At 39.9% G+C, this 56,294-nt stretch carries 57 protein-coding genes, 1 other RNA gene, 3 pseudogenes and 1 riboswitch (2 of these 62 cut by a window edge); of the genes and pseudogenes, 40 read left to right on the forward strand and 21 right to left on the reverse strand.

Going from position 1 to position 56,294, the window contains the following annotated elements; genetic code table 11:
* Together AC3ZVC_RS12285 and recU are read right to left on the reverse strand one after the other, a co-directional pair.
* On the reverse strand, positions 1–742 hold the 5' end (the start) of the coding sequence (locus AC3ZVC_RS12285) for a PBP1A family penicillin-binding protein (protein ID WP_490068726.1). Its footprint begins 1,943 nt before the window's first position; the window shows 742 of its 2,685 coding nt (coding positions 1–742); the start codon lies at positions 740–742; the stop codon falls past the left edge of the window.
* Between the two features lie 38 nt (positions 743–780).
* Positions 781–1,395, reverse strand: coding sequence for a Holliday junction resolvase RecU (recU, locus tag AC3ZVC_RS12290; RefSeq protein WP_490068727.1), 615 nt, complete (start codon positions 1,393–1,395; stop codon positions 781–783).
* Between the two features lie 300 nt (positions 1,396–1,695).
* Here recU and AC3ZVC_RS12295 point away from each other — a divergent pair, with 300 nt between their 5' ends.
* From AC3ZVC_RS12295 to AC3ZVC_RS12305, 3 genes are all read left to right on the forward strand, one after another.
* Positions 1,696–2,688: a DUF2515 domain-containing protein gene (locus AC3ZVC_RS12295; protein ID WP_490068728.1), complete on the forward strand. Its 993-nt coding sequence runs from the start codon at positions 1,696–1,698 to the stop codon at positions 2,686–2,688.
* 390 nt (positions 2,689–3,078) lie between these two features.
* On the forward strand, positions 3,079–3,342 hold the full coding sequence (locus AC3ZVC_RS12300; protein WP_490068729.1) for a hypothetical protein: 264 nt from the start codon (positions 3,079–3,081) through the stop codon (positions 3,340–3,342).
* A 72-nt stretch (positions 3,343–3,414) separates the two neighbouring features.
* A complete protein-coding gene (locus tag AC3ZVC_RS12305) occupies positions 3,415–3,792 on the forward strand; it encodes a YppE family protein (protein ID WP_490068733.1) in 378 nt (125 codons plus the stop codon).
* Positions 3,793–3,821: 29 nt separating this feature from the next.
* Here AC3ZVC_RS12305 and AC3ZVC_RS12310 read toward each other — a convergent pair whose 3' ends face one another.
* Positions 3,822–4,037 carry a YppF family protein gene (locus tag AC3ZVC_RS12310; protein ID WP_490068735.1) on the reverse strand — a complete coding sequence of 72 codons (216 nt, stop codon included), beginning with the start codon at positions 4,035–4,037 and terminating at the stop codon, positions 3,822–3,824.
* Positions 4,038–4,427: 390 nt separating this feature from the next.
* Between AC3ZVC_RS12310 and AC3ZVC_RS12315 the strand changes: the two genes are divergently transcribed.
* The 3 genes from AC3ZVC_RS12315 (at position 4,428) to AC3ZVC_RS12325 (ending at position 8,589) form a co-directional block, all read left to right on the forward strand.
* Entirely contained in the window at positions 4,428–5,012 is a 585-nt protein-coding gene (locus AC3ZVC_RS12315) for a YppG family protein (protein WP_490068738.1), read from the forward strand.
* 309 nt (positions 5,013–5,321) lie between these two features.
* A complete protein-coding gene (locus tag AC3ZVC_RS12320; protein WP_490068740.1) occupies positions 5,322–6,185 on the forward strand; it encodes an ABC transporter permease subunit in 864 nt (287 codons plus the stop codon).
* Positions 6,178–8,589: an ABC transporter permease subunit gene (locus AC3ZVC_RS12325; RefSeq protein ID WP_490068741.1), complete on the forward strand. Its 2,412-nt coding sequence runs from the start codon at positions 6,178–6,180 to the stop codon at positions 8,587–8,589. The genes AC3ZVC_RS12320 and AC3ZVC_RS12325 overlap by 8 nt, the downstream gene beginning before the upstream one ends.
* Before the next feature lie 153 nt (positions 8,590–8,742).
* On the opposite strand, the gene AC3ZVC_RS12330 is transcribed toward AC3ZVC_RS12325, so the two are convergent.
* Together AC3ZVC_RS12330 and AC3ZVC_RS12335 are read right to left on the reverse strand one after the other, a co-directional pair.
* Positions 8,743–9,219: an Hsp20 family protein gene (locus AC3ZVC_RS12330; protein ID WP_490068742.1), complete on the reverse strand. Its 477-nt coding sequence runs from the start codon at positions 9,217–9,219 to the stop codon at positions 8,743–8,745.
* Positions 9,220–9,335: 116 nt separating this feature from the next.
* On the reverse strand, positions 9,336–10,028 hold the full coding sequence (locus AC3ZVC_RS12335; RefSeq protein ID WP_490068743.1) for a Crp/Fnr family transcriptional regulator: 693 nt from the start codon (positions 10,026–10,028) through the stop codon (positions 9,336–9,338).
* Between the two features lie 262 nt (positions 10,029–10,290).
* On the opposite strand from AC3ZVC_RS12335, the gene AC3ZVC_RS12340 reads away from it, so the two are divergent.
* From AC3ZVC_RS12340 to AC3ZVC_RS12380, 9 genes and pseudogenes are all read left to right on the forward strand, one after another.
* Positions 10,291–12,591, forward strand: coding sequence for a DEAD/DEAH box helicase (locus AC3ZVC_RS12340; RefSeq protein WP_490068744.1), 2,301 nt, complete (start codon positions 10,291–10,293; stop codon positions 12,589–12,591).
* Positions 12,581–13,843, forward strand: a complete 1,263-nt coding sequence (locus AC3ZVC_RS12345; RefSeq protein WP_490068745.1) for a DUF6340 family protein — start codon at positions 12,581–12,583, stop codon at positions 13,841–13,843. Before AC3ZVC_RS12340 ends, AC3ZVC_RS12345 begins: the two co-directional genes overlap by 11 nt.
* A 338-nt stretch (positions 13,844–14,181) precedes the next feature.
* A complete protein-coding gene (locus tag AC3ZVC_RS12350) occupies positions 14,182–14,607 on the forward strand; it encodes a CotD family spore coat protein (protein WP_490068747.1) in 426 nt (141 codons plus the stop codon).
* 189 nt (positions 14,608–14,796) lie between these two features.
* Positions 14,797–15,366 (forward strand): SLOG family protein, encoded by a 570-nt coding sequence (locus AC3ZVC_RS12355; RefSeq protein ID WP_490068748.1) that lies wholly within the window; start codon positions 14,797–14,799, stop codon positions 15,364–15,366.
* Between the two features lie 77 nt (positions 15,367–15,443).
* Positions 15,444–15,742 (forward strand): annotated as a pseudogene (gene gpsB / locus AC3ZVC_RS12360) (cell division regulator GpsB).
* A gap of 81 nt (positions 15,743–15,823) precedes the next feature.
* Positions 15,824–16,213, forward strand: an RNA gene (gene rnpB / locus AC3ZVC_RS12365) — RNase P RNA component class B.
* Positions 16,214–16,650: 437 nt separating this feature from the next.
* On the forward strand, positions 16,651–17,790 hold the full coding sequence (locus AC3ZVC_RS12370) for a THUMP domain-containing class I SAM-dependent RNA methyltransferase (protein WP_490068749.1): 1,140 nt from the start codon (positions 16,651–16,653) through the stop codon (positions 17,788–17,790).
* A gap of 61 nt (positions 17,791–17,851) precedes the next feature.
* The gene (locus tag AC3ZVC_RS12375; RefSeq protein WP_181395954.1) at positions 17,852–18,019 is read left to right on the forward strand and encodes a hypothetical protein; all 168 of its coding nucleotides are present in this window, start codon (positions 17,852–17,854) and stop codon (positions 18,017–18,019) included.
* A gap of 244 nt (positions 18,020–18,263) precedes the next feature.
* Positions 18,264–20,198 (forward strand): ATP-dependent DNA helicase, encoded by a 1,935-nt coding sequence (locus AC3ZVC_RS12380; RefSeq protein ID WP_490068750.1) that lies wholly within the window; start codon positions 18,264–18,266, stop codon positions 20,196–20,198.
* Positions 20,199–20,240: 42 nt separating this feature from the next.
* Here the strand turns inward: AC3ZVC_RS12380 and AC3ZVC_RS12385 are convergent, their stop codons facing one another.
* Genes AC3ZVC_RS12385 through AC3ZVC_RS12405 form a run of 5 tightly spaced genes read right to left on the reverse strand, consistent with a single transcriptional unit; the run spans position 20,241 to position 22,968 of the window.
* The gene (locus tag AC3ZVC_RS12385) at positions 20,241–20,540 is read right to left on the reverse strand and encodes a metal-sulfur cluster assembly factor (RefSeq protein ID WP_490068752.1); all 300 of its coding nucleotides are present in this window, start codon (positions 20,538–20,540) and stop codon (positions 20,241–20,243) included.
* 12 nt (positions 20,541–20,552) lie between these two features.
* The gene (locus AC3ZVC_RS12390; RefSeq protein WP_490068754.1) at positions 20,553–21,794 is read right to left on the reverse strand and encodes a hypothetical protein; all 1,242 of its coding nucleotides are present in this window, start codon (positions 21,792–21,794) and stop codon (positions 20,553–20,555) included.
* A gap of 13 nt (positions 21,795–21,807) precedes the next feature.
* Entirely contained in the window at positions 21,808–22,014 is a 207-nt protein-coding gene (locus AC3ZVC_RS12395; protein WP_490068757.1) for a DUF2249 domain-containing protein, read from the reverse strand.
* Entirely contained in the window at positions 22,014–22,253 is a 240-nt protein-coding gene (locus AC3ZVC_RS12400; protein WP_214727300.1) for a DUF2249 domain-containing protein, read from the reverse strand. Before AC3ZVC_RS12400 ends, AC3ZVC_RS12395 begins: the two co-directional genes overlap by 1 nt.
* Positions 22,254–22,278: 25 nt before the next feature.
* Positions 22,279–22,968 carry a Crp/Fnr family transcriptional regulator gene (locus tag AC3ZVC_RS12405; RefSeq protein WP_490068759.1) on the reverse strand — a complete coding sequence of 230 codons (690 nt, stop codon included), beginning with the start codon at positions 22,966–22,968 and terminating at the stop codon, positions 22,279–22,281.
* Between the two features lie 215 nt (positions 22,969–23,183).
* On the opposite strand from AC3ZVC_RS12405, the gene AC3ZVC_RS12410 reads away from it, so the two are divergent.
* Positions 23,184–25,550: a nitric-oxide reductase large subunit gene (locus tag AC3ZVC_RS12410; RefSeq protein ID WP_490068761.1), complete on the forward strand. Its 2,367-nt coding sequence runs from the start codon at positions 23,184–23,186 to the stop codon at positions 25,548–25,550.
* Positions 25,551–25,573: 23 nt separating this feature from the next.
* On the opposite strand, the gene AC3ZVC_RS12415 is transcribed toward AC3ZVC_RS12410, so the two are convergent.
* The gene (locus AC3ZVC_RS12415) at positions 25,574–25,714 is read right to left on the reverse strand and encodes a hypothetical protein (protein ID WP_490063586.1); all 141 of its coding nucleotides are present in this window, start codon (positions 25,712–25,714) and stop codon (positions 25,574–25,576) included.
* A gap of 7 nt (positions 25,715–25,721) precedes the next feature.
* Positions 25,722–26,882 (reverse strand): MFS transporter, encoded by a 1,161-nt coding sequence (locus AC3ZVC_RS12420; RefSeq protein ID WP_490063587.1) that lies wholly within the window; start codon positions 26,880–26,882, stop codon positions 25,722–25,724.
* A 171-nt stretch (positions 26,883–27,053) separates the two neighbouring features.
* Between AC3ZVC_RS12420 and AC3ZVC_RS12425 the strand changes: the two genes are divergently transcribed.
* The 3 genes and pseudogenes from AC3ZVC_RS12425 (at position 27,054) to AC3ZVC_RS12435 (ending at position 30,055) form a co-directional block, all read left to right on the forward strand.
* Entirely contained in the window at positions 27,054–27,287 is a 234-nt protein-coding gene (locus tag AC3ZVC_RS12425) for a DUF2249 domain-containing protein (protein WP_490063588.1), read from the forward strand.
* A 219-nt stretch (positions 27,288–27,506) separates the two neighbouring features.
* Positions 27,507–28,980: pseudogene (locus tag AC3ZVC_RS12430) on the forward strand (carboxypeptidase M32).
* A gap of 154 nt (positions 28,981–29,134) precedes the next feature.
* On the forward strand, positions 29,135–30,055 hold the full coding sequence (locus AC3ZVC_RS12435) for a DMT family transporter (protein ID WP_490068919.1): 921 nt from the start codon (positions 29,135–29,137) through the stop codon (positions 30,053–30,055).
* Between the two features lie 51 nt (positions 30,056–30,106).
* On the opposite strand, the gene AC3ZVC_RS12440 is transcribed toward AC3ZVC_RS12435, so the two are convergent.
* Genes AC3ZVC_RS12440 through AC3ZVC_RS12450 form a run of 3 tightly spaced genes read right to left on the reverse strand, consistent with a single transcriptional unit; the run spans position 30,107 to position 32,412 of the window.
* Positions 30,107–31,762 (reverse strand): b(o/a)3-type cytochrome-c oxidase subunit 1, encoded by a 1,656-nt coding sequence (locus AC3ZVC_RS12440; protein WP_490063589.1) that lies wholly within the window; start codon positions 31,760–31,762, stop codon positions 30,107–30,109.
* On the reverse strand, positions 31,762–32,238 hold the full coding sequence (locus AC3ZVC_RS12445; protein WP_110064165.1) for a cytochrome c oxidase subunit II: 477 nt from the start codon (positions 32,236–32,238) through the stop codon (positions 31,762–31,764). The genes AC3ZVC_RS12440 and AC3ZVC_RS12445 overlap by 1 nt, the downstream gene beginning before the upstream one ends.
* Before the next feature lie 24 nt (positions 32,239–32,262).
* Positions 32,263–32,412, reverse strand: a complete 150-nt coding sequence (locus AC3ZVC_RS12450) for a cytochrome c oxidase subunit 2A (RefSeq protein ID WP_110064164.1) — start codon at positions 32,410–32,412, stop codon at positions 32,263–32,265.
* Positions 32,413–32,782: 370 nt separating this feature from the next.
* Positions 32,783–32,884, forward strand: a riboswitch (purine riboswitch).
* 246 nt (positions 32,885–33,130) lie between these two features.
* Between AC3ZVC_RS12450 and AC3ZVC_RS12455 the strand changes: the two genes are divergently transcribed.
* From AC3ZVC_RS12455 to AC3ZVC_RS12510, 12 genes and pseudogenes are all read left to right on the forward strand, one after another.
* Entirely contained in the window at positions 33,131–33,733 is a 603-nt protein-coding gene (locus AC3ZVC_RS12455; RefSeq protein ID WP_490063590.1) for a xanthine phosphoribosyltransferase, read from the forward strand.
* The gene (locus AC3ZVC_RS12460; protein ID WP_490063591.1) at positions 33,730–35,040 is read left to right on the forward strand and encodes a nucleobase:cation symporter-2 family protein; all 1,311 of its coding nucleotides are present in this window, start codon (positions 33,730–33,732) and stop codon (positions 35,038–35,040) included. The genes AC3ZVC_RS12455 and AC3ZVC_RS12460 overlap by 4 nt, the downstream gene beginning before the upstream one ends.
* Before the next feature lie 109 nt (positions 35,041–35,149).
* The gene (locus tag AC3ZVC_RS12465) at positions 35,150–35,296 is read left to right on the forward strand and encodes a hypothetical protein (protein WP_490063592.1); all 147 of its coding nucleotides are present in this window, start codon (positions 35,150–35,152) and stop codon (positions 35,294–35,296) included.
* Positions 35,297–35,372: 76 nt separating this feature from the next.
* Positions 35,373–36,147 (forward strand): annotated as a pseudogene (locus AC3ZVC_RS12470) (SDR family NAD(P)-dependent oxidoreductase).
* Between the two features lie 380 nt (positions 36,148–36,527).
* A complete protein-coding gene (locus tag AC3ZVC_RS12475) occupies positions 36,528–37,613 on the forward strand; it encodes a type III polyketide synthase (protein ID WP_490063593.1) in 1,086 nt (361 codons plus the stop codon).
* 4 nt (positions 37,614–37,617) lie between these two features.
* Positions 37,618–38,181 (forward strand): isoprenylcysteine carboxyl methyltransferase family protein, encoded by a 564-nt coding sequence (locus AC3ZVC_RS12480; RefSeq protein WP_490063594.1) that lies wholly within the window; start codon positions 37,618–37,620, stop codon positions 38,179–38,181.
* 535 nt (positions 38,182–38,716) lie between these two features.
* Positions 38,717–42,382, forward strand: a complete 3,666-nt coding sequence (locus tag AC3ZVC_RS12485; protein ID WP_490063595.1) for a dynamin family protein — start codon at positions 38,717–38,719, stop codon at positions 42,380–42,382.
* 25 nt (positions 42,383–42,407) lie between these two features.
* Positions 42,408–43,157 (forward strand): nucleotidyltransferase domain-containing protein, encoded by a 750-nt coding sequence (locus tag AC3ZVC_RS12490; protein ID WP_490063596.1) that lies wholly within the window; start codon positions 42,408–42,410, stop codon positions 43,155–43,157.
* 5 nt (positions 43,158–43,162) lie between these two features.
* A complete protein-coding gene (locus tag AC3ZVC_RS12495; protein ID WP_490063597.1) occupies positions 43,163–43,381 on the forward strand; it encodes a hypothetical protein in 219 nt (72 codons plus the stop codon).
* Complete coding sequence (locus AC3ZVC_RS12500) at positions 43,378–44,214, forward strand: sulfurtransferase (protein ID WP_490063598.1); 837 nt, start codon at positions 43,378–43,380, stop codon at positions 44,212–44,214. Before AC3ZVC_RS12495 ends, AC3ZVC_RS12500 begins: the two co-directional genes overlap by 4 nt.
* Positions 44,215–44,305: 91 nt before the next feature.
* Positions 44,306–44,908 carry a hypothetical protein gene (locus AC3ZVC_RS12505; protein ID WP_490063599.1) on the forward strand — a complete coding sequence of 201 codons (603 nt, stop codon included), beginning with the start codon at positions 44,306–44,308 and terminating at the stop codon, positions 44,906–44,908.
* A 79-nt stretch (positions 44,909–44,987) separates the two neighbouring features.
* The gene (locus AC3ZVC_RS12510) at positions 44,988–45,878 is read left to right on the forward strand and encodes a 5'-3' exonuclease (RefSeq protein ID WP_490063600.1); all 891 of its coding nucleotides are present in this window, start codon (positions 44,988–44,990) and stop codon (positions 45,876–45,878) included.
* A 282-nt stretch (positions 45,879–46,160) separates the two neighbouring features.
* Here AC3ZVC_RS12510 and sspL read toward each other — a convergent pair whose 3' ends face one another.
* Positions 46,161–46,298, reverse strand: coding sequence for a small, acid-soluble spore protein L (gene sspL / locus AC3ZVC_RS12515; RefSeq protein ID WP_026581140.1), 138 nt, complete (start codon positions 46,296–46,298; stop codon positions 46,161–46,163).
* A gap of 220 nt (positions 46,299–46,518) precedes the next feature.
* Between sspL and AC3ZVC_RS12520 the strand changes: the two genes are divergently transcribed.
* Positions 46,519–46,980, forward strand: coding sequence for a divergent PAP2 family protein (locus AC3ZVC_RS12520; protein ID WP_110064153.1), 462 nt, complete (start codon positions 46,519–46,521; stop codon positions 46,978–46,980).
* A gap of 152 nt (positions 46,981–47,132) precedes the next feature.
* Complete coding sequence (locus AC3ZVC_RS12525) at positions 47,133–47,396, forward strand: DUF6123 family protein (RefSeq protein ID WP_490063601.1); 264 nt, start codon at positions 47,133–47,135, stop codon at positions 47,394–47,396.
* Between the two features lie 44 nt (positions 47,397–47,440).
* Here the strand turns inward: AC3ZVC_RS12525 and AC3ZVC_RS12530 are convergent, their stop codons facing one another.
* From AC3ZVC_RS12530 to AC3ZVC_RS12540, 3 genes are all read right to left on the reverse strand, one after another.
* Positions 47,441–48,361, reverse strand: coding sequence for a DMT family transporter (locus tag AC3ZVC_RS12530; RefSeq protein WP_490063602.1), 921 nt, complete (start codon positions 48,359–48,361; stop codon positions 47,441–47,443).
* Positions 48,361–48,768: a reverse transcriptase-like protein gene (locus AC3ZVC_RS12535; RefSeq protein WP_490063603.1), complete on the reverse strand. Its 408-nt coding sequence runs from the start codon at positions 48,766–48,768 to the stop codon at positions 48,361–48,363. The genes AC3ZVC_RS12530 and AC3ZVC_RS12535 overlap by 1 nt, the downstream gene beginning before the upstream one ends.
* 157 nt (positions 48,769–48,925) lie before the next feature.
* The gene (locus AC3ZVC_RS12540) at positions 48,926–49,600 is read right to left on the reverse strand and encodes a queuosine precursor transporter (protein WP_490063604.1); all 675 of its coding nucleotides are present in this window, start codon (positions 49,598–49,600) and stop codon (positions 48,926–48,928) included.
* Positions 49,601–49,787: 187 nt separating this feature from the next.
* Here AC3ZVC_RS12540 and AC3ZVC_RS12545 point away from each other — a divergent pair, with 187 nt between their 5' ends.
* Together AC3ZVC_RS12545 and AC3ZVC_RS12550 are read left to right on the forward strand one after the other, a co-directional pair.
* Complete coding sequence (locus AC3ZVC_RS12545; protein ID WP_490063605.1) at positions 49,788–50,444, forward strand: ribonuclease H family protein; 657 nt, start codon at positions 49,788–49,790, stop codon at positions 50,442–50,444.
* Between the two features lie 26 nt (positions 50,445–50,470).
* The gene (locus AC3ZVC_RS12550; protein ID WP_490063606.1) at positions 50,471–50,647 is read left to right on the forward strand and encodes a zinc-finger domain-containing protein; all 177 of its coding nucleotides are present in this window, start codon (positions 50,471–50,473) and stop codon (positions 50,645–50,647) included.
* A gap of 67 nt (positions 50,648–50,714) precedes the next feature.
* On the opposite strand, the gene cspD is transcribed toward AC3ZVC_RS12550, so the two are convergent.
* Entirely contained in the window at positions 50,715–50,915 is a 201-nt protein-coding gene (cspD, locus tag AC3ZVC_RS12555; RefSeq protein WP_009791749.1) for a cold-shock protein CspD, read from the reverse strand.
* 315 nt (positions 50,916–51,230) lie between these two features.
* Between cspD and AC3ZVC_RS12560 the strand changes: the two genes are divergently transcribed.
* From AC3ZVC_RS12560 to mntR, 3 genes are all read left to right on the forward strand, one after another.
* Positions 51,231–51,524, forward strand: coding sequence for a hypothetical protein (locus tag AC3ZVC_RS12560; RefSeq protein ID WP_490063607.1), 294 nt, complete (start codon positions 51,231–51,233; stop codon positions 51,522–51,524).
* A 339-nt stretch (positions 51,525–51,863) separates the two neighbouring features.
* Positions 51,864–54,026 (forward strand): DNA topoisomerase III, encoded by a 2,163-nt coding sequence (locus tag AC3ZVC_RS12565; protein WP_490063608.1) that lies wholly within the window; start codon positions 51,864–51,866, stop codon positions 54,024–54,026.
* 385 nt (positions 54,027–54,411) lie between these two features.
* A complete protein-coding gene (mntR, locus tag AC3ZVC_RS12570) occupies positions 54,412–54,837 on the forward strand; it encodes a transcriptional regulator MntR (RefSeq protein ID WP_214727341.1) in 426 nt (141 codons plus the stop codon).
* A 200-nt stretch (positions 54,838–55,037) separates the two neighbouring features.
* On the opposite strand, the gene AC3ZVC_RS12575 is transcribed toward mntR, so the two are convergent.
* Positions 55,038–55,256, reverse strand: a complete 219-nt coding sequence (locus AC3ZVC_RS12575) for a DUF3892 domain-containing protein (protein WP_490063609.1) — start codon at positions 55,254–55,256, stop codon at positions 55,038–55,040.
* Positions 55,257–55,409: 153 nt separating this feature from the next.
* Here AC3ZVC_RS12575 and AC3ZVC_RS12580 point away from each other — a divergent pair, with 153 nt between their 5' ends.
* Positions 55,410–56,114 carry a class I SAM-dependent methyltransferase gene (locus tag AC3ZVC_RS12580; protein ID WP_490063610.1) on the forward strand — a complete coding sequence of 235 codons (705 nt, stop codon included), beginning with the start codon at positions 55,410–55,412 and terminating at the stop codon, positions 56,112–56,114.
* Positions 56,111–56,294, forward strand: partial view of an AIM24 family protein gene (locus AC3ZVC_RS12585; RefSeq protein ID WP_490063611.1) — the 5' portion only. 509 nt of this gene lie beyond the right edge of the window; 184 of the gene's 693 nt are visible here — the first part of the coding sequence; the start codon lies at positions 56,111–56,113; the stop codon falls past the right edge of the window. Before AC3ZVC_RS12580 ends, AC3ZVC_RS12585 begins: the two co-directional genes overlap by 4 nt.

Below are 56,294 nucleotides of genomic sequence, written 5' to 3' on the forward strand. Positions count from 1 at the left end.
TATTTCTCCGTTTTTCTGCTTTCTCAGGATAGTCGAACGGATTGTAGTTGTTTGGGCTTTGCGGCATGCCTGCCAAAAGGGCAGCTTCATGCAGCTCCAGCTCATCCAATTCTTTATCAAAAAAGATCTTCGAAGCTGTTAGGACACCATGGCCTTCTGACATATAAATTTTGTTGACATACATTTCGAAAATTTCCTGTTTTGTATACTTTCGCTCAAGCTGGAATGAAAGCCATGCTTCCTGTGCTTTCCTGCTAAGCGTTTTATCATTATTTAAAAATGAGTTCTTGACTACCTGCTGGGTAATCGTACTGGCTCCCTCTGAACCAAATCCACGGGTTACGTTGGCAATCACTGCTCCCCCTAATCGAATTAAGTCCATCCCATTATGTTTATAAAAACGGACATCCTCAGTTGCCAAAAAGGCATTCTCAACAAGTTTGGGTATATCTTCATAGGCAACATAATCTCTGTTTTCAGATCCTACATCTACAATGAAATTGTTTTCCATATCATAAATTTGTGAAGAAATCGGATCCTTCAATAGCTTTTCATCAAGCTTGGGAGCATCTTTAATCATAAAAGCAAATGTGCCAGCACCTAAAAGCATTCCAGCGATTCCAAGAGCAATTAAAATAAGAAAAATACGTTTAAAAGTACCTGAAGCTTTCTTCTTCCCCTTATTTTTTGGCTTGGATTGCTGTTTGCGGCGCTCCTCTCTTGATTGATATTTTTCTGCCATATATATGTTCATCCTTTCTGACAATCAGACTGAAAAAATTAGTAGTTAAGGTTATAAAGATAATCTATTATCTTAATATAGTCAATTCTGGGCTGAAATCCAAGCGGGATGTGATGCCCGCTGCTTTCAACTTCTGTTTTGGTAATGGATTTTCTTCCTCCATCCTTCATTCTTTTCCAGTAGGTGAGCAAATAATGCGCCTCTAAGAGGTATACTTCTTCAGTTGCTGAAAAGCGAAGAAGTACAAAGCAAATTCCATTCTGGGCCAAAACTGTTTCCATATGCTTAACTTGGTGTTCATGAAAGTTTTTAAGCGGAAAAGAGGTGGTATTTTGAGTTTCCTTTGCTTCAAAATCAATATATTTACCTTTATAAACACCATTATAATCTGTTGTTGATGCTTGTTTAAAATATGCCTCTTTGATTACTGCTGCACTTCTCTTTGGATAATCTACCTGTACAATTTGGACAGGTGTAGGCTTTTTATGGATTGAAGCTATGCCGTGTTCCAGGTAGAAATCATTTGTTTCATTTATATCTTCCTCCAGAGTCATCCCGCGATTGCTGTAGGACCATTTTTTCTCTGCTTTTATTGTTTTGGTACTTTTTGCAGCAGGGACATATTTCCTGCCATTCGGATAATGGAAATTCATGCAGTCACCCCGTTTTAAACTACTCCCTATCATAACAAAAGTCAGCAATTTTTGGTTGAATAAAAAGTTCTAATTAACAAACGCTAAGGGAAACTTTCGTCATTGGATGCCTTTTCCGCTGGTGGTTAGATGAGGCACCGTCGACGCCGGCCCACAAGGATGTTGCCAAATAAGTTTAGTCTTGTTAAACAAATCTGGCCTAAACGGCCAGTTAGCCCCCAATGGCTTGGTTTCAGCTGATAAAGTTTTAATGATGTGTAGCCTGCGTTAATACTTATTCATTTCCTGAGGTGAAATGCTATGTTTTTACCTGGAAAATATACCTTTTCTCGTTTTGCAAAAAACGAGCAATTATTAATAAAGCACATTAACAAAATGACTGCCAAAAAAAATATTGATAATATTTCCAGGACAGATGCCTATTTTGAGTTTTATAGGGAGCACCCCGAAATTTGCTGGGCTTTTCTTGCCTCCATGGTGTCGCGTAATGCGGGATGGAATATGTGCGATCTTGAAGGCGCCTGCTTTCCAAAACTTATTGGAAAGCAGGTGAGGGATATGCTTTACCTAACATATGAACGAGCCAATTGGATGATCTTTCAGGATGCATATCCTCAATTGCTCATCTATCATTATTCGACGAAAATGAATCGGCCAATGTTTCATTTATTAAAAACTTTTCATGTTTCATCATTTATGGAACGGGAATGGCTGCATTTCTGGTGTGAAGGAAATAAAAAGAGGTTAATAACTTCACTTATTATTAATGAACAGAATGTGATCCAAGAGCCAGTGATGGAGCACCCTGTTTATAAAAATAAAGTTTTTCATTCACTGCTTTTTTGCTTTCAGGATTATTTTCATTTTAGCTCTGTTATCTTCCCTACATGTAAAGGTGAATTATACGGAGCCAGTGTTAACGGCTTCAGGTCGGTGTCTAAAAGGATAGACCTCGGAAAAAGGCTTGCTGAAATTTTGTTCGACCCCGGTTACTATTCGGCTATTTATGAATTCGCATCCACCACAATTCATACAGGCTCAAGACACGATTATGAAAAGTATTTTAAGAAGGGGACACCAAGAAACACTCCTTTCCTACGCTGTACATACCCTATAATTAATCATCACATTCATCAATTTAATGATTGGTCTTCAAAAAAGCGAATTCAGAAAAAATGGCAAAAAGAAACCGTAAGTCAAAGACATCCAATCCATATAACAGAGTGGTATTTGCACAAACAAAAGCAGCTGAAAGCAGCTGCTTGGCTAGGGAACCTGTTTAATTCCAAATAAAAAAGCAAGGAACTTTCCTTGCTTTTCCTATTGAGGTTCTTAAGTTGATGGACGGTCAGGGCCTTCTAGTTTTTTATTTCCATAGCCTGTCTTTGTTTCTTCCAATTTCTTAGGCTGAACCTTATTTTGTTTTTCTTTTTTTGCCATTAGTAAACACCTCCGATATATAGTTTGTTCAATGGCTTTTTTTTCATTCCTTGGCGGATGTCGAATTAAAGAATTTTACATGCAAATAAGTACTTTCTTTGGCGAATCTCTTCTAGTTTTGTCAGCGTTGAAGGAAACCTCTTTCCCGGAGAGAAATAGGTAGGCACACAGCAAAAAATTTATCATTGCTTCCACAATAGGGTAATAAAGAAAGCAAGGAGAAAAGAATGGGGAGGTTTTTACATGCAAGGGAAAATCGTTGAAAAAAAAGAATTGCTGGCTATGCTGACGGAAATATATGATCAGCTTGAGGAGCTTGAAAGCGTTCTTGAATCAAATTTATCTGGCCTTCGCCAAAACTGGTATGAAGATCAGGTAGATAAAATAACAATTTGTGGAAATAAACTCGAAACGATTGAAAATGAACTGACAGCCTTCTCCGAAACAAAGTCTGAGACAGAAAATGCCAAAGGGTCTAAAAGCATGCAGCTTGAACTTGGCTTTTAAGTGAAATAAAATAGCACTAACATTCAGTAGCTAATTTATAATAGCTACTTTTATTTTTGGAGCTGATAATCAATGGGCAATGAACAAGAACTTCTGCAATTAACAGAACAGTTAGTGGTATATGTACAAGCTTCGGACGACAAGTTTAAACGTGTAAAGGAGTCAGGGGAAAAGGGTGATTTCTATAACGAGGTGAAGCCTTTCGCAGATGAAGTTAAAGCCATAAATGATAGGTGGAAGACCGAAGCGGTAGTGTGGGTAAAAGAATATAAGCCGAAAAATCTTTATCCGCAGCAAGTCGATTCGGCTTCTGAGCACATCGAGATGGTTTCCATTCAGGCATTTTTCCCTGAAACAAGCAAAACAAGATTCATAAATTATGTGAACTCAGCAATATATGTGCTAAAACAATTAATAGATTTATTAACAGAAGATAAGAGGGGAACCTAATTGGTTCCCCTCTTTTGCGCAGTTCTCTATTAAACATTAATTGAATCATGGAGGGAGCTATCTTTATAGCTTTCCGGAACGGCAGCCCCATGAGCTTCGAGCTCACGAACAAGATTGCGATAATCTGTACTGGAAATTTCATTGTGGATGTAGGCCTTTTTGGCAAAATCCAATAACTCATTAACATTTTCAGGAGTATACTCCCGTAATTGCTGAAACTTCTTTTTTAGTTCGTGAACATTCATTTGATAATGCCTCCTCTTAATATTGATTCGCGAGATCCTCGCAGTACCGTGACATGAATAAGGGGACAAGAAATAGTTTGTTTTTTATATCCTAACATGAAAAATAATTTTTCATCGTTTTTAAAAAAATCAAACTTCCGACATGTTTCCGCATGGTTAGACAAAAATAGAAAACGCTTCCAAAAGATATTTTATCTGTCTATCGGCAGGTACTCATGAAAGTGCAGGAAGTTTTTAATGACTGAAAAAGAACATTAGCAGTTTTCGGCTTTTCACACTCTGGGCATGTATTACATATATTGTATTGATGAAGTGAAGGTAGGCAATATACCTATATCATAACTAATAAATATCTTACATTTATTATTGTAATAAGGAGGGTGTTTGCCCATGTTTGGCCGAAAAACAAATAGAGCCAGCCATTTCCAGCCATACGGACATTGGAACCAGTTTTCTTCCAGTGATCCATTCTACTTGGGGATGAATGGCCAAAATTATATGAGGCAACAGCCAATGCACGATTTTCAGGTATCATCGGGACAATGGAATCCTTACTATGCTCCATATGGAATGACCTACCAGCAGCCTTACCCTGTACAATATCCAATGCAGGATGCACAGCCCAATTATGGTCCAAATCCATATCCTTCACAGGGCTATGGATCCAATTATTATCCTGCTCCAGCCTCACAAAACACTAGCATCTTTCAGAATCCATTAGAATCGGAAGAATACTATGGAACTAATTCTAAGCAGCAGCAGCCAGTGTCTCCTTATCCGTATATGAACCCGTATCCTAAACAGTCATTCATTCCGAAGCAGCCTTCTGGAGTCCAGACAATTATGAATTCATTTAAAGCACAGGATGGCTCGCTGGATCTCAATAAGATGGTGGATACAGCCGGTCAAATGATGAATGCTGTAACACAGGTTTCGTCGATGGTGAAGGGGCTGGGAGGAATATTTAAAGTTTAGTTTTTCCTAAAGGGCCGTTAAGGCCTTTTTATATTGTGATGAAAAATCAGACTTGAAAAAAAATTGAATATATTTGAAAATAGAATAGCTGGTCTATTTTTGCGATGGCTTTGTTCATAGGCTTTGTTTTTTTTGGCACTTTGTTGATTGTACAGAAAACAAAAGGCGATTTTGCAGAGCTTTTGCATTAAAAAGAATATGTCAAATTATCCGGTAAATAACTCACTCATTAGCTGTTGAATGATTGCAAAATTTAGATGAAAGTGAAAAAATAGAAAAATGACTAGAAGTCATTAAAGGGGGGTTATTATGGTTCGAGCTGTGCAGCAAATATTTATTATATTTGTTTTGATATTACTTCTTGCAGCTTTGCCAAAAATCGTTTCAGTAGATCCGATGGAGGGAGGCATGGATTGGAAATTTGACAGCCTGCCTGAGATTTATGGGGATTTTATCACAGAAATAAGCCATGGGAGCCTCGGAACATATCAGCTGGGCAGGCAAACCCGGCCGATAGCAGAGGATATCGGCGATAATTTTTTAACAAGTTTACAAATTGTTTTAACGGGTGTAATTTCAGCAGTCTTCATTAGCCTGTTATTTGGTGTATTTATAAGCAGGTTCCGGCCAACGAAAATCTTTGGCATGTTCTTGAATATCCTTGCAGCAATTCCTGATTTTATTATCATCGTCATGTCCATGATTATTGCTGTAAAAGTATATAAAGTGACGGGGGTAAGAGTGATTTCACTAAGGCCGGATGGCGGCGCGCTTAACATCTGGTTCCCAACCATGCTTGTGGCTATTGCACCAACGTTATATTTGTTTAAACTCGTATCCGTAAAGTACTATCAAACCAGCGGTGAAGACTATATTAAAACGGCTGTTGCAAAGGGGATGGGATTAGGTTACATAAATTTTCAGCATGTCTATAAAAATATAGAGCCTTTCATTAAAGCTGAGCTTGTTAAAGTAATTTCTTTGGCGATCGGCAATTTGTTTATTATTGAATACATCATGAATGTTTCTGGTATTACAAAGTTTGTGTTCCAAAGCCATGAAGTGCAGCCAATTGCAATTGGATTATTTGCCATGCTTTTAATATCTCTTATTGTCTATGTTTCAATTAGGCTTTTATTCTATCTGTTTAAACGGGGTTTTATTTATGAATAGGCTGCTAAAGGTAAATTACTCATTATATATTGGAACCTTCCTGGTCACAGTACTGCTTTTTTTCTGCATTTTTGGCCCAATGCTCGCTCCGCACTCATTGACTTCGACGCTTGAAACGCAATATACAAATGGGAAAGTGCTTGCACCGCCCATGGGACCTTTTGAATCAGACTCTTACCCTCTGGGCACCGACAAATGGGGCTATGATCTAATGTCTATGATACTGAATGGGCTTCGATATACGGTCATTATAGCTGCTGCTGTCACCGCCATTAAAATGGTTTTTGGGACAATTATCGGCTTGTATATTGGAACCTGGAAAAAAACTCCCGGATGGATGATTGCTTTCGAAAATGCCTGGAGCTATGTTCCGCTTTTTTTAATTCTCTATTTTTTTCTATCACCGATTAGCTTTAATAGCTCCTTGGAAACAAGCACACTTATTGGCTATTTCATTATTATAGCGTCGGTAATCAGTATTCCAAGTATTGTTTCGTCAGTAAGACTTAAAACAGCCGAATTATATCAATCGGTTTATATTGATGCCGGAAGGGTACTCGGGGCAAGCAAACACCGCCTTATATGGAAGCATATCTTTCCGCAATTAAAGGAATCTTTTTTAGTCATGTTTATTCTGGAGATTGTCTATGTGATTGCCCTTATGGGGCAGCTTGCTCTCATGAATATATTTGTGGGCGGTACAATCATGAGATATGATCCGATCATTTATCTTTCTGTAACAAAAGAATTGGCAGGCCTTGTCGGCCAGGCAAGAGGGAATATTTATGGAAGCACCCATATTTTGCTTGTGCCATTAATCGTGCTTTTATTTACAACCGCCTCCTTTAGCCTGCTTGCCAATGGGTTAAAGAATCGTTTTCAATCTAACTACCAGCGTACACCTTGGATAAAGACTGGGCATGAGCCCCAGGTGCTTCCAGCGAGAAAGCAGTATAATGCAAAGAGAGGTTTTTGGACGCTTTCCACTTCCAAAATCGCTCTAGGCTTGCTGGTAATTGCTTTTGCTGGAGCAGGGATTTATGTGACAGCTACAAAGGACGCGGATATAGGTGTCAAAAGCGGCAGCCAGGCTGAATATACCCTTGATTTGGAAATGGATGCAAACGGGATCTTTTCAGCCGAAGCGGATATCCAATTAAAAAATAAATCGGATGAGGAATGGGAAGAACTTGTATTTTACTATATACCCAATGTCTTTAAAGAGGGGCATCAATTCGAATCCGTTGAGGGACATTCCGAGTCAGAAATCAAAGAAGTGACCTTGAATGGGCAGCAAGCGAAGTATACATTAGAGGATGATACCTTAAAAATCGCTGTCAGTGAAGGGATGGCAGATAGAACTAAACACAAAGTAAGGATAAAGTATAGCTTTACAGTGCCTGAAAAAGGCAGCCGTTTTTCAAAGGTAAGCTCTAACTATTATCTTGCTCAGTGGTATCCAATGGCAGCGGTTTACCAAAATGGCAAGTGGAATAAAGAGCCTTATATAGAGGGGCTGGAAACATATCATACTGGCTTCTCCGATTTCAAAATTTCATATAAATTGCCTAATGGATATACATTTGTTTCAACTGCCGAAAAGGATCCTGAAGCGGAAACGAACGAAGGAGCCGTTAAAGCAGAGAGAGTAAGGGACTTTTTCATTGCTGTCATGAAGGATATGGATATGTATGAAGCGGAAGGTGAGGATGGTGTGAAAATCCGGTTATTTACGAGAAATAATCATGACAAAGATCCGGCTGCTTCCCTGGAACTCGCCCGTAAAGCACTGTCTTTTTATCAGGAGAACATAGGGGAGTATCCCCATAACCAGCTTGATATTGTTCTGGATAAGGGCCAGTTTATGGAGTATCCCGGAATCGTAACCATCAACCCTTACATAGAGGATAAACGATTTTATGATATTTCAATCGTCCATGAAATTGCCCATCAATATTTTTATGGAGTGGTAGCTAATGATCCCTATCACCACGCATGGGTTGATGAAGGTATAACAGAGTTTGCCACATCCATGTATTATTATGCTGGTGAACATCAGCCCGAACCGCAGGCGTTTGGAATCTCCCGTTATCGAATGGAGGCAGTTGAGGAAGAAGGTCTTGGCAGGCAGTATTCTAATGTCCCGCTTGATCAGATAAAACATACTGGCTTCGTATATGGCCAGCCAACCCTGGAAATCTATAAGATGATCCAGGAAAAGTACAGGCAAAAGGGCGAAACGCCTAAGGAAGTAGGTATGCAGTATCTATCCGATTATTATCAAAAGTTCCGTTATAAAGAGGTAGATACACAGGAATTTATCCGGTTTACTAAAGATTATTTCAGCGTTCCCACTGGCTATTTTAATAACTGGCTGGATACTTCAAATAAAACAAGCAGTTAAACGTTTATTTCCTGTCAGTTTGAATGTCAATAAAATTGAAATACTTAACACAAAAACAAGCAGTCTATCAATCTGCTTGTTTTTGTTTAACCATACAATTTAAAAGAGCTCAGTGGTAGAGGATTCCCAGCAGAATTATGGCAGTGGTCCGGTTCAGCTTTCATCAATAAGTATTCTTTTTCCCTGCTGTTTTGGCACTGTAATCTGTAGCAGTCCATTTTGGTAAACCGCTTTTACTTTTTTTTCATTTACCGGCTGTGGAAGGGGAATAGTCCGGCTGGAACGCTGCAGGCTTTGCTGTCTTCTGAATATTTTTCTGTTCTCATCCTCTTCAGTTATCGTTTCAGCAGATTTAACAGAGATCGTAATATAATTGTCCAGAATATCGATGTGGATTTGCTCTTTATTAATGCCAGGGAGCTCTGCAGTAATGATATGTTCTTTCTCTGTTTCTGAAACATCTACATGGAAGGAAGAAGCAAAAGGGAAGGGGTTCTTAAAGAAATCATCCATCGTCTGCAGAAAACCTTTCACCGGTTTCTCGTGAAATAGCTGATTCATGGACTTCATTAAATCACCAAACGGCTCGTTTCGATCTCTATTTCTGTCTCTCTTCTTTGGTTCCTCCATAACATGCATCCCCTCTCATACAGGATTATTCATTTTATCGTATGCTGCCCATTGGGTGAATGTTCCTGATGGAGCAGGCTATTGAAGGATAAAAAAAAACCGCTTGGATGCGGTCCTTAAAAAATCTCTTCGAATAGCTGGTCAGGTTTTATGATTAAATGCCCATCTTTATCGGTTTGAATTAATTTATCTTTTTTCATCTTTGTTAAAGTTCTGCTGACAGTTTCTCTTGTGGTGCCAATCATATTGGCAAGATCCTTATTGGTAAAATCGCCCTTGAGGATGAAGGAGCCTTCTTCGATTTCCTGTCCGTGCATTTTCGCAAGCCGTACGAGCAGTTTTATTATTTGCTCATAGGTATTATTTAATATTTGTGCCTCTAATCTTTCTTGCAGATCAACGATTTTTTCCCCAAGCACCTTAAATACTTTGATGCATAATTCAGGATTTTCAATGAGAACTTTCTCAAATTGAGCAATCGGGACCACAACAAGCTGGGCGTTTTCTAGTACTTCGGAAAAAGCAGGATATCCGCCCTTCCGGAAAAAACCTACATGCGGGAACATCTCGCCTTTGGTTAAGATCGCGACAATTTGCTCTTTTCCATTAATATCACTTTTATATATCTTTATTCTGCCGTTATTAATAAAATAAACATTTTCCAAAGGATCATCCTGGAGAAAAACATGGCTTCCTTTTTTCCATTCCCTTGAAATTGAAATTTCAACAACTTTATCAAGTTCTTCATCGTTAAGCTCCCGAAAAAGTGAGAATTGAGAAAGAACTTTCTTAATTTCTGCTGCTTTCATAATTCACCTCATACTTCCCATTCTAATAAGCTTATTGTAACAAAAAAGATGAAGAATTTTTATACCTATTTAAATTCTATAAACATACCAGTTTATTTTAGTATACGGCATTCCTCGCCTGGAATAGTCAGTATATTTATGCCTTCAGTAAATTAGCAAAAAATTCACCTTATAGATTTCCAGAAAAAGTTAATGGGATTTACGACTTTCTTCTGTTAGAACGAACGTTTATTCGCTAGAATAGGGATATGAGGTGAAAAAGATGAAAGTACGCAAAAATCTGCCTGAAATTATGAAGGAACTCATTTCTGAACAACAATACAGAGAAAATATCGTTCATTGGCATACAATTGAGGAAAAAGAAGCAAAAACAGCGGACCTTCCTGATGACATTCATCCATCGATAAAGGACGCGTTGTTAAAGAGAGGGATTACAAGGCTCTATACTCACCAAAAAACCTCTTATCAAACCGCAATGAAGGGGCAAAGCCTTGTAGCAGTTACACCGACTGCCTCCGGAAAAACGCTGTGCTATAACCTTCCTGTGCTTCAAACGATTGTAAATGACCCAAATGCCCGGGCTCTTTATATGTTTCCGACAAAAGCATTGGCACAGGATCAAAAAAGTGAAATCAATGAAATCATTCAGGAATCTGGGTTGAATATAAATAGCTATACATATGATGGAGATACTCCAGCAAACATCCGTCAAAAAGTACGGAGGGCTGGCCATGTGGTCATTACAAATCCGGACATGCTGCATTCGGCAATATTGCCCCATCATACAAAATGGGTTTCCTTGTTTGAGAACCTTAAATACGTAGTAATTGATGAACTTCATATTTATAGAGGCGTATTTGGAAGCCATGTGGCAAATGTAATTCGCCGACTAAGGAGGATTTGCCGGTTCTATGGAAGTGATCCGATTTTTATTTGTACTTCTGCGACAATTGCAAACCCGCTTGAGCTTGCAGAGAAACTTACAGAAAAGCCGGTCAAACTTATCGATAATAATGGAGCTCCAAGCGGGAAAAAGCATTTTGTTTTTTACAATCCGCCTATTGTCAATAAACCATTGAATATCAGGAGGAGCGCCACCCTGGAAGCGAGAAAGCTGGCAGGTGAGCTCCTGAAAAATAAAATACAGACCATTGTGTTTGCAAGAAGCCGGGTCAGGGTCGAGATTCTGCTGTCCTATCTGCAGGAGCTTGTCAAACATAAGCTTGGCCCAAAAGCCATTCGAGGCTACAGGGGTGGCTATTTGCCAACCGAAAGGCGTCAAATTGAAAAGGGGCTCCGTTCAGGGGATATATATGGAGTTGTAAGTACCAATGCCCTTGAGCTGGGTGTGGATATAGGCCAGCTTCAGGTGTGTGTCATGACCGGATATCCTGGTACAATTGCCAGCTCCTGGCAGCAGGCAGGGCGTGCAGGGAGAAGACATGGCGAGTCACTGGTCATCATGGTTGCAAGCTCCAGCCCGCTGGATCAATACGTCATTCAAAACCCTGATTACTTTTTTAATAAAAGCCCTGAGACTGCCCGAATAAACCCGGACAACCTCATTATTTTAGTGGATCATATCAAATGCGCAGCCTACGAGCTCCCATTTAACGCTGGAGATCGTTTTGGCACTTTTGAAACGGAAGAGGTTTTGGAATACCTGGCAGAGGAAAGAGTTCTCCATCAAAATGGAGGTAAATATTACTGGATGAATGACTCTTTTCCAGCCCATAATATCAGCCTTCGTTCAGCTTCTCAGGAGAATGTAGTCATTATTGACCAATCTGATGTTGCGAATGCAAAAGTAATTGGGGAAATGGATCGCTTTTCTGCTATGACTCTCCTCCATGAAGAAGCGATCTATCTCCATCAGGGTACACAGTTTCAAGTGGAAATGCTGGACTGGGAAGAGAAAAAAGCCTTCGTCCGCGAGGTAGATGTCGACTATTTCACAGATGCCAACCTGGCAGTTGAACTGAAGGTGCTCGAACAGGACAAATCAAGGATATCTTCCATAGGCGAAATAGGTTTTGGAGATGTAAGTGTTGTGGCAATGGCTACAATCTTTAAAAAAATAAAATTTGAAACACATGAAAATATAGGATCTGGTCCGATTACTCTGCCTGAAGAAGAGCTCCACACTAGCTCAACCTGGTTATCCTTAAAGGAAGAATCCATAAAGTTTAAACAGGACCGTCTCGAACAGGGCCTTATTGGAACTGCACATGCACTCAAGCATATTGTTCCTCTGTTTGTTATGTGCGACCCTCAGGATGTCCATGTGGTACCTCAAGTAAAGGCTGCCCATAATGAAAAACCGACGATCTTTTTCTATGACCGGTACCCTGGCGGTGTGGGTTTAAGCGAAAAAGTATTTGCTGGAATTGAACATATTATGCATGAAACCATGGAAATGGTCAGCAGATGTTCTTGTGAACATGGCTGCCCTTCATGCATTGGTACGGATACTTCCTCTGAAACAGCCAAAAAAGATGTTCTAAGGATTCTGGCTTCTTTTAAAAATGAAGAAAGTGGTGTGGGTGATAACATTGTCCATTAAGAATAAGCTGAATAGGCTAAAAAACCACCTCGGTAATGACAAAAGCAATATGCCTGCCCCTATTAAAAGAAAGGATCTAACTATAGATGTGCCTTATAAAGACCTTTGGGAAAAGGATGGCGTCTATCCATTTTATTTTGAAGATGCATATTGTCTTATAAGAGAAAAGGAATATAGTCTTGATCAGATGCATGGTATTTATTCATTTGGTCAATTTGCAGCAGCAGTGGAAGCATGGAATTCTTCAAGTATCAAACACCCTCTGTCTGCTGCCGGCCATGATCCGGAAAATATTTTTTTCTTTGATACAGAGACAACAGGATTGGGCGGAGGAGCCGGAAATTCTATATTTTTGCTCGGACAAGCCAGCCTTAAAGGAAATAAGATAAAATTGAAGCAGCATATTCTCCCGCACCCAGGCGCCGAGATTCCTTTATATAAAAGTTTTCTTGAAAGTATTGATTATTCAACGATGGTGACCTACAACGGGAAGGCTTTCGACTGGCCCCAGGTTAAAACGAGGCATACCCTGATCAGGGAACATGTACCAAAGCTGCCTCCATTCGGGCATTTTGATTTATACCATGCCGCAAGGAGAATGTGGAAGCATAAGCTTGAAAGAATAAAGCTGGCTGCGGTTGAAAAAGATGTATTGGGTATAGAAAGAAAAGATGATATTCCTGGATTCCTCGCACCCATGATTTATTTTGATTTTGTTGAGAGGAAAAACCCTGAAGGCATGCTCGGGATAATTAAACATAACGAAATTGATATTTTATCGCTGATCAGCTTATATACACATCTTTCCTTTCAAATATTGCAGCTTGATGCCAGGCAAACGCCCCGAGAGATCTTCGAAGTGGGTCGATGGCTTTCTTCATTAGGAGAATCGTCAGAAGCAAAAACAGCTTTCTGTAAAATTTCCGATGGTAAAACCCAGGAAGCTCAGGAAGCAAGGTTTGCATTGGCATTTGAGCATAAGAAACATAAAAACTGGACTGAAGCGGCCAGGCTATGGAAAGGTACTGCAGAAAGCGGCAGCCTGAAATCCAAGTTGATCTCTTGTATCGAGCTGGCTAAAATTTATGAGCATCGTTTGAAGGATATCAACCATGCCATTATATATGCAAAAAAAGCATTAGAGCTTTATGCAGAATTATCCGAAAAGCAAACGGAGAAAATAAGTATGAAAGAAGAAGAGTTTAAAAAGCGGCTTGAACGTCTCATTCGAAAAGTACCTAATGGAGGGTAAATATATTTGTAACAAAACTTTAATATTCCAGACAAAAAAATCCACTATTTCCTAGTTGTATGTACCTCTTGTAAGCGTTAAAATAAGTAGCTGTGTGGTACTTTTTTAGGAATAATATATAGTGAGGCTGGTAATATGTATAAAGCAATTTTAGTTTTATTCTTCCTTGTAATTTTCACTACAGCAATCGTTTTTTCCAACCTGAAAGACAGTTTTTACAGCATGCTCTAAACAAAGACCTATGAAACTATACAAAATTAGGTGTTTTCATTAGTACAAGATTCCCCTTTCTTACATAGGTTGTTAATGTAAATACAATTCAGAAAGGGGATATTTACATGCATTGCAGACCAAGACCTTCGCAGGTTATGCCTGCTGTTGTTCACCCGACAAAATGTTGTGTGACTCATTCGTTCCAAAATGTTGTGGTTCCGCACATTCATCCTACACATCATACACATGTAAACCACACTAATTATGAGAATCAGCATTCTTACCCTCATACTCAATCAGTTGTGAATGAGGTGACAACCTCTAATGTAAATGTGGGGCCAAGACCTGGTGTAGCAGGAGCCTATAGTCCAGGAATGGGACCAGGATTTGGAGGTCCGGGCCCTGGAATGGGAATGGGCCCTGGATTTGGAGGTCCGGGACCTGGAATGGGAATGGGCCCTGGATACGGCGGTCCAGGAACAGGAGTAGCCGGAGCATCAACTGGCCCGGGAATGGGCCCTAAGCAAGGGCCAAGTTTTTACGGAAGATAATGAACAAGGGCTATTTGCCCTTGTTTTTATATTGTCGTTCTGCATAAATCAATAAAGTATTCAAAACTATATTTTTTATTGGAAAAATGTTCATCTTAACTGCATACTATAAGAAGAAACTTCTCTAGAAAAACACCCAGCAAAAAATAGGACATTATCAGTTAGTAATGTTTTAAGGAGTTTTGCATCTTGTCTAAAGTAGCAGTTGTTTCAGGGTATAAACCATTTGAAGTAGGGATATTCAAAAACGATGATCCCGCTGTAAGTTACATAAAAATTGCAATAAAGAAAAGCCTGATTTCATTGCTTGAAGATGGTCTTAAGTGGGTAATCATCAGCGGCCAGCTTGGAGCAGAACTATGGGCTGCTGAAGCTGTTTTTGACCTGCAGCTCGAAGGGTATTCCGAACTGAAGCTTGCAGTCATAACTCCTTTTTTGGAGCAGGAGGCATCATGGAAGGATGCGAATAAAGAATGGTATGAATCCATACTGGCTCAGGCTGATTTTGTTGACTCCGTAACCCGGAAACCATATGAAAACCCGCAGCAGTTTAGGCTTAAAAATCATTTTCTTGTTAATAAAAGCGATGTGCTCCTCCTCTTTTATGATTCGGAAAAAGAGGGCAGTCCCAAATATTTATATGAAACTGCAAAAAAATATCAAGAAGAAAATGTATATGAAATTAGACTAATCACCTTTTATGATTTACAATTGATTGTAGAAGAAGAACAATTGTCACAAAGAGACATGTTTGAATAATATTATGATAAATTGACAAATGTACGTATTTTTGAAAAAATAATAATGATGATTGGCGATATACCGAGGTGAGTGTAATGCTATCCGATAAAATTAAATTAACGGCAAAAGATATTTTGGAAAAAGAGTTTAAAACAGCTATGCGCGGTTATAAACCTGAGGATGTAGATAAATTCTTAGACTTGGTCATTAAAGACTATGAAGCATTCCATCAGGAAATTGAAATATTCAGCAGGAAAACATGAGGTTAAAGAAGCAAGTTGAAGAAGCTTCACGCCGGCCAGCCGCTCAAACTGCCGGTACAACGAATTTTGACATTTTAAAAAGATTGTCAAACCTGGAAAAGCATGTTTTTGGCAGCAAATTGTATGATTGACAGAAATTATCAGCTTTTCCTATTTTAAACCATTGCTATTCCCACAGAGATTTCATATAATAATCTTTGTGATCATTAATAGCGTTCGGGTAATCGCTGCAATATGATTTCATATTGTAGAGGAAAGTCCATGCTCGCACAGGCTGAGATGCCTGTAGTGTTCGTGCCTAGCGAATTCATAAGCTAGGGCAGTTGGGCATTTGCTCGGCTGACGGCAGGGAAAATGCCTAAGTCCTTCGGGATATGGCATGAATACCTTGAAAGTGCCACAGTGACGGAGCCTTTTTAGAAATGAAAAGGGTGGAACGAGGTAAACCCCACGAGCGAGAAACCCAAATGATGGTAGGGGCACTTTCCCTGAGGAATTGAACAACGGGAAGGACAGGCAAACGCCTGTAGATAGATGATTACCACCTGAGTACGAGACAATTGTCGCTTGCAGTACTACGGTACAAAACATGGCTTACAGAACGTTATTAGTGAGACAGTATGAGTGTTATAAATTCAAGCTCTCCTTTTTTAGGGGAGCTTTTTTATTTATTCGGTTGAATGATCATAAGACTTACAAAAGCCTATTGTGTACCATAAGCTTTGCTAATAAATCAAAGAAACGAGAGCAATAAGGTTGTATCACCTCTTGCCGGTAATGTGTTACAGCATGGGGATTGGGCCAATCACATTACTGGAATGGGTAGATAAAAGGAAGAAATCATCGTTAGATAGACGTCAACTGCATTGATATAGTAAATAATTCGAATCCCTCTAATCCGTATGTCCTACTGCCGGTACCAGCTGACTCCGTTGCGGCCACGCGAATAAACATATATACTTTATGTGATAATCACATATGCTAATACCTTAAAAATGTACATATCAGAAAGAACAATTTTTTAAGTAAGGGTGAAATTATGTCAAAATATAATTTGATTGCAACGACTGCAATGGGTCTTGAAGCTCTGGCAGCGAAAGAAGTAAGAGATCTTGGATATGAATGTGAAGTTGAAAACGGGAGGATCACTTTTAAAGGTGACGAAACCGCTATTGTCCGTTCCAACTTATGGTTAAGGACTGCAGACAGAATCCGGATAAAAGTAGGCGAGTTCAAAGCAACAAGTTTTGATGAGCTATTTGAAAAAACAAAATCTCTGCCTTGGGAAAATTACTTGCCAGAAAACGCCGAGTTTCCCGTTTCAGGCAAATCTGTAAAATCCAAATTATTTTCTGTTTCTGATTGTCAGGCCATTGTTAAGAAAGCAATTGTGGAACGGATGAGAACGAAATATAAAAAAACGGGATGGCTTGAAGAAAATGGACCTCTATTTAAAATAGAAGTGGCACTTCATAAGGATGTGGCGTTATTGACCATCGATGCCAGCGGAAGCGGCCTGCACAAACGAGGATATCGTGCTGGCCAGGGGGAAGCGCCGCTGAAGGAAACTCTTGCAGCCGCATTAGTGATGCTGACAAATTGGACGCCGGACAAGCCTTTCGTTGATCCTTTCTGTGGATCGGGCACGATTCCAATTGAAGCTGCATTGATTGGCCAAAATATCGCACCTGGTTTTAACCGTGAATTTATATCAGAAGCATGGCACTGGATCCCTGAAAAAGTCTGGGAGGATGCCAGAAACGAAGCTGAGGATGTGGCAAATTATGATCAGCCTCTGGATATCGCCGGAGCTGATATTGATCACAGAATGGTGAAAATAGCTGGAGAGAATGCTTTTGAAGCCGGCCTGGGAGAACTCATTAATTTTAAACAAATGCAGGTAAGAGATTTTACGACCACTAAGGAATACGGAGTGATTGTCGGAAATCCGCCCTATGGTGAAAGACTTGGAGAGAAGGCGGCTGTGCAGAGAATGTATGCCGAAATGGGCAAAGCGTTTGCCCCTCTTGATACATGGTCGATCTATATCTTGACCTCTGATGAAGAATTTGAGACTCATTTTGGAAAACCTGCAACGAAGAAACGCAAGCTCTTTAACGGTTTTATCCGTACTGATTATTATCAGTATTGGGGTAAAAGGCCGCCAAGAAACAAATAAGCATAAAACCTCCTGTTTTTGAATAGACTATACTTATCTAATTCTGTCAGGAGGGATGGCAATGAAGCATTCGAATATTGATTTTCATAAAATTTCACAGGCACTGAACGGAACAATGGAAGCAATTCAAGGAGAAGGTGATTCTTCGGCTGAGGCTCTTGAGAGTCTTAGAAATGCACAGGACGAATTGCAGCAGGCATTGTCATTTTCCATGTCTCGCATTAACTAAAGGATAAAACATGAAGTAGCGGCAGGGGCTGGCTGTAAAAGCACCCCTGCTTTTTTGTGAAATTCCGGCCGCGAACTGTCCCACAATCTTCAAGTGGCATTATTCTTGACAGTTGCCATATTTGCGATAAAATTGTATGATGTTCATTTGTTTATAAACAGCAAAAAATTGAAATAATGATATAACCGCAATAACGGCGTCTGCAATTTAAGACGCTTTAACTTTTTATTTACGGAGGGGTATCATGTCTAACCGAATGCCTTTTGCCGTGTCCAAAAGCGAATCTTTTTACGAGAAGTTAAGCGAGTGGATCGGGGATGTTTTTTACGATATATTGCCTGAAGCAGGATTTGAAATACGGGATGAACAAATATTTATGGCTTTTCAGCTTGAAAAAGCTTTTAAAGACAAGAAGGTTATTTTTGCAGAGGCTGGTGTGGGAACCGGCAAGACGATTGTTTATTTGCTGTATGCAATCAGCTATGCAAGGTACATAAACAAGCCTGCTATTATCGCATGTGCGGATGAAACATTGATTGAGCAGCTTGTTAAAAAGGAAGGCGATATAGCCAAGCTTGAAAAGGCATTGGGGTTGAATATCGATGTAAGGCTGGCTAAATCGCGCGATCAATACTTATGCTTAAATAAGCTGGACAAGCTTGTGGCAAACGATGTACATGATCATTACAACGGGATTTTTGATGAGCTTCCTGACTTTGTCCAATCTGGTTCCTCTATGCAAAAATTTGAGAGGTATGGTGATCGTAAGGATTATCCAGACCTGCCGGATGAGCATTGGGCAAATGTTGCATGGGACTCCATCCAGGATTGTTTTACATGTGAAAAACGTCACCGCTGCGGCCAAACCTTGCATCGGGAATATTACCGGAGTGCAAAGGACTTGATTATTTGTTCACATGATTTTTACATGGAACACATTTGGACAAAGGAATCAAGAAAACGGGAAGGACAGCTACCTCTGCTTCCTGAAAGCTCTTGTGTTGTTTTCGATGAGGGACACTTGCTGGAATATGCCTCCCAGAAGGCGCTGACATATCGGTTCACTGAGCAAATACTTGAATCTCTGTTAACAAGGCTGATGGCGAATGATGTGCGGGAAAAAACCTTGAATATCATTGAAGATGCTATATACCAGAATGAGCATTTCTTCTTGACGCTTGCACTGTCTTCTTCCACAGAAACAGGCTCAGACAAGAAAGCCATTGAAAAAACGGGCGATGTCATCCGAGAAGGAAGAAAGCTGCAGGATTTAATAAGCAGACTTGAAGAGGAACTGGTTTTTGAAAGTGAAATGTATGTCATTAACGACTATGATTTAAAAATCGTCGAAGAATACCTTGAGCAAATCTCATACTCACTGTCTCTGTTCCTTAAAGATTTAAAGGGAATTACTTGGTTTGAAGACCATAATGGTGAAAGAACCCTGGTGATCATGCCTAGAATGGTCGAGGATATTATGAGGGAGGAAGTTTTTTCACAGAACAAGCCTTTTGTTTTCTCATCGGCAACACTGTCTGAAGATAAATCCTTTGATTATATGGCCAAAAGTCTTGGTGTGGATGAATATTTATCCTTTACAGTAGAATCTCCGTTTGACTATGAAGAAAACATGTCCATTAGCATACCGGAATTTGCAAAGGATGATACAGCTGCAAAAATGGAATATACGATTGGGAAAATCAGGCGATCTGAAGGACGAGCTTTGGTGCTGTTTACAAACCGTTCAGATTTGGCAGAATTTAAAGCTTATGCTGCCGACAAAATGGATGTCCCGTTCTTTTTCGAAGGAGATGCGGAAATCAGCACACTGGTGTCAAACTTCCAAAATGACGAGCAATCTGTTCTATGCTCCGTTAACTTATGGGAAGGTCTCGACATACCGGGAAGATCTCTGGAAAACGTGATTATTTTTGGGCTGCCGTTCCCTCCGCATGATCCGGTCTTTACTTCAAAGAGAGAAGGCGCAGCCGATCCATTCAGGGAGGTCGATCTGCCATATATGATCTTGAGATTAAGGCAGGGAATTGGACGATTAATCAGAACCCATGAAGATAAAGGAACTGTTCACATTTTAGTAAATGAAAATGAGAATCCCGAAGTGCTTGAGATGATTAAAAAGGTTTTGCCGACGAAGGCTTCATTAAGCAAACAGATATAAAATGAAAAGTGCCCAAAAAATGATTGGGCACTTTTTTTCACTTTATCCCCTTAAGAGTCGATTTCCTTCAGCTGTCATATTCTCAGGTGTCCATGCAGGCTCCCAGACAAGATTAACATCTACAGAAGAAAATTCCTCCAGCTCTTCGATACAGTATTTTACGCCGCTAACTATACTGTCATGTAGCGGGCAGCCAGGTGTTGTTAGGGTCATCGTTATTAATGCTCTGCCTTCTTCAGGAAAGTCGACATCATAAATGAGCCCCAAATCAACTACGTTTATATTAAGCTCCGGATCCATTACTCTTTTTAAGTTAGTTAGCACTAATTCTTTTAAGCTCATGGAAATCTCCTCCTATTTTTTAATAACTGTTATGATCAAATAACTGAAACTAAGGCATGCACCCAACACCATCATTTGGCCAGTGAAGAATAAGCCGTTGTTTTCAAATAGGATGGAAGCCATCAAACCTAAGACACCAAGGATAAGGATAGAGAGAACTGGAATCGAGGCTTTGTCATCCATCATATCTTTTAGTGAAGGTACACTCCGTTTGCCGATTTCCTTGCTGTATTTCCATGTCCACCATAGGAAAGGAACAATTTTAAATAGATAGCTGAAGATGCTTAAGGCCACCCACAGCATCAGGTATGCAAAAATTAAAAATCCTGCAGTGTTTTCAAAATTGCCAAAAAGCGAGTTTGCGAATGCTGCATAATGGACCATTAATCCGGCAGGAATCGCAAGCAGAGCAAACCGGAAGGAATAATCAAGTTTCTTCTTTATTCTTTTCTTTAAAATTTGCAGCATATGCCAGGAAAAGAAAGTGAATCCGCCCGCAAGAATGAGCAATCCTGCAGTGAAAAGCAAATTCTGTTCTGCGAATAATGCGATAAATGACAGTGCCAACCCCGCTCCATAAAAGGCAAAAACAAATTTGGCCGGCTTCATGCTATAACCATGAGACAAGGAAAACATCGGCACCATTTTATAGGAAAAACCAAAGATTAATAGTGTAAACCAGCCTGCTGTCCCAAGAAGCAAATGGCTTTTAAAGATAGCTTGATAGTGATCAGAAGCAAAGCCGGTCTTCATGCTGATTATCATCACGATGCCCATTACGATGGTGGTGAACAAACTGGCAAGGGCGGTTCCCACAAAGAGAGTCAGTACAGTGGGCTTTGCTTGTCTTTTTAATGTCATCAGCATTTGCAGCAGGAACATCATAATCCCTGTTAATGTAATAAGGCCAGGCAGCAGGGCATCCTGCGGGCTGTAAAAGAGAACATGGGCAAAATACAGGATTCCAAAAGCTGTTACTCCAAATTGGATAAACCCGAATTTTTCATTCCATATTGGTGTAAGAAAGGCAACCGGTACAAGCTGATACATGGCCCCCATTGCCGCCATTAACGCCCATCCCAGCACAAATAGGTGGGCAGCCGACCAGATTCCCGGTACTCTAAATTGGCCATTAATAATGAAGTCTCCCTGAAGAAGAATAAGGGAAAGTGATCCTATTAAACTAAATATGCTGAATAATATAAATGAAAAAGGGAGTTTAATATTTGTTTCATTTTTTGTATTTGGAAGCAATGGGATCACCTGCTTATTTCGTAATTTCTATTAAAAAACTTCCATCATTTTGCTCAGTGGTTTCGTGCTTGTAACCCAATTCCTCCAGCTGTTCATAAAGAAACATTGGACGTCTATCATTAATAATTGACAAGGTTTCACCGCCGGAAAGGCCTTCAAGGGCAGCAAGAGTCCTCATCATTGGCTGTGGAGGTTCAAGTCCCCGGTTGTCCAGCTTCATTATGATTCACCTCTCTTGGTAAAAGTTATTTTCCAATGCTTTTTTTCAATCTCTTCAGACTTGTGATCAAAGCCCTTTGCTTTTAACACTCCAAATAGAGGCACAGGCTTAAATGGGGCATGAAGAATAAAAACATCATTCGCATCAAGATCTGTAATGGCAGACATTATTTTTTGGAAGGGTTCAAGCTTATTTTTTAAATCCTCTCGCACATCAAGCTCAACTATTTTGTTCTCCATTATTCTTCCTCCTTATAAAAAATTCCTAAATAATCTGATCTTTCAGCTGGCTGCGGTCGATTAAGAAGTAGCCTGATTCGTCAGTTGCAAGATAACCCTTTTTCTTTAAATGGTTGATGGTTCTGCTTACAGTTTCTCTCGAAGTGCCAATCATGTTTGCAAGTTCTCTGTTTGTAAAGTGGGTTGTGATTTTATAGATTTCATCTGCTTTTACACCATTGGTTTTGCAAAGTCTTAATAAAAGCATGATGATTTGTTCATGTGTATTATGGAGAATTTGTTCCTCAAGCCGGTTCTGCAAATCGATTATTTTTTCACCGAGCACTTTAAAGAGCTTGATGCAAAGTTCCGGGTAAGAAATCAGAATTTGTTCAAAGCGGTCAATTGGAATTGCAATCAGCTGTGCTTCCTCCATTATTTCTGCATGTGCAGGGTATTGGCCCTTTCTGAAGAAGCCTGCATGCGGAAACATCTCCCCAGCTTCCAGAACCGATACAATTTGTTCCCTCCCGGAAAAATCAGTTTTATATATCTTGACTTTGCCTGAATGAATGAAAAATACACGATCAAGGGAATCCCCCTGCATAAATACATACATCTTTTGCTTATAGAAACGCGTCTGGGCTATCTCAACGATTGGCGCCAGCTCTTCTTTATTAAGTTCTTTAAATAATGGAACACTGCCTATCCTCTTTTCGATTTCCTCTTTTCTCAATTAGATCACCTTCCAGTGGGGTTATTCGTCTATTTGCTCTCAGTTTAACAGCTCCAGGTACTGAAATAAGTGACCTGCATCATATAAGAAGAGAATTTATGATTCTCATTCTCATAGTGTGAAAAATCACAGCCTGATCATGAGGTGGCTCACAAAAACACTTTATAAAGAATATTAGAATCAAAGCGTACTCAAACAGAAAGGAAGCGAGAGCAATGGAAGTCAATCGCGGAACACCCATTAATAAAGTGGTGAAAAGAAATAAAAATGCACTATTAAAATCCATTCTTGTTTTCACCATAATTGCCAGCTTTACAGTTCTTTTAATGGGAGGCTACTGGATTTTCAAGGAGCAGGCCCCGCGGCCGCTTGAGGTAACAAATGAAAAAGGAGAAGTTATTCTTACAAAGGAAACGATAATGGGAGGACAGGCGGTTTTCCAAAAATATGGATTGATGGATTATGGTACCGTGCTTGGCCATGGATCCTATATGGGACCTGATTATACAGCTGAAGCGTTAACGGTATACACCAAGGGCATGCAGGATTTTAGAGCCGAAGAAAAGTATGGAAAGCCATTTGACGCCATTTCCGGTGAGGAACAAACCGTAATAAGGGATCTTGTAAAAACGGAAATGCGGGAAAATAGATATGACCCTGATTCAGATACGATGGTAATAACTGATGCACAGGTTTATGGGTATGAAAAAGTAGGAGAGTTCTATCGAAAAGTATTTACAGAGGGTGACGGCTGGGGATTAAAAGCAGAATTAATCAAGGAAGAACATATGCCAACTGAGGGTAGAGCTTATGTTGCTTCAGGAGACCAAATACAGCAGATTTCTGATTTTTTCTTCTGGACAGCATGGCTTTCCAGCACAGAACGCATGAATGATGATATTACTTATACGAATAACTGGCCTTACTACGAGGATGCAGGCAATGAAATGTCCTTCTCTGCTATTTGGTGGAGCGGAGCAAGTGTTACAGTACTGATCCTGTTTGTCGGTATTATTCTGTTTGTATTCTACCGCTATCATTTGGGAATGGAAGAGGCATATAAAGACGGAAACTTCCCTCGAATTGACTTAGCGAAACTGCCGGTAACTTCTTCTCAATTAAAATCCGGTAAATATTTCTTAATTGTTACTGTTCTATTTTTTGTCCAGGCTATGTTTGGTGCGTTGCTTGCACACTATTATGTCGAACCTGACAGCTTCTTTGGCATTAAGTGGATCCATGATATTCTTCCATTCAATATTGCCAAAGGCTATCATCTGCAGCTTGCTATCTTCTGGATTGCAACAGCATGGCTCGGCATGGGTATTTTTGTGGCACCATTAGTAGGCGGACATGAACCGAAAAAGCAAGGCCTCCTTGTTGATATCCTGTTCTGGGCACTTGTAGTCCTAGTTGGCGGTAGCATGATAGGCCAATGGCTTGGAGCAAATGGATACTTAGGAAACAAATGGTTCCTGCTCGGACACCAGGGCTGGGAATATTTAGAGCTTGGCCGTCTGTGGCAGGGGGTTCTGGCCGCAGGAATGTTAATCTGGCTGTTCATTGTATACCGTGGAATAAAGAGCGGGTTAAAGCGGGAGAATGATAAAGGCGGCTTAATTCACTTATTATTCTACTCAGCAATAGCTGTACCATTCTTCTACCTGTTCGCGTTTTTAATGAATCCGGACACAAGCTTTACCTTTGCCGATTACTGGCGCTGGTGGATCATACACCTTTGGGTAGAAGGTATTTTTGAGGTATTCGCTGTAGTAGTTATTGGATTCCTGTTAGTACAAATGAAGCTTGTCACTAAGAGCTCTACTGTTAAAGCTCTTTACTTCCAGCTGATCCTGCTGCTTGGAAGCGGTGTTATTGGCATAGGACATCATTACTATTATAATGGCTCCTCTGAAATTTGGATCGGCTTGGGAGCTGTATTCTCAGCACTTGAAGTTATACCATTGACTCTTTTGATCCTTGAGGCATATGACCAATATAAAATGATGAGAGATGGCGGTGTGGACTTCCCTTATAAAGCTACGTTCTGGTTCTTGATTTCTGTAGCGATCTGGAACCTGGTTGGAGCTGGAGTATTGGGATTCCTGATTAACCTGCCTGCTGTCAGCTTCCTTGAGCACGGACAATTCCTAACCCCGGCACATGGTCACGGAGCAATGATGGGTGTATACGGCATGTTTGCCATTGCAGTATTGCTTTATTCATTACGTAATATTGTTAAACCGGAAAAATGGAACGACAAATGGCTCAAATTCAGCTGCATTATGCTGAATGTGGGACTTGCAGGAATGGTTTTTGCTTCCCTGCTTCCAGTCGGATTCCTGCAAATGAAAGAAGCTTATGTGAACGGCTATGCAGCTTCCCGTTCAGCTGACTTCTTAAAGCAGGAAATTATTCAATCATTATTAACTTTAAGATCCGTACCGGATACGATCTTCCTGGTAGGTGTTGTCGCACTAGTGCTTTTCTCAATAAAAGCTATGTTCAACCTGAGAAAAGTGACTCATAAGGAAATTGAACCTCTTCCTGTTAGAGACCTTAGCACAGATGATGATGAATAAGAAAAAGGAAAATCCGCAGATAGTCACTCTGCGGATTTTTTCCTTTCCTCTGAACAATCAAAACAGATGGTTTCGTTATTTTCGGTGTAAACCCCGTTGAAAAAGCCATCCAGGCAATACAGCTGTTTACCGCAAACGCAGCAGCTGCCTACCAATTCTTTCATAATCCATTCACTCCTGACTTTTTAAAATTGATGTGCTGTTTTTCTTAAAATAAAGGTACATGGCACAAACAGTAAATAGTAAGACTACTGCAGCTATAGAAAAACCTGCTCTAAATGATACACCCAATAAGCCTAAAAAGGTGGAGCCCGCTACAACTCCTAAAGAAAAGAATGCATAAAAGAGGCCAAATGCCTTTCCTCTTGTTTTTTCTGTCGTATTTTTTGCGATAAGCGCATTAATTGAAGGGAAAAGTAGCGCAAACCCAGTACCATATAGGACCATACAGAAAAACATAAAGGCAAGTGAAGAAGCTGAACTTAGAAGAACAAGTGCCATGCCTATAATAATCATGCCTATCAGCATTGTGTTTTGGTGCTTGTACTTATCGAAGATTTTATTGATAGGCAAAAGAAATATAAGGATAGCAGTCATTCCAAAGGTACTTAACAAAATACCGCTGAAAATAGAATTAAATTTCAGATGCTCAACCTGTAATGGCAGCAGATAGGCAAGTGTTCCCTGTGCAAACATAAGCGAAAAAGCTCCGGCATAGCTTACAGAAAGCAACGGATTCTTCATTAAAGGCAATACCCTCTCTGAATGGGCATCTGTCCGCTTCGCTTCTTTATTTCGCCTATTTGTCAAAAAAGTGAAAGCAAATATGGCGCTGCTGATCATGGTTGCAGCAATAATTAAAAATACCCAATCTACACTGTATTTGGAGGCGACGACAGCACCAAATGCAGGCCCCATTATGGCTGAACTTCCAACCGCCGCACCTGATAAAGCCATCGATTTGCCTTGTTTATTAGACTTTCCACGGTTGGCAATGACTGTGAATGCCGCTGGAACGAGAAAGCCTCCAAACAGGCCATGGAGAAATCTGATGGCAACTAATTGAAACGGAGTACTGACAAGAGTGTACAGCACTAAAATGGATCCAGTTAATGCAAGTCCCGATACCAGAACATTTTTTGCGCCGCTTTTATCTATCCAGTACCCGGCCAGAATATTGCCGATCATATTGGAAAAAGAATACATACCGACAATTACCCCAATAAAAGCTGGTGACGGATCAATGGACTTGGCAAAGGGGCTCATGATGGGCAGCTGTGAAAATGTATCTATAAAAGCTACAATTACAATAAAGAATATAAAATATCTCATACTAACTCTCTTCCTGGAATAGTTCACTTTACACCATTATAACTCTTTCACTGGAAGGTTAAAAAGAAAAACGGTAAATATCATAGGATAGTTGTGATGCGGTTCACTAATCTTTTTGGCCTGCTCCATTAAAATTAATGTGTAAAGCAAAAGAATAGGAGGGAAATAGAAATGAGAGAATTTGCCAGCACCGTAATTGCGCCTGACTATCCGCCTAAAGAAAAACACCCAGTTATTTTCAGCACCTTTGACTCTTTAAAGGACGGAGAATTTATGCAAATTGTAAATGATCACGATCCGCGTCCTCTACGGTATCAGTTTATGATGGAACGAGAAGATCAATTCACCTGGGAGTATATTGAAGAGGGACCGGAAACATGGAGAGTAGCAATAGGCAAAAAATAAAAACAAATTTATAAATGCATTCCTCGGAAAAACAGGCACCAGCTAAAACGGTGCCTGTTTTTCTTCCGGCAGATTAGCTGAGTACGGCAGAAATTTAAGAATTAAAGAAATTGAAAATGGAGACTGCCTTTTCAGAAAAATATGATAAAATGGTTTTGTATTAGTTTTAGAGGGGGAAGAATTGTGACTGAAGCACTAAAAGACATAGAACTTCAATTTATGGATTATGTAAAAAAAATGACTGCATATAATGAAGCATTATCGCTAATGTTTTGGGATCTCGTACAGGTGCTCCGAAACAGGGAGTGGAACAGCGCTCTGAGGTAATCGGGATGATTTCCTCTGAAGTGTTCAGGATGTCCACTTCAGAGGAAATGGCAGCATACATAGCAAAGCTTTCAGGCAAGGAATATCTTTCGGAAGTAACTTTGAAGACCTTGGAAGAGTGCAAAAAAGATTACGATCGGAACAAAAAAATACCTGCAGAAGAATACAAGGAGTATGTCATTCTCCAGTCCAAAGCGGAAAGCATCTGGGAAGAGGCAAAGGAGAAATCAGATTTTGATATGTTCCGCCCATACCTGGAAAAGCTTGTAGAAATGAATAAACGTTTCGTTGGTTATTGGGGATATGAAGGAAACAAATATAATACACTGCTGGACATGTATGAGCCTGGGGTTACGGTTGAAACGCTTGATCAGGTTTTCGGGCAATTACGTGAAAAAATTGTACCGCTAGTCCAGCAAATTTCAGAATCTCATAACAAGCCGGAAACAAGCTTTTTATTTGAACGTTTTTCCAAGGATATGCAGCGGGGTTTCAGCCTTGAAATTCTTGAGCAAATGGGCTATAACTTCAAAGCAGGGCGCTTGGATGAAACAGTCCATCCGTTTGCTATTGGCTTAAACCCTGGCGACGTCCGTGTTACGACAAAGTATGATGAAGAGGACTTCCGTACAGCTGTATTTGGTACCATCCATGAAGGCGGTCATGCGTTATATGAGCAGAACATTTCTGCTGACTTAGTGGGCACGCCATTATGCACAGGAACATCAATGGGAATCCATGAATCTCAGTCTCTATTCTATGAAAACTTTGTCGGACGCCACTATTCATTCTGGAAGAAGAATTATCAGCTCCTTAAAGATTATGCCAGCGGACAATTTGATGAAGTATCACTGGATGAGTTCTATCGTGCGATTAATGAATCCAAGCCATCCTTAATCCGAATTGAAGCAGATGAATTAACGTATCCGCTTCATATCATTATCCGTTATGAAATTGAAAAAGGCTTGTTCAATGACGAGATTGAAGTCAAGATCTTCCTAAGATTTGGAATGAAAAGTATGAACAATACCTTGGTGTGAAGCCTGAAAATGATGCTCAGGGCGTCCTTCAGGATGTTCACTGGGCAGGCGGAAGCTTCGGCTATTTCCCTTCATATGCTCTCGGCTATATGTATGCGGCACAGCTTAAAACTAACATGTTAAAGGATTTGCCCGACTATGATAAACTCCTTGAAGAAGGAAATCTGCTTCCAATCAAGGAATGGTTTACAAAAAATGTACACCAGTACGGCAAAATAAAAAAACCCCTTGAAATTTTAAATGATGTAACCGGCGAAGGTCTTAATGCACAATATCTGATTGACTATCTGTATGATAAATACGGTAAGGTGTACCAATTAAACTAAACATAACCTCTGGAAATAAGGCTATCATTAAGCTAATGTTGTTTTGGCACTCTGTTGATTGGAGTGGAAATTTAATTACACAAGTTTATCAGGGACAAAAAATAATTAAGAGGGTGGCGCAAGTGCCATCCTCTTCATTCATGGAGAGAAAATGATGAAGAGAATATTCCCATATTTAATGATTGCCTTTGGAGCAAGCCTTTGGGGGATTATAGCCATTTTCGTTAAAGGGTTGGGGGAATTCGGATTTACAGCAATGGAAATTGTGGCAATAAGAGTCATCTCTGCTGCGATATTTCTAATTGTGATTGGCTTCGCACGCTTTAGAAACCAGCTAAAGCTGAAAACCCCGGTAGATATTAGGCTCTTTGCAGGCACCGGTATATTAAGCATTGTATTTTTTAATTACTGTTACTTTACAACAATAAATCAGATCAATGTTTCGATGGCGGTCATTCTGCTCTATACTGCTCCTGCATTTGTTACTGTGTTGTCATTCCTGTTTTTAAAGGAAAAGGTGGATATTAAAAAAATTGCCGCAGTGGCCGGAACCATTATGGGCTGTATTCTAATTGCAGGCCTGACGGCAGGAGACAGCAAAATTACAATTCTGGGAATCTTGACCGGGTTAGGATCAGGTATCGGTTATGCCCTTTATACCATATTCGGAAAATTTGCTTTAAAAAAGTACCATCCATTTACTGTAACGCTATATACTTTTCTTGTTGCAGCGGCAGCTCTTATTCCGGTGACCCGTTTATGGAAGAAAGCTGAACTGTTTCTAACGGCCGACGTTTTGCTGCTTAGCATCAGCTTGGGTCTTGTTCCTACTGTTATGGCCTACTTTGTTTACACTTGGGGGCTGGAACAGACTGAAGGAAGCAAAGCTGCAGTTATTGCAACAGTGGAACCGGTAGTTGCAATGCTATTGGGCGTTTCTCTTTATGGTGAGAGCCTTGGTATCATACAAGTTGCCGGTGCTCTTTTAATACTTAGCTCGGTTATTATTGTAAACCTTCCTTCTAAAAGGAAAAATAAAGGCATTTTTTCGGAGTCGAAAGAACTGGAACATTAAAAAATCTCCGTTCCTTAGGGAACAGAGATTTTTTAATATACTCTTTGCTATTTACCAGAGCTTATATCCTTTAGCACCTGGAGGAGCGTTTTGAATTAAGTCAATAAATGGAATGGTGTAAGCAAACAAAATCAGTACAAACGTAATTCCAAGCCATAGTTTCCAATTTTCAAATACCATTGGAGCTTTTTCAGTTTCTTCTGCAGGCTCTCCGACAGGAAACTCCTGTTCTCCTTTAGGTGCAAAGAAAGCTAAATTGATAAAGATGTAAAGCATTAAAATGATGCCAAGGAACAGGATGGAACCGCCAATCGCCTGGGCAACTTGATAAGGAATCCATTCTGCTGCCTGTGCTGCTCCGCCATATTCGGAGTAAGAAGAACGGCGTGGAGCGCCAAGCAATCCGGCAGCATGCATGGCACCTGACATGAAAGTCATGCCTATGGACCAGATGACAGCCTGGATGATGCCTAATTTATTCATAGCTTTTGTTAATTTACGTCCAGTCAAATGCGGAATAAGCCAATAGGATACCCCAAAGAATGTTAATACGACAGATGTTGCCACAGTTAAATGGAAGTGCCCTGTAACCCAGATCGTATTATGGACTACCTGGTTCATCTGGTGGGAGGCATTAACGATACCGCCGGCACCAGCAGGGATGAATGTTACCATACCAATGAAGGGAACGACAAAGCGTGCATCGCCCCAAGGCAACTTCTTCAGCCAGCCGAATAATCCTGTTGCTCCTTTTGCACGTCCAAAGCTTTCAAACGTTGCAAATAGGGAAAAGGCAGTCATAAGAGACGGAATAACAACAAGGAATGTTAAAATAACCTGTAAGAACTTCCATGCCGGATCAATTCCCGGCTCCATTAATTGATGGTGGAAACCAACAGGGATGGAGAACAGCAGGAATAATATAAAAGACATACGTGCCAAAGAATCTGAGAAAATCTTTCCGCCAATAACTTTTGGTATAACAACATACCAGGCCATATAAGCAGGCAATAGCCAGAAATATACAAGCGGATGTCCGAAGTACCAGAATAGTGTACGGCTTACTCCAATATTAACTGTTTCAACAAGGCCCAAAGACCAAGGCAGCAATTGAAATAGCACTGTTGAAGCAACACCTATTGTTGCGACGATCCACATCATCGTATTAACAAGTGACATAAATGTTAGGAGAGGGCTCGGCTGTCCTGGATTTTTTCTTCTCCATTCAGCATATTTCATGATAATAGCCGCACCATCAACCCAGCTTCCCACAATTACCAGTGTCAGGCCGATATAATATAATGCATGTGCCTGAAGCGGTGCATAAAAGGTATAAAGAACAGTTGCTTCATTTAAGAGAATCATCGTTGCAGCAAGTACAGTTCCTGCGGTCATCAGCCAAAAGCCGATCCAGCCTGTGATGCGCTGCCGGTTCGTAAAAGTGCCAGATGTTTTGCTAGTTGCAGCGAGCTGGAAGCCCATAATAAAAAATGTAGTAAGTACAAGTCCTAATACAACACCATGAACAGTCAGAATTTGATAATAGCCGATTCCGGCAGGGAGTTCGAATTTTCCTGAGCGAACGAGTGTTTGTAATAAACCTGCCAATCCGCCTATTGCCAATGCAGTAAATGCAACAAAAAAGTGAGCCATTGCCAATTTGCCGTCACGGCGGTCCACCTTAAGGTTAGCTGTAGGGTTTAACATTACTTCACCACCTCAATTTTAGACGACATCATGTGGTGTCCAACACCGCAATATTCATTACAAACAATTAAGTATTCACCAGTCTTATCAAATGTTGTTATATGTTCACTGATATATCCAGGCTCAAGCATCATATTGATATTCGAACCTGCAACTTCAAATCCGTGAACAACATCCTTTGTTGTAGCAATTATTTTTACTTTTGCTCCATAAGGAACCTCAACGGAAGCAGGACTATAGGAAAATGCGGATGCTACAAAAACCAATTCATAATCCCAGTCTTTACCCTCAACTTTTTTCAATCCCGGCTCATTAAATGGAGCTGTTGTATCAACCTTTTCAGGATCGATTGTTGCCAAACAGCTTGGCGGCTGGTTTCCAAGATAAAATGCGCTGACACCCAATACTGTTAAAAAGACCAAAAGCGATCCAATTCCAAAAATGAGCCAGGCTTTTTCGAATTTATGCATATGCATGGCTTTATTTCCCCTTTCTATCTTTTAAAAGCGACTGACAAATAATAAGTAAACGCCTACCCACGTAATTACTAGGAAGAATCCTAATAAGAAAACGGAAGCTAACGTTCCCTTTAAGGAAGAGCTATCCTCTATTTCAGTTTTTGTTTTGCGGCTGAGTTCCGTTTTCGCCATTTTCTTTCACTCCCTTCGGAAATTTGGAAAAAGTAAATGATTACATTTTCATAATACAAGACATTTAGGAAGATTCTAGATGCTTTCCGTTAGTTCACAAATTGTTCATTCGTTACTTAATTACTATGGTAATAGTGAAAAGTTGATATTACAGTGATATATGTCACAGAAACCAAGCTTAAATTGTGAAGAAAATGTGAAGGTTAACTCAAGACTTCTGAAGGAGTGTATTTTTTGCAGAAGATTAATATAAACAAAGATGATATGGAAAAAAAAGATCAAATATCGAACGATTGCAATCATTTTTTTAATAAAGTTCGTTTTTAGCTTATTTTTAGGTTGAATAAATAATATATGATGTTATAATATTTATAAATTAATAACATTCACTCATATAATCGCAGGAATATGGCCTGCAAGTTTCTACCGGGTTACCGTAAATGATCCGACTATGGGTGAGCAATGTAAAGGATGGGATTTGATTCCGCCCTATAATTGCCTGCAAGCTTCGTTTAAAAAGCCTGAAGGCCATTGCTTCACTCATTTTTATGTTGTGAATGATGGCCTTTGGGCTTTTTTGTGTTTGAGGGCTATTTATTTTTGGCGTGTTTAAGGTAAATGTGACATTGGCACTTTGTTTATTGGGTAGGAAGGCGGGAGTATGGAGCGCAATCAACTAACAAGATTAATAGCGCCTTATTTTCAGAGGAGGAGAAAGATGGAACTGCTTAGAGAAAAAATTAAAAATGAAGGAATTGTCTTATCATCATCAGTACTAAAGGTAGACTCATTCCTGAACCACCAAATAGATCCACAGCTTATGCAAGAGATTGGTAAAGAATTTGCTGAGAGATTTGCCGGCAGCGGGATTACAAGGATATTAACGATTGAATCCTCCGGAATTGCTCCTGCTGTTATGGCCGGGCTTTATTTGAACGTTCCGGTTGTTTTCGCCAGAAAAAGAAAATCTTTGACTCTCGTAAATGATTTGATAACAGCATCTGTCTATTCCTTTACAAAGGAAGAAAGCAATGAAATTTCTGTGTCGAATAAGTACCTTGATGAAAAGGATAAAGTGCTTATTATTGATGACTTTCTTGCTAACGGACAAGCGGCATTAGGGCTCGCAGAAATAGCAAAGAAAGCAAATGCATCAATTGCGGGAATAGGGATTGTTATAGAAAAAGGGTTTCAGAATGGCGGCTGCCTTCTCCGCGAAAAGGGCTACAGAGTAGAATCATTGGCAATTCTCGACTCACTTGAAAACGGCATGGTCAGCTTTGAAAATTCATCAGAGAAAATGGAGGAACTAACGCGATGAATCAGAATCCGCTCAAAATAACTTCACTCGGTATCCAGCACGTACTGGCAATGTATGCGGGGGCGGTTATTGTACCGCTAATAGTAGGAGGAGCACTCGGCTTAACAGGGGAACAGCTTACTTATTTAGTTTCGATTGATATTTTCATGTGCGGGATTGCAACCCTCCTTCAGGTTTGGCGCAATAAATTCTTTGGTATTGGTCTTCCAGTTGTCTTGGGGTGTACCTTCACTGCTGTAGGGCCAATGATTGCCATTGGTGGCCAATACGGCATATCTGCCATCTATGGCTCCATTCTCGTTTCGGGAATTTTTGTTGTAGCTATTTCCAAGTATTTTGGGAAACTTGTCAGATTTTTTCCACCAGTTGTTACCGGGTCAGTGGTAACGATTATTGGGATAACTTTAATCCCTGTTGCAATGAATAATATGGCTGGGGGCCAGGGGAGCCCTGATTTTGGTTCACTGTCAAATATTGCACTGGCATTTGGAACATTGCTGTTCATTATTGTGCTGTTCCGTTTCTTTAAAGGGTTTATTCGTTCCATTGCCATTTTACTGGGATTGGCTGCAGGAACAATTGTTGCTTATTTTATGGGAAATGTTGATTTTTCAGCAGTTGCGGAGGCTTCCTGGTTCCATATGCCGGCTCCATTCTATTTTGGATTGCCTACTTTTGAAGTGACTGCCATTCTAACAATGATACTGGTTGCAATGGTTAGTTTAGTAGAATCGACGGGAGTTTACTTTGCGCTCGGTGACATTTGCGATGAGAAGCTTGAGGAAAAGGACCTTTCAAATGGCTACCGTGCTGAAGGGCTTGCGATAATCCTTGGAGCTGTCTTTAATGCATTTCCTTATACTACGTATTCACAAAATGTCGGACTTCTTCAGCTGTCGGGGGTAAAAACAAAGAATGTTATTTACACTGCCGGTGCGTTCCTTGTACTGCTTGGACTTGTGCCGAAAATTGGAGCATTAACTACCATTATACCAACGCCGGTACTTGGAGGGGCGATGGTAGCCATGTTCGGTATGGTTGTTGCCTATGGAATTAAAATGCTCAGCAAGGTGGAGTTCTCATCTCAGGAGAATCTATTAATCATTGCCTGCTCTGTAGGAATGGGATTAGGAGTAACAGCTGTACCGGAATTATTTGCTCAAATGCCTTCTAGCATACGCATCCTAACTGATAACGGGATCGTAGCAGGAAGTATGACTGCCATTGTTTTAAATCTTGTATTCAATGTTTTTAAAGGAAATAAACAGGTTCAGCCAGCTTCTTTTTCGGAGCAGAAAGCTTCTTAAATTAAACAATTTTATTCACAATAAAACCGGCAATCAATATAATATTCTATCGGGATATCTTTCAATATTTCCGGCGCTCTGTTCTTCACAGGAAAGCGAGAGGATTGTGATGGAAAAATATTATTGCGACCATTGCCGGCTTTTATATAATGAAGAAGAAATTTGCGAGGCATGCGGACTGCTTGTTACGAAGAAGATTTATATCGAAGTTCAAAAACATCAAAAAAATAAAAATCAATTTGGGGCATTGGATTAATCCGATGCCATTTTTTTGTGAAAAAGTTTTATTATGCTAAAATAAAATTAATTTTCAGATAAAGGGTTGATAAAATATGTATTTACCGACATTTCGCCTAGATGGCCAAAAAGCCATTGTTACAGGAGCAGGAAGAGGAATTGGGAGAGCTTTGGCCATTGGGCTGGCAGAAGCAGGAGCAGATGTTGCATTATTATCCAGAACCGTCTCTGATTTAGAGGAGACTGCTGGGATTATTGAAAGTATGGGCAGTAAGGCTTTAGTAATCAAAACAGATGTAACAAAAAGGGAAGATGTACATACTGCGGTTCAAAAGGTGGCTGCCGAATGGAATGAAGTTAATATCTTAATAAATAATGCAGGTATGAATATCCGTTCAAAGGCATTGGATGTTACGGATGAAGAGTGGCAAACCATTATGGATACTAATCTTAAATCAGCGTTTATGATGTCACAGGAAACAGCAAAGGTTATGAAGGAAAAGAATACACCTGGCAGAATCATTACGATTGCGTCTGTTGCCGGACATGTAGCCTTAAGAACGGGAGTGGTTTATGCAGCAACCAAAGCGGCATTAATCCAAATGACTAAAGTCCTTGCGCATGAATGGGGAGCCCATAATATCAATGTTAATGCCATCGGACCATGGTATTTTAAGACTCCGCTAACCGAAAAATTGCTGGCTGATCCAAGAATACTTAAAGGATATCCTGGCTGTTACTCCTTTAAAAAGGGTAGGAGAGCTTGAAGAACTGGTTGGACCTGCAGTATTCCTTTCTTCCTCTGCAGGCAGCTATGTTACAGGCCAAACACTTTTTGTGGATGGCGGCATGACCATACACGGATTCTAAACAGGTACTTTAAATTGGAAAAGATTTAGTAATGCTATTAATTCAAGTATTCATATATAATGGAAATGCACAACAACTCCTTCAAAACATATTGCTTCCTCCTACTCGGAGGGAGCTTTTTTTATTTTATTTATCCTGTGTTAAAGCAAATTCTTAATTTTAGCACTGTGTTGATGGAGCAGAAGTGATTTCTGCGGGAAAAAGATCCCAAGAGAGACCCCGCAGTCCGGGGAAAGTTCCTGCAGCGAAAAACACCTAACTTAACAGACCTATCATTTAATAGTTTCAAATAAAGTTGGAATGGTTACATACATAACAGTTAAGCATAATCTGCATTTTTTTGGAAAAATTAAAAGAAAGCCTGAGAAGGGGAGTCATGTATGCCAGCAATCGTATCAGTTGCAGAAGCTATACCTGCACATGTGCTAAGGCAGGAACAGGTAATGGATTTTGCCAGAGATCTATTTTCAGAATCCTTTAAGGATATTGAACGACTTTTAAAAGCTTTTCATAACGGACAAATTGAAAAGCGTCATTTTGCAAAGGGTTTGGAATGGTTTAGGACAGACAAATCGTTTGAAGAAAAAAATAACGCTTATATTGATCAAGCTATTGAGTTAGGTACAAAAGCCATCAAGGGTTGTTTAAATAGTGAAACGTTTCTTAAGAAACAAATACCTTATGAAGAAATCGACGCTATTTTTACTATTTCAAGTTCAGGCATCGCCACACCAAGTATTGAGGCAAGAATTATGAATAAGCTTCCTTTTTCGGAAAACACGAAGCGAATACCAATTTGGGGCTTAGGCTGTGCGGGCGGCGCTTCAGGTCTTTCAAGAGCGTATGAATATTGCCTTGCTTTTCCTAAGGCAAAGGTTTTGGTTTTATCGATTGAATTATGCAGTTTGACATTCCAGCGCAACGACCGATCAAAAAGTAATTTAATCGGCACCTCCCTTTTTGCTGATGGAGTAGCGTGTGCACTTGTAACAGGCGATGCTGTTAAAAGGGAAGATTTTCAGAAGCAGGCGGCCATTCCCCGTATATTGGCGACGCAATCAACAACGATGCGGGATTCTTTGGATGTAATGGGCTGGGAAGTGAAGGATGATGGCTTATTTGTTGTTTTTTCAAAGGACATCCCCGCTATTATCGAAAGCTGGCTAAAGCCGAATGTAGCGGAATTTTTGCAGAGGGAGGGGATTAAAATGGAAGGAGTAAACCATTTTGTTGCCCATCCTGGCGGAAAAAAGGTCATCGAAGCCTATCAAAGTGCTCTGCAGTTTGATCCGGAGATGACGAAAACATCATTGGAAGTTTTAAAAGAATACGGGAATATGTCATCAGCTACCATCCTGTATGTTTTAAAAAGATTTATGGAATTTGGTCGGCAGGGAGAAACCGGGCTTGCAACTGCACTCGGTCCGGGATTCAGTTCAGAATTGCTGCTTTTGGAGTGGGAGTGAAAACATGTTGTTTTTCTTATTTATTACGATAATCATTTTACAGCGTGCATTTGAGCTCGTGGCTGCCAAAAATAATGAAAGATGGATGAAAGAGCGTGGAGCACTCGAATTTGGACAGCGGCATTACCAGTGGATTGTTTTGATTCATGCCCTCTTTTTTGTCAGCTATATCTTTGAGGTCTTATTTTTTGACAAGGGCTTATCCCGTTTATGGCCAATGCTTTTCTTTTTATTTGTTCTCACCCAGGCGGGCAGACTGTGGGCTCTGTTTTCTCTCGGGCGATTTTGGAATACCAAAATTATCGTCCTGCCTGGCGCAAATGTCATAAGAAGGGGACCATACCAATTTATTAAGCATCCAAATTATATGATCGTAGCTGTAGAATTTGTGATAATCCCCTTGATGTTTCAGGCATACATTACAGCAATTGTCTTTACTTTGCTGAATATTTTAATCCTGTCCATCAGAATACCAGCTGAAGAAAAAGCACTAAAAGAGCTAACCAAATACGAAGATGCTTTTATGAGGCTCAGGCCGGAACCTGATAAAGATATTAAAAAAGTTTGACAATTATATGAACCCTATTGAAAATGATTATCGTTCGTGATAAACTTCTAATTGAAGTTGAAAATTATTCTCAATATCATTCCAACAGGAAAGGTGTTGCTACATATGACAATCGTTTTTGTTGCAGGAACTATCGCGGCATACTCACTGGTTATGAAACATGTCCTGAATAACGTTGCAAAACCTCATACAAGATAAATATTATTGGATTATTTGGAACCAGGCGGCTGCCTGGTTTTTGTTTTGTTATTAATTTTCATATTCTTGTAAATCTGTGAACTTTACGAACAAACGGGTGAAGATGGCTAATAAAATATTTAAATTTAGCGAACAATCATAATGAATTTGCGAACAAACTAAAGAAATTAGCGAAGAAACTGCTATTAACTAAGAAGAAAATAATTATTTATTTTAAAAAGCAGATTTCCATCAAAAAATATTAGAAAAATCAAAGAATAAGATCTCCTGTATAGGAAAACACACGAAAATCATTTAAAATAGGTAGTAAATTGAAGTTACAAGGGGATAAATGTAAATGGCTGAAACGGCAATGCAACCAGGATTACAACAAAATGAATTACTGAACAAAATTACTGCTTTATATTCATATACAAAGGGTCATCATGATGAGCAGACGGCTGAAAGGGCAAAGGATCTTGCGAGAAAGCTAAAAGACCAGGAATTCGCCATTGCCTTTTGCGGTCATTTTTCCGCAGGGAAATCGAGCATGATTAACAAACTTGCTGGAGAGGACCTCCTTCCGTCATCACCAATCCCAACCAGTGCCAATCTGGTAAAGGTTAAATCCGGTGAAGAGGATTATGCAAAAGTGATTTTTAAGGAAGGGAAGCCGAGGCTGTATCCTGCACCATATGATTACGGGCAAGTAAAGTCTTATTGCAAGGATGGCGATTTGATCCAATCCATTGAAATCAGCCATTCCAAAACAAGTTTGCCAAAAAAGGCTGTCATTATGGATACGCCGGGAATCGATTCAACGGATGATGCGCATAGAATCGCTACAGAATCTGCTTTGCACTTGGCTGATTTGGTTTTTTATGTAATGGATTATAACCATGTTCAATCCGAATTGAATTTCCTTTTTACAAAAGAACTGACTGCGGCAGGCAAAGAAGTTTATCTAGTCATCAATCAAATAGATAAACACCGTGATGAAGAACTAAGCTTTGCACACTTCAAAGAAAGTGTGAAAGACTCTTTTGGTTCATGGGGAGTGAAGCCTGCACGGATCTTCTATACCTCTTTAAAAGATGAAGACCATAAAGAAAACGAGTTTTACCCGCTGCAGAATTTTATTAATGAGAGCATCGCGAACCGTGAAGCACTCCTGCCTGTTTCCGTCTTCAATTCCTTGAAGAAACTTGCTGAGGATCATCTTAAATTTTTGAATGAATCAAATGCACCAGAAAAAGAGAAATGGGAAGAAAAACTGGCTGAACTTGGCCAGCAGGAACGAGAACAGCTGCCCGCAAAATTGTCGAATTTAGAAACTGAATTAACAAGGCTGAAAACTTCAATACATACAGCAGACATCGAAGTTAGGGACAAAATCGATGAGATCCTGAAAAATGCTTATTTAATGCCTTTCCAGACTAGAGAACTGGCTGAGTCTTACTTAGAGTCCCGCCAGCCGGAGTTTAAAGTCGGTCTTTTTTTCAGCAGACAGAAAACAGAGCAGGAAAGACAGGCAAGACTTGAACGTTTTTATCAGGACTTTTCCGAGAAAGTAAAGGCTCAATTAGAATGGCATTTAAAAGAGCTCTTTCTGCAGCAATTTAAACAGCATGATATTCACGATCCTGGATTATTGGCACAGGCTCAGCGCTTTGAAATGAAATTTGAGCCGGAACTTTTAGCCGAAACGGTGAAGACTGGTGCCATGGTTTCAGGCGATTATGTTTTGCAGTATACCAATGATACGGCAGATGCTGTTAAAAGAATAGCTAAGAACAGCGCAGCCATTTTAATAGAAGCACTGCTGGCTGCCTTAGAGGATAAAATAAGCCATGAGCAATCAAAGCTAGAGGATGATCTCCTCCAGCTGAAAAATTATGCCGAAGCATTCAATGCGTTAAGTTCTATTAGAAAAAAACTCCAAACAGCAGAGAACCAAATGCAGGCATACCTTGCAGGAGAGTATTCTCAGGAAGCGTTTCAAGAGAAAGCCGAGGTTCTAGTTGCAGAGCATGTTGAAGAAGCAGAGGTTGTTTTCCTGCAAGAAGGGCAGGATGGGAAAGAAGAACAGTTAAAGGAGTCAGTGCACAATGAAGAACCGCCAGCAGCTGAAGATCCTGTACCTTCCATTTCTGTGCAGCCAGTTATTGAAAAGCTTAACTTCACTGCTCAGGCTGTTAAGGATCTTCCAGGCTTTAGAAAGCTTGCCGCAGACTTGGCTGGGAAAGCATCAAGGCTTGAGAGCAAAGAATTCACGGTGGCACTTTTCGGAGCTTTCAGTGCAGGAAAATCTTCCTTTGCAAATGCTTTAATCGGCGAAAAGCTGCTGCCTGTTTCCCCTAACCCGACAACAGCCGCAATTAATAAAATAAAGCCTATTTCCGGTGAGAATACACACGGAACTGTTCTTGTAAAGGTCAAGGATTCCGAATCTCTTTTCAATGATGTAAATCATTCTTTAAGAGTCTTTGATTATACAGCCAGCAGTTTTGACGATGCTGCTGCGGCTATAAAAAAAATAACAGGTGCCAACCAGGGGTTTGATGCGAATGAAAAGACACATTTTGCCTTTCTAAATGCTTTTTTGCGTGGATTTCATTTTTTCCGTGAATTACTTGGGAGCACAATTAAAGCTAACCTTGAAGAATTTAAGGACTATGTGGCTAATGAGGAAAAATCATGCTTCGTTGAAACGATTGAAGTTTATTATGATTGTGAATTGACTAGGCAGGGAATCACACTTGTTGATACACCTGGTGCGGATTCCATCAATGCAAGACATACTGGCGTTGCGTTTGAATATATAAAAAACTCGGATGCAATTCTGTTTGTAACCTATTATAATCATGCCTTCTCCAAAGCGGACAGGGAGTTTCTTATTCAGTTGGGACGTGTGAAAGATACCTTTGCCCTCGATAAAATGTTTTTTATAGTCAATGCCATTGACCTGGCAAGTAATGAGGAAGAGAAAGAGTCAGTGCTTGATTATGTGGAAGACCAATTGGTGCAGTATGGTATTCGCCGACCTCATTTATTTGGCATATCCAGCCTTCAAGCTCTGTCAGAAAAAATGGATAAAAACAAAGAAGAAAAGTCAAATATCAGCTCTTTTGAGAAAAGCTTTTATTCGTTTATCAATCAGGATTTGCTGAACATCTCCATTACATCCGCAGAAACAGAATGGAAACGCTTATTAGGCCAGTTAAGAGCTTATATTTCCTCTTCCCAGGAAAACAAGGATGTAAGGGTTCAAAAGCTGAAGATGCTGAAAGATGAGCATAAAACAATTTCTGATCTTATACGCAAACAGAAACCTGAATTGCTGTCTCAAAGTCTTGAGCAGGAAACAGATGAGCTTGTTTTTTATATCAAGCAAAGAGTATTTTTGCGTTTTGGAGATTTTGTCAAGGAGGCTTTCAACCCGTCACTTTTAAAGGACGACGGCCGTAATTTAAAGAAGATGCTAAAAGCAGCGCTTGATGATTTTCTTGCCAGCTTCGGATTTGATTTTGCCCAGGAGCTCCGTGCAACAACCTTAAGGCTGGAAACCTATATTTCCAAGCTGCTGGGACAGCAGCAGGAGTCCATTGCGAAATCAGCAGCTAATGTGAACAGTGATTTGTCTTATAGTTTATATGAGCCATCCGCTTTGGATGGAATAGAATTTGAATCTGCTTTTTCAAACGAGGATTACGCTCAATTTAAAAAAGCCTTATCACATTTTAAAAATCCGAAATCATTCTTTGAGAAAAATGAGCGGAAACAGTTGGCGGATGAGCTTGAGAAAAACTTGCAGGAACCGGCTGACCGATATTTGCAGGCTGAAAGTGCAAGGTTGAAATTCCATTACAACAGCCTTTTGACAACAGAATTTGAGCGTTTGCTCGATTCTCTTATTGAGCAGACAAATGAATACTACGAAGGTATCACGGCGGCTCTAAAAGATGATTTCCCAATTGAGGAACTGAAGGAAATTGAGAGGAAAATTGCACAAAACGAGAAATAATTTTCGAAAGGTTGCTGCATTTCACATGGAAAAATGGCTGCGCGCTATAGAAGAAAAATATCATATCGATATCCTTTTTGCATGTGAAGCAGGGAGCAGAGCGTGGGGTACTGATGATGCGGGATCAGACTATGATATCCGCTTCATATTTAAACACAGGGACATAAAATCCTACCTTTCCCTTGAACGTGCAAAGGAGGTTATAGATTTAGATGATCCTTTTGATGCGCATGGCTGGGATATTTTCAAAGCGCTTGACCTGATGAAAAAATCTAATCCAAGCATTTATGAATGGACATACTCACCCATTTTATACAGGGACAAGTGTCAATTTTCTGTAAAGCTAAAGAGAATAGTAGAAAATGATTTTTCAAAATATAAATTATTTCAGCATTACCTTCAGCTTCTGTCCCGTAATTTAAAGGAAGCTGCCAAGAAAGAAGCAATCACAGAGAAAAAGCAGAAGTTGCTTATCCAGGCAGTGAGAGCTTTTTTAATCGCCAGACAGATACTCGCTGCTGAACATTTGAATGGTCATTTTCTTTATAGAAGACTTTTTCTAATAAAGGAAGAAAGTAATTTCACTCATTTTTACCGGGAGCTTGCAGAAGAAAAACAGAATAAACGTCTTATTAATGGAGATTATGCTGACACTATGATTGGCAGACTGGAGAAAGAAAAAGAGGCAATGGTAGCAGCTGCTGAAAAATTGAATAAAGGCAGCAGCCAGGTAACGTTCCTCAATGGATGGCTTTGGGAGCTGCTTGGGATATAGGCAAAATGTCTGAAACCGAAAAAGGGAGAGCTATGGAGAAGAATTCTTTTCATGCTTGCGCCACCTGTATTAACTTCAAAACTCAAAAGCGCAAAGATGGAATGTATTATTTTTGCAGCAGGCTTGGCTATGAAACAAAACCTGACTTTCAATTTAACTGCTGGACTCCAAAGGAACATGTAGTCGGGCTGATGAAAAAAAGAAAAGGGGACAATCTGGGATGAAGTATGTAATCGAAAAGGAATGGCTATTAAACAAACTTAATGATTCAAATGTAAGAATTGCAGATTGCCGGTTTAAACTCGGTTCTCCTGAAGAGGGCCACAGCTTATATTCTTTAAATCATATTCCAAATGCGGTTTATTTTGACCTTGAGAAAGATCTTTCAGGCAAGGTAAAAGAGCACGGAGGAAGGCATCCACTGCCAGAGCTGGAGCAGCTTAAACATGCACTTGAGAAGGCGGGAATCAGCCGGGAAACAACAGTTGTTGCCTATGATGGAGGGGAAGGGGCTTTTGCTTCACGGTTTTGGTGGCTGCTCCGCTATTTGGGACATGAAAAAGTCTATATCTTAAACGGCGGATATAAAGAATGGATTAACGGCGAATATCCCGTAAGTAATGAAATACCAAGCTATGAACCTGCTATTTTTACCATTGAGCTCCAGCAAGGTATCCTTGCTCCTTATGAAGAGGTTAAAAGTCAGTCAGAAAACTACGGCGGAGCAGTATTAATCGATTCAAGAGAAGCGAAACGCTACTTGGGGCTTGAAGAGCCAATCGACAAAAAAGCAGGCCACATTCCAGGGGCAATCAACAAAGTTTGGCTTGAGGCTTATGAAAATGGCAGATTTAAAGAAATTCAAGACCAGGAGAAAAGGTTTGCAGAAATCGACAAAAACAAGCCGGTTATTGTCTATTGCGGATCAGGAGTCACTGCAGCACCAAACTTTCTTGCTTTGATTGAAGCCGGATATAGCAATGTAAAATTATATTCAGGAAGCTTTAGTGACTGGATATCATATGAGGATAATGAGATAGAAACTGTCGAAAAATAGAGAAATCCCTTTTAAAAAAGGGATTTTTTTACTGTAGAAAATATTATATAATTTAAAAGGTTTAATAGATTCAGATTATTGGAGGTCTTAAATGAATACTTCAGGTTATACGATAACAAAAAAGCAAAAAACTGATATTAATCAAATACTGGTAACCATCGCCATAATACTTATTCTTTCTGCCATCTTTGTTCCCATTTTTTTGCTCTCCCCATTCCAGGCACAGTTTTATAGACCAACTGGAACATGGGTATTCGAAGCGCCTAAATCCGCTTACTTAACATTTAGTTTTGCACTGGTAGCGATAGCGGTTTTTATGATTGCAGGGGTCTGGCTTCACAGCGCAGAAAAGTTCGGCAAGCTTTGGAAAATGGTTGTCGGCATTGGATTTATTGCTTCGCTGGCCACATTAATACTTAGCTTTGACTATTACCATTACATCGATAAAAACGGAGTTCACTTTAATCCATTGTTCAGTTTGGAGGAGAAGCACTATAAGTGGACAGAAATTAAACAAGCGAGGCAAACGGTCAAAAATGAAATGGGCATAATGTCAGATGATAAACTGATTTTTACGTTTAATGACGGAACAAGCTACTCCTATCTTTTGAATGATAATATCCGCAAGGCTAGAATCGCGACATATTTTGAACTTGAAGAGCATGGTGTTGAATTGATTAGGGAAACGGAATAGTATTGTAAAACTTTTCAAGAGAATGTGGGTGTTTCCCATGTTATAATAGTAGTTACGATTATAACCGGGAGGCGAAGAAATGAACGAAAACAAACCTTCACTGCTGCTTGTTGACGGGATGGCGCTTTTATTCAGAGCTTATTTTGCCACCGCTGTCTCCGGCCAATTTATGATAAATTCTAAAGGAATTCCTACAAATGGAGTCTACGGCTTTGTAAAACACTTCTTAACAGCAGTTTCTTCTTTCAGCCCTACTCACGTGGCTGTCTGCTGGGATATGGGAAGCAAAACATTCCGGACAGAAATGTTTAATGGATATAAAGCAAACCGACCAGAAGCTCCAATTGAGCTTGTGCCTCAATTTGATCTTGTAAAGGATGTTGTCGAAGCTTTCGATGTTCCAAATATCGGGTTAGAAGGGTATGAAGCTGATGATTGCATCGGAACGATCGCAAAAAAAGCAAGCCAGGAAGCAGAAGTGCTAATCCTTACTGGAGACCAGGATATCCTGCAGCTTTTGGATGATAATATTTCTGTTATTTTATTGCAAAAGGGATACGGAAATTACCTGGTTCATACAAGCGAAACCTTCTATGAAGAAAAAGGCATTACACCAAAGCAGATGATCGACTTAAAAGCTTTCATGGGTGATACTAGCGATAACTATCCTGGTGTAAAAGGGATTGGCGAAAAAACAGCATTAAAGCTCCTTCAGCAGTATGAGCATATTGAAGGCGTCCTTGAAAACCTGGAGCAGCTGACAAAAGGTCAGCGCACTAAAATTGAACAGGATCTTGAGATGCTCCACCTGAGCAGACAGCTTGCAGAAATAAAATGCGATGTTCCTGTTGAATGTCCACTGGACCTTGCCCAATTTACTATTAACCGAGAAAAGGTAATCGAAAAATTCACCGAAATTGAATTTCGCGGACTTCACCGATTTCTTGATCTGAAAAAAGAATATGCTTAATATGGGAACTCCAGGCAGCAGGCCTGGAGTTTTTGTTTTGGATGTGCCAGGCAAGGGGAAGCTAGTGAGATAGGATAATGCGTATAAGCAGATTAAAGTTGTACAAGAAAACTAAGGTTACAGTAAGCAAAAACTGCGTTAGGGAGTGACCGGGTACAAATCGAAAATCATCGAGTGCAAAAGGAAGGAAAAACCTCGCGTGTAAACAGCGAGCCAGCATCAGTATTGGTCACACATAATCCACCGAACAAAAGCCGCCTTCTCAAGGCGGCCTCTTCTGCATTATTTTGTATTTTTCTTTTTCGCAGCATTCTCAAGCTTGCTCTTCGGCTCTTCTGCGAATTCTGCATCCTGCCCGTATCCTTGAGGGTTTACACCCGGAGCTTTTTTTCCTCTGTTTGTATGTCCATTTTTGCTCAAGTGGGTTCACCTCCTTTAAAAAATCATTGCCGATTTTGATAACCTTATTATTGTTTAAGTCTTTGTGTTTTAATCATTTCCATGAAGGGTACAAATTAGCAACTGATGCTATACGCATTTATGCTGGTTTATTTCACAATAAAAAGATGCTCTAATCAGCATTCTCTGGAGGAATAATAACAACCTGCATACTTCACAATATAAAAGAGGTGAGTCTGAAATGAATAAAGGAGTTTATATAGCTCTGTTAAGTATAGGATTGGCTCAGGGGCTGAAGATTCCCATCCATTATGTTAAAGAAGGAGAGCTTCGTCCGGATTTATTTTTCCAGACAGGCGGAATGCCGAGTTCCCATTCGGCAGGTGTTTCTTCCTTAACTACTTTTATTGCATTAAAGCGGGGAGTTCCGACTGTTGATTTTGCTCTCTCGCTTGTATACGGTTTGATCGTTATGTATGATGCACAGGGAATCAGGCGCCAGACTGGTGAGCTTACATTAAAGGTAAACAGCCTTGGCGAGCTTGTTGATAAGATTCACAAAGATGAGACAGTAAAGTTTGAAGAGGAAGGTCCAAAGAAGCTAAAGGAGATGCTCGGCCATCAGCCTGCCGAGGTTTTAGGAGGAGCTCTTCTGGGAGTGCTTACAGGTACGCTTGGCTATCTTCTTACAAAGAAAAAATAAATAGTCGCAACATATCGTTGGCCGCCGTCAATCCACTTTCCAAAGATGGACAACCCCTGCCTGCTTCCTGCAGAAAAAGGTAGATAATTGTCGAAAATTCAGGTAAGATTTAGGAGAAAGCAAAGGGAGCAGGGGAAGAGGGTAAGGTTTTTGTGAAGACAGTTGAAGAATATTTGCACTTTTTGCAAAGTAAAGGTTTTCAATTACGTGAAGACGCAATTGGCTTTATTTACTTTGGCAAAAATTACACAAATGCTTCAGATGAGCTTGCAAATGCAGCTATTGAATTAACATTAAAAGCACAGAAATCATTTGACGGAAGTTTCTATGTATCATTACTGGAAACACTGGTTTCCAATGAAATCAGCAGCAGGCGTGAAGCAATAAAGTTTGTAAAAGAAAAATCAATAATTTAAAAAGGCGTGTCCACTTGAGAACACGCCTTTTGCTTTGATTCCAATCAGGAGGCAGCTTTTTTCTTTAAGGTGAAAAAATTTTTCTTGGCAGGGATTTCTGCAAAAATCATTCCCGCAAAAATAAGCAGACAGCCAATCACTGCACTATACGATAGCCTTTCATTTGCCCATATAAAACCGGTTGCAGCTGCAAAAACTGGTTCCATTGCAAAAATTAGTGCAACTCTTGTTGGGGTTGTATATTTTTGAAAAGTTGTCTGTGCAAAGAAAGCAATGGCTGTTGCAAAAAGCGAAGTCACAATGAGAGCTCCCAGCACATTAGATTTAAACAAAATATCAGGCTGAAATGCCTGTTGCCAGTTCTCTGTGAAAAGCGCAAAAATCATCGATAACAGAGCTACAGTTGCTACCTGGATGACAGTCAACAGCAGGGCAGGATATTTGCTGCTGTATTTGCCTGTGAAGATAATATGAAGGGCAAAACCGACAGCACATATAAATACAAATGCATCTCCAATATTCAGCGAGACTTTATCTGTCATTGTCAGCAGGTACAGTCCTGCGGTGGCAATTGAGACACCTGCAACGGCATTAATACCCGGCTTGATTTTTATAAGCATGAAAGAGAATACGGGAACCATCACCACGCTTAAACCGGTTATGAAACCAGCTTTTGATGAAGTAGTATACAGCAGCCCCACTGTCTGGAAAGCGTAGCCTACAAATAAAAAAAGGCCCATAATAACCCCTGAAGCCATCAGTTTCTTATTTAGCAGCTTCAGCTGTTTTTTTTCGAAAAGGATGAGCCATCCTCCGAGCAGAAGGGCTGCAAGGAAAAAACGCACACCATTAAAGGAGAATGGTTCTAAAAAAGCAATAGCATTTTGCACCAGCACAAAGGTGGATCCCCAAACCAAGGCAACGAGCAAAAGGCTTATATCAGCGAATATTGTAGATCTGTTCATTATTTATCTTGCCCTTTCATTTTATTGTCCCGGATGGCTGCCCGGGCTAATTCATCAGCTGCTTTATTATCCGAACTCGGCACCCATTTCATAAAAAATAATTCAAATTGTCTCGTAAGATTCAATGCTTCTTCAAGCAGGGGGGCAAATTTTTTATTTTTCACAAACTCCTTTTCGACAGCACGATTGACAAGCTGTGAGTCTGTACGGAAGGATACAACTTTATAGCCCTTTTCTATACATATTTCCAGGGCCTTTAAAAATGCACAGTATTCTGCTTCATGATTCTCCATTTCACCCAATGGAATCGAGTAGCGCTGGACTTCTCCGTTATTTTTTATAAAAATACCTGCACCGCTTGGACCAGGGTTTCCGGCACTGGCTCCATCTATATATACTTCAATCATTGCTATGCCTCCCGACTTTTCATGGGTAATGTGTTAAGAGAGTTATGCTGCTCTTTATTTAACACTGCAACAGGGTAAACTAAAAGTAGTTTATCATAAAAATCCGTTATATAGCAGAAAAAGGATACCATTTTGGGCATCCTTTAATCATTTGCTCTTATTTTACCGGAAACCGTTTGGCTATATATCCAAATGGGGTATCAAGTATAGCTATCAAAAATTTTAGGATATACGTCGTGAAGAATATTTGAATCCAATCCTCCATCGGAAATACGCCAAGGAAAGCAATACTGGTAAAAATTAGCGTATCTAATAATTGGCTTATCATGGTGCTGCCATTATTCCGTATCCAGAATTGGTTTTCTTTTGGGAATTTCTTTTTTAAATAGGTAAAGATATAAACATCGGTCAGTTGGCTGACTAAATAGGCAGCCAGGCTTCCTGCCGCAATGCGGGGGAGGATGGAAAAAATGGTGCTAAGAGCATCCTGGGCAAAATCAGTTTCATGCGGTTTAAACATTAGGACCATCTGCATAATGAGGGTCATGGCCAAGAGTGTAAAGAAACCAAGCCAAACTGCTTTTTTTGCTTCGTCTTTGCCGTAATTTTCATTCAGAATATCCGTAACTAAAAAAGCAGTTCCGTACATGGCATTCCCCAGCGTAGCAGTAAGGCCAAACATTTCAACCGTTTTAACTACCTGAAGATTGGCCATTACCGTCGAAAAACCAATCCAAACAAACAAGCCTGTTTTTCCAAAAAGGCGGTAAATGACAAGAACTAATATAAAATTGACAAGTGCAAAGAATAATCCAAACCATTCATTAAACATCGTTTTCCTCCTAGTTTTGATAAAGCGGGAGTTCCGGAACCGCAATGTCTATTTGATTGTCATTGACCATTATACCTTGTAATATACTCAGTTAGTACAAGATTGAGTTAAGTATAAGAAATTCGGCTATTGCAAACAGTTCTAATAAAGGTGACCAGCTAAAAAAATACAGAAAGGCTGAAAATAAATGAAATATAAAGTGGAATGGAAATATAAACTAAAAGGGAATGAAGATGTTCATTTTGCTTCAGACTGGATCAACGGGGAATTGGCTTTGCAGGTGGGAGAAGATATTGAAAGGTCTGGCAAAGGAAAAGACATTATCTACTATGATGAAATTGGCACTTCATGGAGCACCAAGGAAATGCGGAAGCTGTTGACGGAAGTAGAAGAGGATCCGCATGATATTACCGTATTTTTTGACGGCGGATTTAATAAAGATACAAATCAGGCAGGACTTGGAGCAGTGATTTACTTTAAACAGGGCAAAAAGAAATACCGTGTAAGAGCAAATGAGCTTTTTGATGAAATGGATAATAATAATGAAGCAGAATATGCTGCCATTTATTTTACAGTAAACCTTCTTGAAGAGATGGGTGTTCATCATATGACCTGTGAGTTCAAGGGTGATTCTCAGGTGGTACTAAAACAGCTTGAAGGTGAATGGCCTTGTTATGAAGAAAACCTTAATCGCTGGCTTGATCGGATTGAAGAAAAGATTAAAAAGCTTGGAATTCTGCCAAGATATACTCCCATTCCGCGTAACGAGAACAAAGAAGCGGATAAGTTGGCCAGCCAGGCACTCCAAGGGAAATTCATTAACAGCAGAATGCAGGTCATATAATTGGAAACAAGGAAGGCGTGAAAAATTTGAGCAGAAAGGAAATATTCAATGAAGTGGAGGAGCTGATGGCCAACTTTTGCAAAGGCTGTTTTCTTCACAAACACCACAAAGAGGAAAAGGGGCGCAGATACGCTCATCGATTTTGCATATCTGAATGCACGGTAGGCGAAAAAATTAAATCAATCGGAAGTAAGCTGAACTGACTTCTGGGCGGTTTGCGGACAAAATAAAAGGCTGGCAGATGCCAGCCTTATTACTGTTATATTTGAATTATAGTTTTACAACGTTTGCAGCTTGAGGTCCGCGATTTCCTTCAACGATTTCGAAAGAAACTTCTTGGCCTTCTTCTAAAGATTTGAAACCGTCGCCTTGGATAGCAGTGAAGTGTACGAATACATCGTCTCCGCCTTCAACTTCGATGAAACCGAAACCTTTTTCGTTATTGAACCATTTTACTTTACCGTTTTGCATGTTTAATTTTCCTCCTAAGCCTTTCAAGACACTTTGGTGCCTTAGATGAATATTACCACCTAACAAAACATAGAGCAGATATTTTTTGAAATAACGGAAATATATTCTGTTAAATGATGATTATAATATACACGAATGGGCACTTTCCGTCAAGGAATACAAGCGTATTTTTACAAAAAACAATAAAATATTTTAAATATTTAAAAATATGTAATCAATTTTTAGGATTTCAATATTTTAGCAATGTTTAGATATCATATTTAAGTGTTTCTTTCATATTTATTATTAATTATATTGTTTTTAAAGGGTGAGGATATGTACCGGTTTTCCATTGAGAAACAGGATTGGATCTTGAGGTTTTCACCCAATATCCAAATTGAAGCGGAAGAAAAGCAGGCAATAATCAGTTCAATCCTTCAGCTTGGCAGTGAGCTCCCTTTTTTTCCGCATGGAGATTCATTTATCATTATGAATGACCAATTAGGCATCATTGTATTTAATGTTGAAAAAATCCCATCAATGATATTGACTGTCTCCAACATTGTCACAGAAAATAAATGGTACATCCAGAAGAACCTTACTATAAAACCGTATAAAAAAGAAGGATGATCGGCGAAAGCCGATTTTTTTCTGGAAGTAATCCTTAACATTAGGAAAAGGTTACAAGTCCCGATTCTTTCGCATTATGCAAACGCTTTCCTTGATGGAATTCACTCAGCAGGGAATCGCAGCGGAAATGGATTATCCTGATACAATGGGCACGTATAAAGATCCAGTGGTAATAAGCTTTGTACTGAAAAGATAAGCAGCGTAAGGAGAATCCTTCAAGGGCTTAAGTTTTGAAAAATTTTTCCCCTGTAATAGTATTATTGCTCTCTTTGCTAATTTTTTAAGTTAATATTAAAATAGATATCTATATTTTGTTCTATTAAGCAAGGGAGCTAAATTATGAAACTGATTATCGCGGAGAAACCCGACCAGGGATTAACGCTGGCTTCTATTTTTAAAATGAAGAAATATCAGGGATATATTGAAATCTTCCCAAATGATATATTTCCCCAGGGGGCGTATGTAACCTGGGCTGTAGGGCACCTTTGTCAGCTTTCTTCTCCTGAGAAATATGATAGGGAATGGAAAAAATGGTCTCTTAACGCATTGCCTATAATCCCTGAGCAGTTCCAATACGAAGTCACAAAAGATAAAGCAAAACAATTTAATATTATAAAACAGCTTCTCTCGAATCCGAGTTTGGCTGAAGTCATCCATGCGGGAGATGCAGGACGTGAGGGTGAGCTTATTATCAGAAATATCCTAAGGCTGACCGGATCGAGAGTGCCAATGAAAAGACTGTGGATCTCTTCATTAACTCCTAAAGCAATCAGGGAAGGGTTTCTAGCTCTTCTTGATGAAAGCGATACGCGGAATCTTTATTATGAAGCCTATACGAGAGCGTGTGCTGACTGGGTGGTTGGAATGAATGCTTCGCGCCTGTATAGCCTGCTTCTTCAGCAGCAGGGCTTCTCAGATGTTTTTTCAGTAGGAAGGGTTCAGACTCCAACACTTGCCTTAATTGTAAAAAGAGAACATGAGATTCTTAATTTTGTATCCGAACCATTTTGGGAGGTTACAGCCCAATTTAATATGGATGGAAAAAAATATACGGGCAAGTGGGAAAATGATGGCGAAACACGAATTAAAACAAAGGAGCTCGCCGAAAGAATAGCGGCTTTTTGCCAGAATAAAGATGCTCAAGTAAATGATGTCCAGGCAGAAAAGAAAGAGTTCCTGCCTCCGATGCTCTATAACTTATCTGCATTGCAGGCAGAAGCCAACCGTCGATTTAAATTCCCCCCAAAAAAGACGCTTGACGTCTTGCAAAAGCTTTATCAAAAAGGCTTTGTATCCTATCCTCGTTCCGATTCTAGGCATGTGACAGAGGGGGAAGCGGAAATGTTCCCTGAAATTCTCAGGAAAATGGAAGCGAAGGAAGAGTACAGGGATTTATTTCCTCTGCCTGTAAGCTCGATTATGCAAAATAAACGTTATGTAAATGATAAAAAGGTAACAGACCATTATGCAATCATTCCGACCGAACAAGTCCCCGATCTGCAAAAGTTATCATCGGATGAAAAAATTCTTTATGACCTTATCACGAGGAGCTTAATTGCTGCCCATTATGGAAAAGCTGTAACCGAATATACAACTATTAAAACCCTAGTTGATGGCAGAGCTTTGTTTTTATCAAAAGGAAAGGTCCAGCTGGAAGAAGGCTGGCGAAAAGTGATACCGCAGCAGGAGAAGGAAAATGAGCCTGTTCTGCCTTCATTGCAGGCAGGTGATAATGGTACCGTGGTTAAGGCTAATGTTAAAGAAAGCAAAACACAGCCGCCAAAGCGCTATACAGAAGGACAGCTAATTACGCTTATGAAAACAGCTGGAAAGCAAATCGAAGACAAAGAACTCGAAAAAGTATTAATGAAAACAGAAGGTCTGGGAACAGAAGCTACAAGGGCCGGAATTATTACGATGCTTAAAGACCGCAAATATATTGATATAAAAAAGAACCTGGTCTATGCAAATCCTAAAGCAAAAATCCTGATAGAAGCCATTGGCTCTGAAATTCTGGCTTCCCCAGAGATGACAGCAAAATGGGAGCAGAGGCTGAAGGATATATCAGATGGGGCAGCTTCGCCAAAACAATTCATGGACCAAACGAATAAAATGGTTACCCACCTCATTGACTCCTCTGTTAACAATGCAGGAAAATGGACATTCTCTGAAGAAGATAAAGAGGGCTTTACTCCAGGTAAGTTCAAACAAAAAAGGGCTGTTAATTTGGGGCAATGCAAGCTGTGCGATGGAAAAGTTGTTGATAAAGGCAGTTTTTACGGCTGCTCTAATTACAATAAAACCAAATGTGGTTTTACTATTTCCAAAAAAATTATGGGCAAGGGAATTACCCAAAAAATTCTTAAGCAGCTGCTAAAAGATGGAGAGACAGAATTAGTGGAAGGCTTTTCTAGCAAAGGAAAAGATAAAACCTTTTCTGCCAAATTATCATGGGATGGACAGGAAAATAGAATTAAATTTATCTTCCCGCAAAAGGCCTAAATTTGGCTATATGTGACATATTGCCTTGTCTCCCTTTCGCAACTGTAGTAAAATCGTTAAAGCCTTATATTTATTAGGTTATGTTAAAGTTACATTGATATGGCACCCTGTGTTAATTGAAGCGGAAATCAACACACGTTTTACAGAGCCATTTCTTAAAGAGATATGTAATGGTTGAAAGTTTACAGGGCGCTCTGCGCTTTTCTAATACAATATGAAAGTGAACTTAGAACTTCGAAAACTGTCTAGCTCCAGCGCCTACCCCCTCGAGGTCACAAGCCAATCCTCCCAGAAAGGCAAAGAACGCCTTCCCGGGAGGCTCGTCTTGTGCTTGTCGGGGGTGGGCAAGGCGCTTGCGCTTTTCTCAGTGGCAGGAGGTTGCGAAATGCCAACACCGAGTATGGAAGATTATATTGAACAGATATATATGTTAATTGAAGATAAGGGATATGCCCGGGTTTCCGATATTGCCGAGGCCTTGTCGGTACATCCTTCTTCTGTAACAAAAATGGTACAAAAGCTTGATAAAGATGAATATCTTGTATATGAAAAATACAGGGGGCTGATTTTGACGCCTAAAGGCAAAAAAATCGGCAAAAGACTTGTGTACCGCCATGAACTGCTGGAACAGCTCCTTCGCATAATCGGAGTAAAAGAAGAAAATATTTATGAGGATGTTGAAGGGATTGAACACCACCTGAGCTGGGATGCTATCGACCGGGTTGGTGATTTAGTGCAGTTCTTTGAAGAAGATGAGAACCGCATAGAAGTTTTGCGAGAGATTCAGAGGAAAAATGAAGATGAACAATAAAAACCTGACTGCTGTCAGGTTTTTTTCATTGACTATGTTAATGGGAGGATTGTTGAATTTTATAACCCTCTTGATTGGAATGGAAGGTACGCTTCTGCATTCGCATTTTCTTCGTGCCTTGTTAACTCTAGGATGGGGCTGATTCCACCTCCAGTGGGCAAGCTTAACAGAGCCTTTTCTGTTAGAGAAATGAGAACCCCCTAGTAGAAGCTTGGAAACTCATCAAACGAAGAAGAGGCAGCAGGGATCATGGACATAGTACCGTTCTCTTCTTCAGCTATATGTATGCCTTCAATTAACCCCTCTTCAGCCTCCTGTAAAGCTTTTCGATAAGATATGATCCTTCCTGCTGAGGTTTGGAAAGAAAGAATTTCGCCATTATGGTTTCGATGTACTGCTACGAGCTGTTCTCCGTTCATTGAATAACTCTCCTTTAATTGGTTTCTATCAATATTGTTGACGTTCCTGCTGTTTTATAATCAAAGGATTTTTCGCCGAAGCCAGCGAATTAAAAATACTGGGAACTTTTTATAAGACGAAACGTAAATAAAGTTACTGACGGAGGGGATAGAATGAAAACATTTAACTGGTCTGCAGAAGCTGAGAAGCTTTGGGATAAAAATTCGGAATCCTGGAATTCGAAAAGCCGAGAAATGTGGGAAGAAGGAAGCAGAAAAGATATTGTTTCCTTTTTTGAAAAGCATATAAACAAAGGTTCATGGGTGTGTGACCTTGGGTGCGGAGATGGCTATGGTTCTTATAAGCTCGCTTTGGCAGGTTATAATGTGACAGGAATCGATGTGTCGGAGGAAATGATACATAAAGCCAAAGCACTAAATGCTGATACCTGTGCTGAATTTACAAAAGGTGATATTTCCTGCCTATCCTTTGAGGAGAATTCGATTGATGCTGTTCTTGCTATCAATTCACTCGAATGGACAGAAAGCCCTCTTAATGTTTTGAGAGAAATGCAAAGAATTGTCACGCCAGAGGGAAGAGCATGCATCGGCATTCTTGGGCCTACAGCTGCTCCGCGTGTAAACAGCTACCGCCGCCTATATAACGAAAAAGTTATATGCAATACGATGATGCCATGGGAATTTGAGGCGCTTGCACAAGAAAACGGCTGGGTGAAAATTGATGAATTCGGTGTCTATAAAAAAGCATCAGAACAGCTGCCAAGAGGATCACTGCCAGTCAATTTAAAACAGTCATTGTCTTTTATGTGGGTCTTTATGCTGGAAAATAAGAAGCAGAAAGGAATGGGAGAAAAATGAGCCGTTACTCGATCGAAGAGTTTGTAAATCAGACTAAGCAGCAGGATAAAGGTGAAGGATTATTTGAATTGGAAACACCAAGAATGCTCGAGATCAATTTAACCAATCAAGTGTGGGCAAAAGCCGGAGGGATGGTTTCCTATCGCGGACAAATTAAGTTTGAGCGCGAAGGAATTCTGG

This window comes from Cytobacillus sp. C11.1, assembly GCF_058145115.1.

What these genes read in the sequence shown, in the direction of transcription:
- AC3ZVC_RS12560 (WP_490063607.1), top strand. Translation starts at nt 51,231, where the DNA reads ATGTACCGGTTTTCCATTGAGAAACAGGATTGGATCTTGAGGTTTTCA.
- AC3ZVC_RS12400 (WP_214727300.1), bottom strand. Translation starts at nt 22,253, where the DNA reads ATGGAGAACAAAATAGTTGAGCTTGATGTGCGAGAGGATTTAAAAAAT.
- AC3ZVC_RS12380 (WP_490068750.1), top strand. Translation starts at nt 18,264, where the DNA reads ATGTCTAACCGAATGCCTTTTGCCGTGTCCAAAAGCGAATCTTTTTAC.
- AC3ZVC_RS12395 (WP_490068757.1), bottom strand. Translation starts at nt 22,014, where the DNA reads ATGAAGCTGGACAACCGGGGACTTGAACCTCCACAGCCAATGATGAGG.
- AC3ZVC_RS12300 (WP_490068729.1), top strand. Translation starts at nt 3,079, where the DNA reads ATGCAAGGGAAAATCGTTGAAAAAAAAGAATTGCTGGCTATGCTGACG.
- AC3ZVC_RS12465 (WP_490063592.1), top strand. Translation starts at nt 35,150, where the DNA reads ATGGAAAAATATTATTGCGACCATTGCCGGCTTTTATATAATGAAGAA.
- AC3ZVC_RS12315 (WP_490068738.1), top strand. Translation starts at nt 4,428, where the DNA reads ATGTTTGGCCGAAAAACAAATAGAGCCAGCCATTTCCAGCCATACGGA.
- AC3ZVC_RS12575 (WP_490063609.1), bottom strand. Translation starts at nt 55,256, where the DNA reads ATGAACGGAGAACAGCTCGTAGCAGTACATCGAAACCATAATGGCGAA.
- AC3ZVC_RS12475 (WP_490063593.1), top strand. Translation starts at nt 36,528, where the DNA reads ATGCCAGCAATCGTATCAGTTGCAGAAGCTATACCTGCACATGTGCTA.
- AC3ZVC_RS12325 (WP_490068741.1), top strand. Translation starts at nt 6,178, where the DNA reads ATGAATAGGCTGCTAAAGGTAAATTACTCATTATATATTGGAACCTTC.
- AC3ZVC_RS12415 (WP_490063586.1), bottom strand. Translation starts at nt 25,714, where the DNA reads ATGAAAGAATTGGTAGGCAGCTGCTGCGTTTGCGGTAAACAGCTGTAT.
- AC3ZVC_RS12350 (WP_490068747.1), top strand. Translation starts at nt 14,182, where the DNA reads ATGCATTGCAGACCAAGACCTTCGCAGGTTATGCCTGCTGTTGTTCAC.
- AC3ZVC_RS12455 (WP_490063590.1), top strand. Translation starts at nt 33,131, where the DNA reads ATGGAACTGCTTAGAGAAAAAATTAAAAATGAAGGAATTGTCTTATCA.
- AC3ZVC_RS12425 (WP_490063588.1), top strand. Translation starts at nt 27,054, where the DNA reads ATGAGAGAATTTGCCAGCACCGTAATTGCGCCTGACTATCCGCCTAAA.
- AC3ZVC_RS12340 (WP_490068744.1), top strand. Translation starts at nt 10,291, where the DNA reads ATGAAAGTACGCAAAAATCTGCCTGAAATTATGAAGGAACTCATTTCT.
- AC3ZVC_RS12370 (WP_490068749.1), top strand. Translation starts at nt 16,651, where the DNA reads ATGTCAAAATATAATTTGATTGCAACGACTGCAATGGGTCTTGAAGCT.
- cspD (WP_009791749.1), bottom strand. Translation starts at nt 50,915, where the DNA reads ATGCAAAACGGTAAAGTAAAATGGTTCAATAACGAAAAAGGTTTCGGT.
- AC3ZVC_RS12295 (WP_490068728.1), top strand. Translation starts at nt 1,696, where the DNA reads ATGTTTTTACCTGGAAAATATACCTTTTCTCGTTTTGCAAAAAACGAG.
- AC3ZVC_RS12435 (WP_490068919.1), top strand. Translation starts at nt 29,135, where the DNA reads ATGAAGAGAATATTCCCATATTTAATGATTGCCTTTGGAGCAAGCCTT.
- AC3ZVC_RS12305 (WP_490068733.1), top strand. Translation starts at nt 3,415, where the DNA reads ATGGGCAATGAACAAGAACTTCTGCAATTAACAGAACAGTTAGTGGTA.
- AC3ZVC_RS12445 (WP_110064165.1), bottom strand. Translation starts at nt 32,238, where the DNA reads ATGCATATGCATAAATTCGAAAAAGCCTGGCTCATTTTTGGAATTGGA.
- recU (WP_490068727.1), bottom strand. Translation starts at nt 1,395, where the DNA reads ATGAATTTCCATTATCCGAATGGCAGGAAATATGTCCCTGCTGCAAAA.
- AC3ZVC_RS12505 (WP_490063599.1), top strand. Translation starts at nt 44,306, where the DNA reads ATGAATACTTCAGGTTATACGATAACAAAAAAGCAAAAAACTGATATT.
- AC3ZVC_RS12480 (WP_490063594.1), top strand. Translation starts at nt 37,618, where the DNA reads ATGTTGTTTTTCTTATTTATTACGATAATCATTTTACAGCGTGCATTT.
- AC3ZVC_RS12580 (WP_490063610.1), top strand. Translation starts at nt 55,410, where the DNA reads ATGAAAACATTTAACTGGTCTGCAGAAGCTGAGAAGCTTTGGGATAAA.
- AC3ZVC_RS12440 (WP_490063589.1), bottom strand. Translation starts at nt 31,762, where the DNA reads ATGTTAAACCCTACAGCTAACCTTAAGGTGGACCGCCGTGACGGCAAA.
- AC3ZVC_RS12375 (WP_181395954.1), top strand. Translation starts at nt 17,852, where the DNA reads ATGAAGCATTCGAATATTGATTTTCATAAAATTTCACAGGCACTGAAC.
- AC3ZVC_RS12460 (WP_490063591.1), top strand. Translation starts at nt 33,730, where the DNA reads ATGAATCAGAATCCGCTCAAAATAACTTCACTCGGTATCCAGCACGTA.
- AC3ZVC_RS12565 (WP_490063608.1), top strand. Translation starts at nt 51,864, where the DNA reads ATGAAACTGATTATCGCGGAGAAACCCGACCAGGGATTAACGCTGGCT.
- AC3ZVC_RS12450 (WP_110064164.1), bottom strand. Translation starts at nt 32,412, where the DNA reads ATGGCGAAAACGGAACTCAGCCGCAAAACAAAAACTGAAATAGAGGAT.
- AC3ZVC_RS12545 (WP_490063605.1), top strand. Translation starts at nt 49,788, where the DNA reads ATGAAATATAAAGTGGAATGGAAATATAAACTAAAAGGGAATGAAGAT.
- AC3ZVC_RS12490 (WP_490063596.1), top strand. Translation starts at nt 42,408, where the DNA reads ATGGAAAAATGGCTGCGCGCTATAGAAGAAAAATATCATATCGATATC.
- AC3ZVC_RS12485 (WP_490063595.1), top strand. Translation starts at nt 38,717, where the DNA reads ATGGCTGAAACGGCAATGCAACCAGGATTACAACAAAATGAATTACTG.
- AC3ZVC_RS12420 (WP_490063587.1), bottom strand. Translation starts at nt 26,882, where the DNA reads ATGAGATATTTTATATTCTTTATTGTAATTGTAGCTTTTATAGATACA.
- mntR (WP_214727341.1), top strand. Translation starts at nt 54,412, where the DNA reads ATGCCAACACCGAGTATGGAAGATTATATTGAACAGATATATATGTTA.
- AC3ZVC_RS12535 (WP_490063603.1), bottom strand. Translation starts at nt 48,768, where the DNA reads ATGATTGAAGTATATATAGATGGAGCCAGTGCCGGAAACCCTGGTCCA.
- AC3ZVC_RS12530 (WP_490063602.1), bottom strand. Translation starts at nt 48,361, where the DNA reads ATGAACAGATCTACAATATTCGCTGATATAAGCCTTTTGCTCGTTGCC.
- AC3ZVC_RS12385 (WP_490068752.1), bottom strand. Translation starts at nt 20,540, where the DNA reads ATGAGCTTAAAAGAATTAGTGCTAACTAACTTAAAAAGAGTAATGGAT.
- AC3ZVC_RS12540 (WP_490063604.1), bottom strand. Translation starts at nt 49,600, where the DNA reads ATGTTTAATGAATGGTTTGGATTATTCTTTGCACTTGTCAATTTTATA.
- AC3ZVC_RS12495 (WP_490063597.1), top strand. Translation starts at nt 43,163, where the DNA reads ATGTCTGAAACCGAAAAAGGGAGAGCTATGGAGAAGAATTCTTTTCAT.
- AC3ZVC_RS12410 (WP_490068761.1), top strand. Translation starts at nt 23,184, where the DNA reads ATGGAAGTCAATCGCGGAACACCCATTAATAAAGTGGTGAAAAGAAAT.
- AC3ZVC_RS12310 (WP_490068735.1), bottom strand. Translation starts at nt 4,037, where the DNA reads ATGAATGTTCACGAACTAAAAAAGAAGTTTCAGCAATTACGGGAGTAT.
- AC3ZVC_RS12320 (WP_490068740.1), top strand. Translation starts at nt 5,322, where the DNA reads ATGGTTCGAGCTGTGCAGCAAATATTTATTATATTTGTTTTGATATTA.
- AC3ZVC_RS12330 (WP_490068742.1), bottom strand. Translation starts at nt 9,219, where the DNA reads ATGGAGGAACCAAAGAAGAGAGACAGAAATAGAGATCGAAACGAGCCG.
- AC3ZVC_RS12500 (WP_490063598.1), top strand. Translation starts at nt 43,378, where the DNA reads ATGAAGTATGTAATCGAAAAGGAATGGCTATTAAACAAACTTAATGAT.
- AC3ZVC_RS12335 (WP_490068743.1), bottom strand. Translation starts at nt 10,028, where the DNA reads ATGAAAGCAGCAGAAATTAAGAAAGTTCTTTCTCAATTCTCACTTTTT.
- AC3ZVC_RS12510 (WP_490063600.1), top strand. Translation starts at nt 44,988, where the DNA reads ATGAACGAAAACAAACCTTCACTGCTGCTTGTTGACGGGATGGCGCTT.
- AC3ZVC_RS12520 (WP_110064153.1), top strand. Translation starts at nt 46,519, where the DNA reads ATGAATAAAGGAGTTTATATAGCTCTGTTAAGTATAGGATTGGCTCAG.